The 46,610-nt window shown below is 66.5% G+C and carries 43 protein-coding genes (1 of these 43 running past the window's edge); 16 read left to right on the top strand and 27 right to left on the bottom strand.

Going from position 1 to position 46,610, the window contains the following annotated elements; genetic code table 11:
- The first annotated feature begins 347 nt into the window (after positions 1-347).
- From GT590_RS12755 to GT590_RS12725, 7 genes are all read left to right on the top strand, one after another.
- Complete coding sequence (locus tag GT590_RS12755) at positions 348-1,427, top strand: DMT family transporter (protein ID WP_015760425.1); 1,080 nt, start codon at positions 348-350, stop codon at positions 1,425-1,427.
- 33 nt (positions 1,428-1,460) lie between these two features.
- Entirely contained in the window at positions 1,461-2,021 is a 561-nt protein-coding gene (locus GT590_RS12750) for a hypothetical protein (protein ID WP_161171144.1), read from the top strand.
- A 69-nt stretch (positions 2,022-2,090) separates the two neighbouring features.
- Positions 2,091-2,921 (top strand): creatininase, encoded by an 831-nt coding sequence (locus GT590_RS12745; protein WP_009304706.1) that lies wholly within the window; start codon positions 2,091-2,093, stop codon positions 2,919-2,921.
- The gene (locus GT590_RS12740; RefSeq protein WP_009608245.1) at positions 2,911-4,719 is read left to right on the top strand and encodes a BCCT family transporter; all 1,809 of its coding nucleotides are present in this window, start codon (positions 2,911-2,913) and stop codon (positions 4,717-4,719) included. Before GT590_RS12745 ends, GT590_RS12740 begins: the two co-directional genes overlap by 11 nt.
- Complete coding sequence (locus tag GT590_RS12735) at positions 4,716-6,026, top strand: MFS transporter (RefSeq protein WP_009304708.1); 1,311 nt, start codon at positions 4,716-4,718, stop codon at positions 6,024-6,026. The genes GT590_RS12740 and GT590_RS12735 overlap by 4 nt, the downstream gene beginning before the upstream one ends.
- Before the next feature lie 169 nt (positions 6,027-6,195).
- On the top strand, positions 6,196-6,462 hold the full coding sequence (locus tag GT590_RS12730) for a hypothetical protein (protein WP_015760423.1): 267 nt from the start codon (positions 6,196-6,198) through the stop codon (positions 6,460-6,462).
- A gap of 75 nt (positions 6,463-6,537) precedes the next feature.
- Positions 6,538-7,749: a putative ABC transporter permease gene (locus GT590_RS12725; RefSeq protein WP_086414702.1), complete on the top strand. Its 1,212-nt coding sequence runs from the start codon at positions 6,538-6,540 to the stop codon at positions 7,747-7,749.
- Positions 7,750-7,818: 69 nt separating this feature from the next.
- On the opposite strand, the gene crcB is transcribed toward GT590_RS12725, so the two are convergent.
- Positions 7,819-8,214 (bottom strand): fluoride efflux transporter CrcB, encoded by a 396-nt coding sequence (gene crcB / locus GT590_RS12720; RefSeq protein ID WP_015760421.1) that lies wholly within the window; start codon positions 8,212-8,214, stop codon positions 7,819-7,821.
- A gap of 350 nt (positions 8,215-8,564) precedes the next feature.
- Between crcB and GT590_RS12715 the strand changes: the two genes are divergently transcribed.
- Together GT590_RS12715 and GT590_RS12710 are read left to right on the top strand one after the other, a co-directional pair.
- On the top strand, positions 8,565-10,073 hold the full coding sequence (locus GT590_RS12715) for a putative DNA modification/repair radical SAM protein (protein WP_015760420.1): 1,509 nt from the start codon (positions 8,565-8,567) through the stop codon (positions 10,071-10,073).
- Positions 10,070-10,978 (top strand): TIGR03915 family putative DNA repair protein, encoded by a 909-nt coding sequence (locus tag GT590_RS12710; RefSeq protein ID WP_015760419.1) that lies wholly within the window; start codon positions 10,070-10,072, stop codon positions 10,976-10,978. Before GT590_RS12715 ends, GT590_RS12710 begins: the two co-directional genes overlap by 4 nt.
- Positions 10,979-11,652: 674 nt before the next feature.
- Here the strand turns inward: GT590_RS12710 and GT590_RS12705 are convergent.
- The 15 genes from GT590_RS12705 to GT590_RS14835 all read right to left on the bottom strand — a co-directional run bounded on the left by GT590_RS12705 (position 11,653) and on the right by GT590_RS14835 (position 28,828).
- A complete protein-coding gene (locus GT590_RS12705; RefSeq protein WP_114552388.1) occupies positions 11,653-12,618 on the bottom strand; it encodes a radical SAM protein in 966 nt (321 codons plus the stop codon).
- Between the two features lie 198 nt (positions 12,619-12,816).
- Positions 12,817-13,788 (bottom strand): NAD(P)-binding domain-containing protein, encoded by a 972-nt coding sequence (locus tag GT590_RS12700; RefSeq protein WP_114552389.1) that lies wholly within the window; start codon positions 13,786-13,788, stop codon positions 12,817-12,819.
- A 58-nt stretch (positions 13,789-13,846) separates the two neighbouring features.
- Positions 13,847-14,776, bottom strand: coding sequence for a DegV family protein (locus tag GT590_RS12695; RefSeq protein WP_009304716.1), 930 nt, complete (start codon positions 14,774-14,776; stop codon positions 13,847-13,849).
- A gap of 55 nt (positions 14,777-14,831) precedes the next feature.
- Positions 14,832-15,734: a DegV family protein gene (locus GT590_RS12690; RefSeq protein ID WP_021409597.1), complete on the bottom strand. Its 903-nt coding sequence runs from the start codon at positions 15,732-15,734 to the stop codon at positions 14,832-14,834.
- A gap of 61 nt (positions 15,735-15,795) precedes the next feature.
- Positions 15,796-17,256 (bottom strand): nicotinate phosphoribosyltransferase, encoded by a 1,461-nt coding sequence (locus GT590_RS12685; RefSeq protein WP_114518287.1) that lies wholly within the window; start codon positions 17,254-17,256, stop codon positions 15,796-15,798.
- 27 nt (positions 17,257-17,283) lie between these two features.
- The gene (locus tag GT590_RS12680; protein WP_114552390.1) at positions 17,284-18,864 is read right to left on the bottom strand and encodes a stage 0 sporulation family protein; all 1,581 of its coding nucleotides are present in this window, start codon (positions 18,862-18,864) and stop codon (positions 17,284-17,286) included.
- On the bottom strand, positions 18,842-19,993 hold the full coding sequence (holB, locus tag GT590_RS12675; protein WP_114552391.1) for a DNA polymerase III subunit delta': 1,152 nt from the start codon (positions 19,991-19,993) through the stop codon (positions 18,842-18,844). Before holB ends, GT590_RS12680 begins: the two co-directional genes overlap by 23 nt.
- Before the next feature lie 4 nt (positions 19,994-19,997).
- The gene (gene tmk, locus GT590_RS12670) at positions 19,998-20,732 is read right to left on the bottom strand and encodes a dTMP kinase (RefSeq protein ID WP_114552392.1); all 735 of its coding nucleotides are present in this window, start codon (positions 20,730-20,732) and stop codon (positions 19,998-20,000) included.
- 40 nt (positions 20,733-20,772) lie between these two features.
- A complete protein-coding gene (locus GT590_RS12665; protein WP_009304722.1) occupies positions 20,773-21,318 on the bottom strand; it encodes a fumarate hydratase C-terminal domain-containing protein in 546 nt (181 codons plus the stop codon).
- The gene (locus GT590_RS12660) at positions 21,311-22,375 is read right to left on the bottom strand and encodes a fumarate hydratase (RefSeq protein ID WP_114550390.1); all 1,065 of its coding nucleotides are present in this window, start codon (positions 22,373-22,375) and stop codon (positions 21,311-21,313) included. The genes GT590_RS12665 and GT590_RS12660 overlap by 8 nt, the downstream gene beginning before the upstream one ends.
- Positions 22,376-22,705: 330 nt before the next feature.
- On the bottom strand, positions 22,706-23,884 hold the full coding sequence (locus GT590_RS12655; protein ID WP_015760417.1) for a winged helix DNA-binding domain-containing protein: 1,179 nt from the start codon (positions 23,882-23,884) through the stop codon (positions 22,706-22,708).
- Between the two features lie 3 nt (positions 23,885-23,887).
- Entirely contained in the window at positions 23,888-24,679 is a 792-nt protein-coding gene (locus tag GT590_RS12650; protein ID WP_086414710.1) for a nitroreductase family protein, read from the bottom strand.
- A gap of 200 nt (positions 24,680-24,879) precedes the next feature.
- On the bottom strand, positions 24,880-25,803 hold the full coding sequence (gene mdh / locus GT590_RS12645) for a malate dehydrogenase (RefSeq protein WP_021410374.1): 924 nt from the start codon (positions 25,801-25,803) through the stop codon (positions 24,880-24,882).
- Positions 25,804-25,918: 115 nt separating this feature from the next.
- Entirely contained in the window at positions 25,919-28,468 is a 2,550-nt protein-coding gene (locus tag GT590_RS12640) for a DNA topoisomerase I (protein WP_161171143.1), read from the bottom strand.
- A gap of 201 nt (positions 28,469-28,669) precedes the next feature.
- Positions 28,670-28,828: a helix-turn-helix domain-containing protein gene (locus tag GT590_RS14835; protein WP_021410371.1), complete on the bottom strand. Its 159-nt coding sequence runs from the start codon at positions 28,826-28,828 to the stop codon at positions 28,670-28,672.
- A 259-nt stretch (positions 28,829-29,087) separates the two neighbouring features.
- On the opposite strand from GT590_RS14835, the gene GT590_RS12630 reads away from it, so the two are divergent.
- Entirely contained in the window at positions 29,088-29,555 is a 468-nt protein-coding gene (locus GT590_RS12630) for a hypothetical protein (RefSeq protein ID WP_086414712.1), read from the top strand.
- A 368-nt stretch (positions 29,556-29,923) separates the two neighbouring features.
- Here GT590_RS12630 and GT590_RS12625 read toward each other — a convergent pair whose 3' ends face one another.
- From GT590_RS12625 to thyX, 9 genes are all read right to left on the bottom strand, one after another.
- The gene (locus tag GT590_RS12625) at positions 29,924-30,586 is read right to left on the bottom strand and encodes an amino acid ABC transporter permease (protein ID WP_009304731.1); all 663 of its coding nucleotides are present in this window, start codon (positions 30,584-30,586) and stop codon (positions 29,924-29,926) included.
- Positions 30,586-32,280: an amino acid ABC transporter permease gene (locus GT590_RS12620; protein ID WP_021410315.1), complete on the bottom strand. Its 1,695-nt coding sequence runs from the start codon at positions 32,278-32,280 to the stop codon at positions 30,586-30,588. Before GT590_RS12620 ends, GT590_RS12625 begins: the two co-directional genes overlap by 1 nt.
- The gene (locus GT590_RS12615; protein WP_021410318.1) at positions 32,273-33,097 is read right to left on the bottom strand and encodes a transporter substrate-binding domain-containing protein; all 825 of its coding nucleotides are present in this window, start codon (positions 33,095-33,097) and stop codon (positions 32,273-32,275) included. Before GT590_RS12615 ends, GT590_RS12620 begins: the two co-directional genes overlap by 8 nt.
- Before the next feature lie 8 nt (positions 33,098-33,105).
- Positions 33,106-33,837 (bottom strand): amino acid ABC transporter ATP-binding protein, encoded by a 732-nt coding sequence (locus GT590_RS12610; RefSeq protein ID WP_161171142.1) that lies wholly within the window; start codon positions 33,835-33,837, stop codon positions 33,106-33,108.
- A 181-nt stretch (positions 33,838-34,018) separates the two neighbouring features.
- The gene (locus tag GT590_RS12605; protein WP_161171141.1) at positions 34,019-34,993 is read right to left on the bottom strand and encodes a CPBP family intramembrane glutamic endopeptidase; all 975 of its coding nucleotides are present in this window, start codon (positions 34,991-34,993) and stop codon (positions 34,019-34,021) included.
- A 41-nt stretch (positions 34,994-35,034) separates the two neighbouring features.
- Entirely contained in the window at positions 35,035-36,207 is a 1,173-nt protein-coding gene (locus GT590_RS12600; protein ID WP_161171140.1) for an ABC transporter permease, read from the bottom strand.
- The gene (locus tag GT590_RS12595; RefSeq protein WP_161171139.1) at positions 36,204-36,980 is read right to left on the bottom strand and encodes an ABC transporter ATP-binding protein; all 777 of its coding nucleotides are present in this window, start codon (positions 36,978-36,980) and stop codon (positions 36,204-36,206) included. The genes GT590_RS12600 and GT590_RS12595 overlap by 4 nt, the downstream gene beginning before the upstream one ends.
- Positions 36,981-37,080: 100 nt before the next feature.
- The gene (locus GT590_RS12590; RefSeq protein WP_114516420.1) at positions 37,081-38,487 is read right to left on the bottom strand and encodes a DUF1385 domain-containing protein; all 1,407 of its coding nucleotides are present in this window, start codon (positions 38,485-38,487) and stop codon (positions 37,081-37,083) included.
- Position 38,488: 1 nt separating this feature from the next.
- Positions 38,489-39,169: an FAD-dependent thymidylate synthase gene (thyX, locus tag GT590_RS12585; protein WP_114516421.1), complete on the bottom strand. Its 681-nt coding sequence runs from the start codon at positions 39,167-39,169 to the stop codon at positions 38,489-38,491.
- A gap of 113 nt (positions 39,170-39,282) precedes the next feature.
- Between thyX and GT590_RS12580 the strand changes: the two genes are divergently transcribed.
- Positions 39,283-40,191, top strand: coding sequence for a class I SAM-dependent methyltransferase (locus GT590_RS12580; RefSeq protein ID WP_114516422.1), 909 nt, complete (start codon positions 39,283-39,285; stop codon positions 40,189-40,191).
- A gap of 108 nt (positions 40,192-40,299) precedes the next feature.
- Here GT590_RS12580 and GT590_RS12575 read toward each other — a convergent pair whose 3' ends face one another.
- Together GT590_RS12575 and GT590_RS12570 are read right to left on the bottom strand one after the other, a co-directional pair.
- Positions 40,300-40,992, bottom strand: a complete 693-nt coding sequence (locus GT590_RS12575) for a flavin reductase (protein WP_086414713.1) — start codon at positions 40,990-40,992, stop codon at positions 40,300-40,302.
- Between the two features lie 202 nt (positions 40,993-41,194).
- Positions 41,195-42,067, bottom strand: a complete 873-nt coding sequence (locus GT590_RS12570) for a hypothetical protein (protein ID WP_114558122.1) — start codon at positions 42,065-42,067, stop codon at positions 41,195-41,197.
- 112 nt (positions 42,068-42,179) lie between these two features.
- Here GT590_RS12570 and GT590_RS12565 point away from each other — a divergent pair, with 112 nt between their 5' ends.
- The 5 genes from GT590_RS12565 to GT590_RS12545 form a co-directional block, all read left to right on the top strand.
- Positions 42,180-43,013 (top strand): DUF364 domain-containing protein, encoded by an 834-nt coding sequence (locus GT590_RS12565; RefSeq protein ID WP_114558121.1) that lies wholly within the window; start codon positions 42,180-42,182, stop codon positions 43,011-43,013.
- A gap of 378 nt (positions 43,014-43,391) precedes the next feature.
- A complete protein-coding gene (locus GT590_RS12560) occupies positions 43,392-44,477 on the top strand; it encodes an iron ABC transporter permease (RefSeq protein ID WP_227791330.1) in 1,086 nt (361 codons plus the stop codon).
- Positions 44,474-45,256: an ABC transporter ATP-binding protein gene (locus GT590_RS12555; RefSeq protein WP_009608858.1), complete on the top strand. Its 783-nt coding sequence runs from the start codon at positions 44,474-44,476 to the stop codon at positions 45,254-45,256. The genes GT590_RS12560 and GT590_RS12555 overlap by 4 nt, the downstream gene beginning before the upstream one ends.
- A 35-nt stretch (positions 45,257-45,291) precedes the next feature.
- Positions 45,292-46,440: an ABC transporter substrate-binding protein gene (locus GT590_RS12550; RefSeq protein WP_161171138.1), complete on the top strand. Its 1,149-nt coding sequence runs from the start codon at positions 45,292-45,294 to the stop codon at positions 46,438-46,440.
- A 90-nt stretch (positions 46,441-46,530) separates the two neighbouring features.
- Positions 46,531-46,610, top strand: the beginning of a protein-coding gene (locus GT590_RS12545) for a molybdopterin molybdotransferase MoeA (RefSeq protein WP_021410513.1). 1,135 nt of this gene lie beyond the right edge of the window; the window shows 80 of its 1,215 coding nt (coding positions 1-80); its start codon is at positions 46,531-46,533; its stop codon lies off the right edge, out of view.

Raw genomic sequence — 46,610 nt, 5'->3', positions numbered from 1 at the left:
GCCTCGACTACTTCCCGAACCGCGTCGCCGACCCGACCCTGGTTCGCCCGGAGATGTGGAACGACTAGTCGCGTAGCCCATACCGGGGCTCGCTTCCCTTGCAGCGAGCCCCGGTTCATCCCGAAGTTCCGGCCTCCGAGGATCCCGTCTCGTGCAATGCGACGGCGTTCCTTGCACGAAGCGTCTCCCAGAGGCCGGCCGATTTGCTCCCGTATCATCACATTCATGTCGAAAGCGGCGCCGCAGCGTCCGCGTGCCTCGTCGTACCCCTACCCTTTCGCCCGCAAACGGGCAAGGCGTCCCCGTCAAGGACCCGGTCGACACGACTCCGCTCCAAGGAGGGATACATGAACCAACAAGCAAAGTACAAGCTTATCGGCTTCATCATGATGTTCGCATCATCGTCGCTGATGGGCGGTATCGGAGCCTTCACCCGCTTCATCGACGCACCCGGCGACTTCGTGTCGTTCTGGCGCAACTTCGCAGGCTTGATCGCCCTCTCCCTCATCTTCTGCTTCGTCGGCGGAAGCTGGAAGAAGATCAAGGAAACCCGTTTCTCCGGCATGATGCTGCTCTCCGGCGTGTTCTTGGGCCTGCTCTCTGGCCTGTACTGCCTGTCTACGCAGTACACCACGCTGGCGAACGCATCGTTCCTCATCTACACCGGCCCCATCTACTCAACCATCCTGGCAGCGATCTTCCTGAAGGAAAAGCTCAACATCAAGGGCGTCCTGTGCATCGCCGCCGTGGTCGTCGGCATGCTGTTCATCGTCGGCATCGTCACGCCCGAGGGTCTGACCCTCGACCTCGATCCGAAGTACACCTTCGGCAACGCCATCGCCTTCGCTTCCGGCGTGGCCTACGGCCTGTACCTGTTCTTCTCGCGCTACCGCGAGGACTGCGACTCCAACGTCCGCTCCTGGTGGAACTTCCTGTTCGGCTCGCTGTCCATCGTCGTGCTGCTCGTCTGGCACCACTTCTTCCTGCAGCCGCTGTCCTACACCGAGAAGGTCAACGGCGTGACGCAGTTCGACGCCTCGGGCCAGATCATCACCCACGCGTGGAACATGTTCACGATGCCCGGCTCGTCCTGGGTCGTGCTCATCGCCGCAGCGCTCATCACCGGCTTCGGCGCGTTCTACCTGCTCACCCATGCCACGAAACGCCTTAAGGCCGGCGAGCTGGCCGCCATCTCCTACCAGGAGACCATCATGGCGTCGCTTCTGGGCCTGTTCATGTTCGGCGAGACCATGACCACCTTCCAGATCATCGGCGGCGCGCTCATCGTCTGCGGTGGCGTCGCCCAGATCTTCTTCTCCACTGCAGCTGCAAGCAAGCAGGGCGAGAAGATCGAGAAGGAAGAGGAGATCCGCGAGAACCTTGAAGCGCGGCTCGACCAAGAGCAAGAGCGGGAAGCTCTCAGCTAGCCGAGCCGACCGCTAGGAAAGGAACGTGCACCTATGAAGATCACGAGCAACATGACCCACATCGCCACCGAGGTCGAGTTCGAGGCTCCGCTGAACGAAGACCAGCTGAGCGAGGTGTTCCAGAAGAGCGGCGTGCAGGGTTTCGCCGCCGAGCTCGACATCGCCGAGCGCACGGAGGACCACGTCCAGATGATGTCGCTTGACGGCCTGCTGGGCTTCGCCAAGGCGTCCGGGCTGTCCGCGGTGACCTACGACGTGACGTACTTCCCGCACGCCGACGACGCGGAGGTGGCCTACCAGCTCAGGCAGCTGGCGCGCGACCTCGAGATCAGCGCCGAGGTCATCCGCGACGTGTGCGCGGCCGAGATCCAGGAGTACCTGGCCCTCGACGCCAAGCGCGACGCGAGCCTGCCGGTCCACAGCATCGTGGAGGCCTACACGGGCGGCACCGCGTTCGCCTGGTACGGCATGAGCGACTACCCGCGCCTCAAGCGCTTCATCCTGCGCAAGCTGGCGCAGGGCGGTGCCCAAGCCAAGCGCAACTTCATCTTGCGCGCCAGCAAGGCCCAAGTCGACCTGCTGGAAGACTACTGATCCAAGCGCTGACGACATCGGAGCCCGCCGCGCATGGCGGGCTCCTTCCGATTCGAGGAGGGACAAGCTATGAAACCCACTGTGTACATGGAGGAAATGGACGCGTTCACCTACCGCGAGAAGCTGGCGAAGGATGCCGTGGTGTTCATCCCCGTCGGCGCGCTGGAGCAGCACGGCTCCCACATGGCCATGTGCGTGGACGCCGCGCTGACCAAGGCGATGGCCGGCGCCACCGCCGAGGCGCTCGTCGCCGACACGGACGGCGCAATGGAAGCCGTCGTGGCCGCGCCCATCAACTACGGCTACCGTTCCCAGCAGCGCTCGGGCGGCGGCTTCCACCTCTCGGGCACCACGTCGCTGTCGGGAACGACGCTCATCGCGCTGGCGAAGGACGTGGTGTTCGGCCTCATCCTACATGGTGCGCGCAAGATCGTGCTGATGAACGGTCATTACGAGAACTACCAGTTCATCTTCGAAGGCGCCGAGCTGGCGCTGGAGAAAGCGCGCGAGAACGGCATCCGCGACGTGAAGATCCAACTCTTGTCGTACTGGGACTTCGTCGACGACGAGACCATCGAGGCCCTGTATCCCGACGGCTTCACCGGCTGGGATCTGGAGCACGCCGGCGTCATGGAGACGTCGCTCATGCTGCTGTTCCACCCCGACCTCGTCGACCTGGGCAAGACCGACGACCCGCTGTACGAGGGGCTGCCGGCCGAGCTGCCGAACTACGACGTGCTGCCCATCGTACCCGGCTACACGCCGCCGTCGGGCTGCCTGTCCTCGCCCGTGGAATCCTCGCGCGAGAAGGGGGCGATCCTGCGCAACGTCGCCGTGAAGCACATGGTGGAAGCCGTGAAACACGAGTTCTCGGGCGAGGGTGACTACCATGAGGTCTAAGAGCTCGGACGACGACGCGCGCAAGCACGTCCACCCCATGGAGGTGGAGAACGAGTCGGGCGAAGTGGATCCGGAGCCGAAGGAAGCCCAGGCCGCACGGCTCGGACGCACGGTCAGGCACGACCATGTCATCCGAGCCGCGTCGGTGGCCATCGTCGCCGTCGTGCTAGGCATCGCGCTGGTCAGCGCCGACACGTTCATCAACGCGGTTGGCGTGCTGCGCACGTTCGTCACCCAGTACTGCAGCTGGTGGATCGTGCTGTGCGCGTTTTTGTGCTTCGCCGTATGCATATTCGTAGCGGTGACGAAGCTCGGTTCGATCCGCCTGGGCGGCAAGGACGCCAAGCCCGCGTTCTCGTACTTCTCCTGGTTCGCGATGCTGTTCGCCACCGGGCAGGGCGTGGGCCTGGTGTTCTGGGCGGTGGCCGAGCCTATCATGATGTACGGGGGCACCCCGTTCAACGCCCCCGACCCCCTGTTCGCCGGAGACACGGCGCTTGCATGGACGTACTTCCACTGGGCCATCCCGGCGTGGGCCATCTACGCCATCGTCTCGCTTTTCATGGCTTACGCCCGCTACAACATGCACAAGGACACCACGTTCCGCGGCACGGTGGAGGATCTGTTCCCCGCCCGCGCGAAGCGGCCCGTCGGCATCGTGGTGGAGATCCTCGTGGTCATCGCCACCATCTTTGGGCTGACCACGTCGCTCGGACTTGCATCGTACCAGTTCAACAGCGGTATTCAACAGATCTTCAACATCCAGACGGGGCAAGCCCTGCAGGTGGCGTTCGTCATCCTGTTCGGCTCCATCGCAACGATGTCGGTGTGGTTCGGCGTGGTGAGGGGCATCAAGAAGATCTCGAACGCGAACGCCGTCATGTCCATCGTGTTCGTCGCTGCCGTGTTCATTTTCGGCCCCACGCTGTACATCCTGGGCGTGCTGCCCGAGTCGCTCAGCGTGTTCATCGACCAGTTCATGCTGATGAGCGGGTTCACCGAAGCCGTGAACCTGGGCGCGGGCATCGCCTCGTACGGTGATTCCTGGCAGGCGTTCTGGTCGTTCTTCATCTTCTGCTGGTGCTTCGCGTTCGCCACGTTCACGGCGGGCTTCGTGTCCACCATCTCCCGCGGGCGCACGCTGCGCGAGTTCGTAGGCGGCGTGGTGTTCGTGCCCGCGGCCGTATGCATCGTATGGACGTGCGTGGTGGGCGGCACCGGCGTGTGGGCCGCCATGTCCGACCCCGGCATCGTGGCACAGACCAACGCCGACTCCTCGATGGGGCTGTTCCTCACCATCGACAGCGTACCTCTGATCGGCGGCGTGCTGACCGTGCTGGCAACCATCCTCATCGGCGGCTATATCGTGACCTCGGTGGACTCCGGCGTCATGGCGCTGTCGAACTTCGTGTCTCCCGCCGCGCGCCAGAGCCGCGGCTTCAAGGCGCTGCTGGCGCTGTGCATCACGGCGCTCGCCGTGCTGTTCATGGTGACGGCCGGACAGGACTTCCTCAGCACCATCCAATTCGCCACCATCGCCGGCGGCATCCCGTTCAGCGTCATCGTGATCCTCATGGGGGTCCAGTTCTTCAAATGGGTCAAGCACGACGAGCAGCTGGTGGAACGCGGCCTGGCCGAGCCGTTTCCCGAAGACTCGCTTGCGGCCCGGCAGCTGCGTCAGTGGCACGAGGAGAGGGAGGCGCGCGAAGCCGAGAAGGCATGGCTCACGAGGCATGAGGAGGTCGACGTCCCCGACGGAGCCGGCCTCGACGAATCGATGAAGGAGGTGTCGCGATGAGCGCGGCAGCAGTAACGGAGGCACAACCGAAAGTGCCGTTCAAGGTGGCGATCTCTTCGTTTTTGGGCAACTTCATCGAATGGTTCGACTACGCCACCTACACGTATTTCGCCATCACCATCGGCATCGTGTTCTTCCCCGAGTCGGCGGTGAACTCCACGCTGCTCGCGTTCGCGGTGTTCGCGTTGTCGTTCGTGTTCCGGCCGTTAGGGGCGGCGTTCTGGGGCAGCATGGGCGACAAGAAGGGGCGCAAATGGTCGTTGTCGCTGTCCATCTTCATGATGACGGGCGCGGCGTTCCTCATCGGCTGCCTGCCGTCGTACGAGACGATCGGCCTGCTGTCCCCCATCCTGCTGCTGTGCCTGCGCAGCGTGCAGGGATTCTCGGCTGCAGGCGAGTACTCGGGAGCAGCGGTGTTCCTGGCCGAGTACGCGCCGGCGAACCATCGCGGGAAGTACTGCTCGCTCGTGCCGGCATCCACCGCGGCGGGTCTGTTGGCGGGCTCCACCGCAGCGCTCATCATCAAGGCGCTGCTGCCCGAAGCCGACGTGATCTCATGGGGATGGCGCATTCCGTTCTTGCTGGCCGGACCCCTGGGGCTCGTGGCGCACTACATCCGCACGAAGCTCGAGGATTCCCCCACCTACCAGCAGATGACCTCGACGGCCGATCCGGCCAAAGAGGCCCCGCGGCCTACCCGCCTCGTGTTCAAGAAGTACAAGAAGCGCCTTGCGACCAGCATCGCGGCGACCATGGTGAACTCGGTCGGCTTCTACCTCGTGCTCACCTACCTGCCCACGTATCTGACCAGCTACACGGCGATGGAAGCCTCGGCGGCCCAGCTTGCCACCGACATCGCGCTGGTCACGTACATCTTCATCATCTTCGGCGCCGGAAAGATATCCGACATCGTAGGACGTAAGAAAATGCTGCTGGGCTCGTGCGTGGCGTTCATCCTGCTCAGCATCCCCGCCTTCATGATGCTGGAGACGGCTCAGCTGCCCATCGTCATCGCAGCGGAGCTCATCATGTGCGTGACGCTCTCGTTCAACGACGCGAACATCGCCTGCTACCAGGCGGAGATGTTCCCCACGGAAGTGCGTTACACCGGCGCCGCGCTGGGGTCGAACATCGCCTACGTGGTGTTCGGCGGCACGGCCTCGATGGTGGCCACCGCGCTCATCGACGCCACGGGCAACGGCCTCATGCCCGCGTACTATATGATGGGCATCTGCCTTGTGGCGGGCATCATCCTGCTGTTCACGGCGCACGAGTACGCCGGCAAGGAATTGAACGACATCGAGTAGAGGATCGAACGCATCGAAAAAGAAGAGGGAGCGGGAAGGGGCGCGTCGAGCGCCCCTTCCCGCTCCTGCGGCGCGTTGGCGCCCTCGCTCGCTTACGCGTCGCCATCCCTTGCGCTACAGCTCGGAGCGGCCCCTGGCGCGCCGCGCTTCGGCGTGGTTTCCTGCGGTCATGGCTTTTCGGAAAACATATGTGGAGGTGACGGCGCGCATCGACGTAGACGGACGGCTCACGCCGCTCGAGATCGTCTGGCGCGACGGCCGCATCTTCGCCATCGACCGCGTGCACGAGGCCATTCGACGCGCTTCTCAGCGCGTGGGCGGCACGGGCATCCGCTACCTCGTGTCCGTGAACGGCCGCGAGAAGTACCTGTTCTACGAGGGCCCGCGTTGGTTCGTAGAGGAGGTCGCCCCCGACGAGCCGCGCCCCTCGTCGTAGTCGCCGCGCGAGGCGCCCGCTCTTCGGCTATACTTTGACGCGACAGATAGAAACGCATTCGAGGAGAACATCGCCATGGGTAAGCACGACCGCGTCGAGAACGGACTCGACCTCGACGAAGGCGCGCCTGCGTCCAATAGCAAGATCCCCCTTCCGCTCAAGGTGTTCGGCATCCTGTGCATAGTCAGCGGCGCAGCGCTCGTGCCGGTGCTCGCGCTGCTCATCGTCGGCATGGTGATGGCCCTGCAGCAGGGCGCCATCGTCGAGGAGCTGTCCGCCGCCGCCCTCGTCATCTTCGTCTCCGACGCGGTGCTCATGACGGTTTTGTCCGCCATGTTCGTCATCCTGGGCATCCGACTGCTGCGAGACAAACGACGCCGCACGGCCCAGATCGCCGAGGTCATGATCGTCATCCTCATCCTCGTGATCCTCTGCGACATGATGCTGAGCGGCCTCACGCCCGATCTCATCCCCTACGGCGTGGTGCTGGTCGTGCTCGTCGCGCTGTCGAGCTACGTGGACCCGTCGCTAGCCGAAGAGCGCGAGCTGCGCCGCAAACTGCGCGATATGGAAACGCGCGAGGCGGCCGAGGAGGGCACGCTCGGCCGCGACGAGACCGGCAAGGGCTTCATCGCGCTCAACTTCTTCAACCTGTTCTGGATCTTCGTCGTGTGCTGCGTGCTGGGACTCATGATCGAGACGGCATACCACTTCCTCGTCGTGAATCCAGGGCACTACCAGGATCGCGCGGGTTTGCTGTTCGGCCCGTTCTCGCCCATCTACGGTTTCGGCGCGGTGCTGATGACGGTTGCCCTGAACCGATTCCACGACAAGAACGTCGTGCTCATCTTCCTGGTGAGCGCCGTCATCGGCGGGGCGTTCGAGTATCTGACCAGCTGGTTCATGCAGTTCGCCTTCGGCATCGTGGCGTGGGACTACTCCGGCACGTTCCTGTCCATCGACGGGCGCACGAACGGCATGTTCATGGCCATGTGGGGCGTCTTGGGCGTGGTGTGGATCAAGCTGCTTCTTCCCTGGATGTTGAAGCTGGTGAACCTTATCCCGTGGAACTGGCGCTACGCGGTCACCACGGTGTGCGCCGCGCTCATGATCGTCGACGGAGCCATGACGCTGCTGTCCCTCGACTGCTGGTACCAGCGCGAGGCTGGAAAACCTCCCGAGACAGCCGTGGCGCACTTCTTCGCCGAGCACTTCGACAACCAGTACATGGAGAACCGCTTCCAGAGCATGTCCATCGATCCGGGCAACGCGACCCGCGCGAAATAGCGCGACCCGCTCGGCGAGCGCGAAATCGAAGGACGTAGGGGTGCGCGCCGTGCGCGGCGCCCGCCCCCCCTACGCCGCGGCCGAGCCGGTCAGGGCGGCGCGCACGCCGCGCACGGCCAGCCGCCCTATCACGACGCCGGCAAGGCAAGCGAGCACGCTTCCGCATGCGTACAGCGCGCCCGTCGCGTACTTGCCGCGTTCGAGCAAGGCGAGGGTCTCCAGCGAGAACGCGGAAAACGTGGTGAAGCCGCCGCACACGCCGGTTTTGAGGAACAACACGGCGTTGTCAGGCAAGCCGGAGCCCTCCGTGGCGGCCTCGAACACCGCCCCGATGAGCACGGCGCCCGCAAAGTTGACGGCGAACGTCATGAGCGGGAAGTCGCCCTCGACCGGCACGAGACCCAGCAGATAGCGCCCTACCGATCCGATGAAGCCGCCCAAACCCACGCACAGCACCGCCACCATCGCCCGCTCCTTCGCACTCGTTTCTATATCATGCAAGCATCAGTATACCCTTGCTCGTCGCGAAGCGAATCCTCCGAGCCGTCGAGAGACAGGGGAAAACGCGAGAATGCACGGCGTGCAGGTTCGTCGGAAAGCATGAAGCGCCCTCGGACAACTAAAACCGATCCGCACGCTCCATGCGAGATGCCGCTCCAGCAGCTCCGAAAACCAGCACAGCCGCCGCATGCCGCAAGGAGCGGAAGAATCCGGGTTCGACTCCTCTTCCCTACCCTTGACTTCGAACACTCGTATGCGTACCATATACGAACAAACATTCCCGCGAACATTTGATCTGACGAACGGATGGACGAATGGATCTGGTTGCCAAGCTCGAGATTCTCGCCGACGCTGCTAAGTACGACGTTGCCTGCACGTCTTCGGGCATCGACCGCGACGCCCAGAAGGGCAAGCTCGGCAACACGCTGGCCGCCGGCTGCTGCCACAGCTTCGCGGCCGACGGGCGCTGCATCACGCTGCTCAAGGTGCTCATGACCAACGTCTGCGTGTACGATTGCGCCTACTGCGTGAACCGCGCGTCGAACGAGGTGCCGCGCGCCGCGTTCAAGCCGCGCGAGCTGGCCGACCTCACCATCGCGTTCTACCGCCGCAACTACATCGAGGGCCTGTTCCTCAGCTCAGGCGTCATCCGCAACCCCGACTACACCACCGAGCTCATGATACAGACGCTGTCCATCCTGCGCGAGGAGCACGGCTTCCGCGGCTACATCCACGCGAAAGCGGTGCCCGGCACCTCGCCCGAGCTCGTGCAGCAGCTGGGGCACTTGGCCGACCGCATGAGCGTGAACATGGAGCTGCCCTCCCAGAAGAGCCTGCAGCTGCTCGCGCCCCAGAAGGACAAACAGCGCATCATCGCGCCCATGCGCCAGATCCGCGACAACATCGCCGTGGACAAGGACACGCGCGCGCTCGTGCGCAAGCAGACCACCTACATGAGGCAGATCCGCCCCAAGAAGAAGGAGCGCGCCTTCGTGCCGGCCGGGCAGTCCACGCAGATGATCGTAGGAGCCTCGCCCGAAAGCGACTTCCAGATCCTCAACCTGTCGGCCGCGCTCTACCGCACGCTGTCGCTCAAGCGCGTGTTCTTCAGCGCCTACACGCCGGTGAACGACGACAAGCGCCTGCCCGGCACCGACGCCGTCCAGCTCAACCGCGAGCATCGGCTGTACCAGGCCGACTGGCTGCTGCGCTTCTACCGCTTCGACGTCACCGAGATCATCGACGAGGACAACCCCTTCCTCGATCCCGACCTCGACCCGAAGGCGAACTGGGCCATCAACCACCTGGACTTCTTCCCCGTGGAGGTGAACACCGCTCCGCTCGAGGCGCTGCTGCGCGTGCCCGGCATCGGCGTGCGCGGAGCGAACCTCATCGTGCGCGCGCGGCGCACCACCTGCCTGCGCGAGCCCGAGCTGCGCAAGCTGGGCATCGCGTACAAGCGCGCCCGCTTCTTCATCACGTGCAGCGGCAGCTACTCGGGGCGCGGCGTCGACTTCTCGCGCGAAGGGCTGCGCGCGCAGCTTGCCGCGCCCATCAAGGGCGGCAACCACGGGCGGCGCGCCGACAAGACCACACCGGGTCAGATGAGCCTGTTCGAGAGCGTCGAGACGCCCGAGAAGGCCCGCATCGCGGGCGGGTCGGGCGCACGCGCGCTGGAAAGCGGCGATGCGACCGCAGCGGCGTCTTGCAGCGATGCGGAGCGCTCCTCGAACGCGGCGTCGTCGTCCGGCCGCGCCGCGAGCGCCGACGGGACGTACGGTTGGCAGCGAGCCCTCGAAACGCCGGAAGCCGTGTGCGCATGAGCCGAAAGCCCGCCGAGAACCAGCCCCTCTTCCCCGAAGAACCCCTGGCCGAGGTCGCCTACTGCCACGACGGCTCGCTCGAGGGCCTGCTGTCCGCCGTGTTCGAGGCGTACGCGCGCCGCGAGGACCCGCAGGACATCGCCCGCGCCGACGTCCTGCAGCCGCGGCTCGGCCAAACCGTGCGCGTCATCGAGACGAACGAGGAGCATGCCGTGCGCGTTCGGCGCGGCATCAGGAGGGCGTGCGGAGACGCCGCCTACGATGCCGTCAAGCACGCCTCGCTCAGCGACCACCCGGACGCCGGCACCATCGTGTACCGCTTCATCCGCTACGCCATGGCGCAGAACAGGCCGCACGATTGCTCCGGCTGCAAGCGCCGCGGATCATGCGGCGGCGCGTGCGGGAAGTTCGCCTGCACGGGCAAGGCCCGCCGCAGCGTGCTGGGCGACCTCGCCCACCCTGCCGTCGAGCCGCTCCACCGCCTCGCCCGCTCCGTCATGAACGAGCGGCATCGTATGCTGCAGTTCCTCCGCTTCGAGCATCTGGAGAACGGCGTGTGGTTCGCGCGCTGCAACCCCGCAGCCTCGGTCATCCCGCTGCTCATGGACTGGTTCAGCGGGCGCTTCAACACGCAGCCCTTCATCATCTTCGACGAGGCGCACAACATTGCCGGCGTCTACGAAGGGCGCGACTGGTACCTCGTCCAGACGGAGAACGTCGACCTACCCGACCGCGCGTCCGAGGAACGCCTCATGCAGCAGGCCTGGAAGCGCTTCTACGACACCGTGGCCGTCGAGGCCCGCTACAACCCCGAGCTGCGCCGCCAGTTCATGCCCAAGCGCTTCTGGAAGAACATCACCGAGATGCAGGAAGACCTCCCCGGAAAGGAAATCTCCCCGCGCTAGCGTCCGCGCGTCCCTGCGAAGCGGCCGCCCTCCACGTCACCGCGCGATTCGATGCGGATCCGAAGCCCTTCGGGATGGGGACTTCGGAAGCGCGCCGGCGAAGCGGCCGCCCCCCTCTTTCCGCCAACGGCAAACCGCAGGCAGGCCGTCCTCGCGCGCGAACCCCGAATTCGCGTCGACGGTCAAGATGCCAACGCGGCGCCGACCCGTTTCCCCGTCGGGACAACCGCGATGAATCCATCAACCGCTCCCGCATACCCGAAGGCGGGTCTTTCGAAATGCCGTTTCCAGCCGCAGGTCTTCACCAGATTGTTTCACGTGAAACATTTGTTCCAACCATCGCTCTGCTGCGCAAAGCAGACAAGCCCAGGCAAGATACGGCAGGGGCGGCGTCCCGGCAACGTCAGCCCATGCATCCCCCCGCGCTCCGAATGGCGAAAAAGCATCGAATTCGGAAGGACGAGGCTCATCGAACCCGCCCGGTGCGCCTCGTTGGAATCCAGCCGCTTCCACGACCTGCGGCGATGCCAAAGCAAGCTCGCCTCCGCACGCGCAGCCCTCTTCGATACTTCCGAATTCAACCTCTTTTCGCCATTCGGAGCGGAGGAATGCGCCCAAGGACGGCCGAGGGAGGGAGGGAGGGAGGGAGGGAGGGAGGGAGGGTAGAGCCCGCCTTACGCGCGATCGGGCTCCCACACGCCGGACAGGTCGAACGCGGGGATGAAGCTGTCCTCGGCGGCTCCGCCCTGCTGCCAGAAGTAGTCCTCGACGCCCAGCTCGTCGGCGTAGTCGAGCAGAAGCTCGTACTCGTCGTCGGAGACGCGCTCGGCAAGCTCGGGGCAGCGGTCGAGCGTCGCCGCGGCTCGCGCGTCGCCCGCCTTCGCGGCGTCCGCCAGCACGGGCGTGTACTGGTTCATCAGCGACAGCAGCACCGCGTCGCCGAAGCGCTGGCGCACAAGGCGCACGACCCGCTTCGAGTCCTCGAGCGCGCCCGGCAGCATGAGGTGGCGCACCACGACGCCGCCGGTCAAGCGCAGCTCGCCGTCCACCTCGTCGAACTTCGGCTCGCCCGCCTCCTCCACCATGGCCTCGAGCGCCGCCAGGGCGACCTCGGGGTAATCGGGCGCATGCGAGTAGCGCCGCGCCAGCTCGACGTCGGCGTATTTGAAATCCGTGAGGTACGCGTCGACCGTGCCCGCGTTCGCCCGCACGGCGGCGACCGTCTCGTACCCGGACGTGTTCCATACGACGGGAAGCGCCAGCCCTCGCTCGCGCGCCCAGGCGACGGCCGCGCGCGCCTCGGGAGCGTAATGCGTCGGCGTGACGAAGTTGACGTTGAGCGCGCCCTGCTCCTGCAGCTCCAGGCACATCTCGCCCAGGCGCTCGACGCTCACCTCCGCGCCCGCCTCGCCCGCGGCGATCACCGCGTTCTGGCAGTAGACACAGCGCAGCGGGCAGTGCGCGAAGAACACCGTGCCGCTGCCGCGCGACCCGCTGATGGGAGGCTCCTCCCAGAAATGCAGCGCCGCACGCGCCACCACGAGGCGCCCGTCGGCCCCGCAAGCCCCGCGCTCCCCCGCCGCCCGATCGACCCTGCACGAGCGGGGGCAGAGATCGCATGTTGATAATGCCAGATTCATAGACTCACCGGTCCAATAATGTCAGCGAGGGCGGCTGTGGTATCCGAGATCGTGGGGAAGGCGAGGGCGAAGCGCGTCCTGCAAGAAAGTCCCCTCAGGGGATACTTCGGTACGCGAGTCCTCGGCTTCGCCGCGAGATCGGGTGCCACAGCCGCCCGCAGCGTCGGCAAGGTCCGTCGGCCGTAGGCCGACGGAACCCTAATTGGCCGAGTACGCGCCGTAGCCGGGATAATCGCCGAAGGAACCGTGATCGTGCCCATGGTCGTGGCCGTCGTCGTCCAGGTCGTCGAAGCCCTCGGCGACGTCGCCGTAGGCCTGCTCAGCGCGCGTCCAGTCGAGGCCCTGCTCGGCGCACGTCTTCTCCTCGCCGTACACCAGCGCCAGCGCTGCAGGCGCCTTGTCGGAGCCGCCGATGACAGCGAGCAGCTCCAGCAGGTGCAGGCACGCCTCGGCCTGCGGTAGGATGAGGTCCACGTCGTCGGCCGCCGTCAGCGCGGCGGACAGCTCGGCCATGAACATCTCAACCGTGTACGTGCCGTCGAAACGCCCCGTGTTCACCGCAGCCAGCACCTGCTCGGCCACGGGCGTCGCCGCACCCACGCGCTCCGTCGCCTGGTCGAGCGAGGCCGACGAGCGACGCACGGCGCGATACAGCGCGTCGGCCTCCACGGCCGAGATCACCTGCGCCGTCGTCTGCAGCGTGTACGCGGCGCGCGCGAGCTGCGCAGAGCCCGCCCCGCCCGTTTCCTGCACCGTGCCGGCGATCGCTTCCAGCACGGGACGCGCCTCCGCCACGGCCTCCTCGTCGCCCCCGACGAAGCACACCAGGTTGTCGCGGTCGCCGAACGCGTCGGCGCGGGCCACGTCCACCACCACGAGCGGCGCCTCCACCGACATGAGGTCGCTCACCACGGCCACGGCGTTCAGCTCGCGCGCGAAGCTGTGAGTCGACGCCGACAGGTCGATGAGCAGCGCGCCCTTCCCCGCCGCCTGCACGAGCCCCTGCTCGTCGAAGTACGCGTCTTCCAGCGCCGTCTGCGACGTGCAGTACGTGATGATGGCTTCGGCATGCGCGACGTCGTCGGTGCGCGTGCAGCCGGCCGCCTCCAGGCGGGACACCACCATAGCGCCCACCGTCTCGTTGCCGGAGTATACGAACGAAAGTTCCATCTAAGCACCTTTCCCGATGCGTTCGAATTCCATGTGTCGCGAGCCGCTCGCGCGCGGGCTACTCGCCGCCCTTGACCTTCTTCGCGATGCGGTCGGCCACCGACAGCTCCTCGCGCTTGTCGTTGCCCCAGAACACCACCGCGATCATGTCCGGCCCCACGTGACTGCCGATGACCGGCCCGATGCTGCTCTCCAGAAACAGGATGCTGTCGTCGCCCTTGCCCAGCGCCTCCTGCAGGCGGGCGGCATCCTTCGGGCAGTCGGCGTTGCCGATGACCACGCAGCGACCCGGCCGCGAGTCGGCCTTGCGCTTGTTGTAGTACTCGGCCAGCTGCTTGATGCCCTTCTTGCGCCCGCGCGCCACGCCCGCCAGCGACAGCTTGCCGTCGACGGTGATGGTGAGCAGCGGCTTCACGTCCAGCTTCGAGCCCGCGTACGCCACCGAGCTGGGGATGCGGCCGCCGCGGCGCAGGGCCTCCAGGTCGTCCACCATGAACTCGGCGTCCACGAAGTAGCGCGCCTCCTCGGCCCAGCGCGCAAGCTCCTGCGCCGTCATGCCGTTGTCGCGCTGACGCAGCGCCTCGTACACCAGCAGCGCCTCGGCCACCGAGGCCAAGCACGTGTCCACGATGTACAGCTCGGCGTCCGGATGCTCGGCCATCAGCTGGTCGTGCACGAGCGCCGCTGCATCGAAGCTGCCGGACAGCCCGCTGGAGAAGCTCAAGTACACGGTGGGCACCCCGCTTGCGATGGCTCGCTCGAACGCGTCGCGGAACACGGGCACGGGCACCTGCGCGGTGGTAGGCTCCTCGCCGTTGCGCATCGCCTGGTAGAAATCGTGCGCCGACGAGGTCTGGTACAGATCGTCGGCATGCTCGCCGTCGCTCATGATGTAGGGGAACCTGATAAGCTCGACGCCTTCCCGGTCGACGACCTCGAACGGCAGGTCGCAGCACGAATCGATGATGAGGTTGCACTTATGCTGCATGAGCGTTTCTCGCTTTCTGAGCGGTTTGCATACGGTATCGGACGATCGCGCGACTCTACGAAGCGCAGGCGCGCGCCTGCACCGGGCCGCTGATCTTGCCGGCCAGTGCGCTTGCGCACTCGTAGGCAAGCCCCACGGCCGGCCCCACGTGCAGGCCGATGACGGGGCTCACCGGCAGCACGCTCACCGTGCGCCCGATGAGCGGCTCGACGACCTCGCGCGCCCATGCGACGGCCGGCGCCTTGTCACCGATGTAGTGCACCACGACGTGCTTCAGGCCGTGCTGCTCGACATCCTTCTTGAACTCGGTCACGATCCGGTCGAGCGCCTTTTTGCGCGTGCGCACCTTCGCGAACGTGTCGGCCTTGCCGTCGCTCACTGTGAGCACGGGCGAAAGCTGGATGAGGTTGCCCAGCAGCGCCGCCGCGTTGCCGATGCGCCCGCCCCGTTGCAGGAACGTGAGCGTTTCGGGCGTGAACAGGAAGCGGGTGGACTCGATGCCGCGCAGCGCCGCCGCTGCGCATCCTGCCAGGTCCTCGCCCGCGTCGCGCGCGGCCACCGCGTCGAACACCGGCCACGCTTCGTCGTAGCCGCACGACGTGGAATCCACGATGACGTAGGTGAAGTCGATGTTGCGCGCCTTCACGGCTCGGGCGGCGCGCACGGCGCCCTCGTAGGTCCCCGACAGCTCCGACGAGATGAAGATGCCCAGCACCTCGTCGCCCGCGCGCGCCGCCTCCTCGAACACGGTTTCCAGCGTGTGCTGGGACGGCTGGCTGGACGTGGGGATGTTGTCCACCATGTCGTAGATGTCGGCGTAGAACGCGTCCAAATCCATCTCAGAGTCCGCGTATTCGCATCCCTCGCGGTTCACGAACAGGGTGACCACGTCGATGCCGGCTTCGCGCGCCACGTCGGCGGGAATGGAGGCGACCGAATCGGTGAGTATCTTGATCATGACATCCTTCCTTGACATGGGGCGCAGGCGCCCGAACCAGTCGATGACGTACCCTCGTACACTACGCGATGCCCCGCAGCTTCACAACCAGATCGCGACGGCGCTCAAAAAGACCATATTCGAGGCCTACCGGATAGGTGTGGGCGTTCAGCATGCGCTTCTGGCTCTCGTCGAGCGTGGCGAGGCCCGCCTGGGCACGCTCGCGAGCCGCCCATGCGTCGCGTTCGGACGCGTCGAGCACCGTGCGGCCGTCGCGCGCGAGCGGCTTGAGCAGCGTCTCGGAGCACAGCCCCGAGAGGTTCTTCTGCCGCAGGTCGTCGGACGGGTCGACGATAACCTCGCGCAGCTTGTCGCCGGGCGCGTTCACGTCGAACACCATATCGCCGGCCAAGCGCCCGCTGCCGCAGTAGAAGTAGCGGCGCACGTCCAGCACGCCGGGCGTGGTCAGCTTGGCGGCCGACTCGGAGATCTTCAGGCGGTCGGTCCACTCGCTCTCCCCCGGGGCGCGCGTGGCCGACAGCTTGTACACGCCTCCCAGCGTGGGCTGATCGTATGCGCAGGCAAGCTTCGTGCCCACGCCCCACGAGGTCACCTGGGCCCCCTCGTCGCGGATGGACTGGATGGTGAACTCGTCCAGGTCGTTCGACAGCACGATGCCGCAGTCGGTCAGGCCCGCCTCGTCCAGCATGGCGCGCGCCATGCGCGCGAGCCACGACAGGTCGCCCGAGTCGATGCGGATGCCGCTCAGGCGCTCGCCGCGCTCGCGCATCTCCAGGCCCACCGTGATGGCGTTCTTGATGCCCTGCTCCACGTCGTAGGTGTCCACGAGCAGCACGCAGTTCTTCGGGAACGCCTCGGCGTACGCGCGGAACGCCGTGAGCTCGTCGGGAAACGACATGACCCACGAGTGCGCGTGCGTGCCCGACACGGGGATGTCGAACAGCTTGCCCGCCAGCACGTTCGACGTGGAAGCGCACCCGCCCACGACGGCCGCACGGCTGGCCCACAAACCGCCGCCCGCGCCCTGCGCGCGCCGCAGGCCGAACTCCGCCACGGGAGCCTGCGCCGCCAGGCACACGCGCGCAGCCTTCGTGGCGATCAGCGTCTCGAAGTTCACGCAGTTCAGAAGCGCCGTCTCGATGAGCTGGCAATCCATGATGGGGCCGGTCACGCGCACCAGCGGCTCGTGCGGGAACACGACGGTGCCCTCGAGCACCGCGTCGATGTCCACACGCAGCTCGAAGGTACGCAGGTAGTCGAGGAACTCCGGCTTGAACAGCTTGCCGCCGCCGGGCGCGTCGAGCGAGCCCAGGTAGGCCACGTCCTCGTCCGAGAACGAGAACTCGTCCACGAGGTCGGCCAGCTGCGCCATGCCGCACGCGATGGCGTAGCCGCCCTTGAACGGGTAGTCGCGAAAGTACATGTGGAAGCAGGCCTGCGTGTCGCCCTGGCCGGTCTCCCAATAGCCCTGCGCCATGGTGAGCTGGTACAGGTCAGTCAACAGCGCGTAGTCGATCTTCATTCCCGATGAGCCTCCTCCGTACGTCCGCTATTCGCCGCTCGGCGCCGCGCCGCCCGCTCCGGGCGCGCCCGCGCCGTCCAAGCCGCCCGCCTTGTGGCTGCGGCGACGGGCGCGGCGATGCCCGCCGTCTCCCGTCGGGCGGCCGCCCTCGCCGCTCGGAGCCCCCGAGCGCTCGGGGCGGGGCGCCTTGTCCTGGCGCGGCTGCTGCGGCTTCTGGCCCTGGCGCAGGCCCGAGGACTTCTGGCCGGGACGCGGCTTCGAGGGCTGCATGCCCTTCGGCCCCTGCTTCTTAGCGCCCTCGCCTCCCTGGCGCTGGCCCTGCTGCTTCTTGCCTCCGCCGTTGCCGCCCTGACCGCCCTGGCCTGACCGGCGCTTCTGCTGCTGGCCGCTCTGCCCGCCCTTCGGCGAGCCGCCGCCCTGCTGCTTTTGCTTGCGCTTCTGAGCCTCGGCCGCCTCGGGGGCGGCAGCGCCCTCGCCGCCGACCTTCGTCGAGCGCCTCCTGCGCGGCTTGCGCGCGCTCTGCGCCTGCGCGTCGGCCTGCTTGCCGCCCTTCTGGCCGCCGTTGCCGCCGCCCTTCTGACCGCCGCCCGCGCGGCCGCCGTTCGAGCCGCCGCCCTTCGACGGCTTCTGACCGCCGCGGCCCGTGCGGCGCACGGAACCCGGATCGGCCAGCTTGTCCTGCCCGGTCAGCTGCGTCGTGGTGCCGAACAGCGCTGACTCGCCCGCAAATCCGATGGGGTCGGCCGTCGTCGCGTCCTGCCACGCCTCCTCGCCTACGCGGTTCGGGCGGTTCGAGCCTTCCTCGGGCGGGTCGAAGTCGGCCAGCGGCACCTTCACGGGCTTCTCGCCCATGATCTTCAGCGACACGATCTCGCGCGGCACGTCGAGATCCACCACCTTCGCCGGCCCGTCGGGCGTCTCCACCGTGGCGTTCTGCTTGGGAGCCCGGCTCTTGAAGTCCTTGTACGCGTCGAACTCGTAGCGCAGACAGCACATGAGCCGTCCGCACACGCCCGATATCTTCTGCGGGTTCAGCGAGAGGTCCTGCTCCTTCGCCATGCGGATGGACACGGGGCAGAACTCGCCGCCCAGGCGCTTGCAGCACAGCTCCTGGCCGCAATGCCCCAGGCCGCCCACCATGCGGGCCTCATCGCGCACGCCGATCTGTCGCATGTCGATGCGCACGCGGAAGTGCGCGGCCAGCTTGCGCACGAGCTCGCGGAAGTCCACGCGCTCCTCCGCCTCGAAGTAGAAGATGGCCTTGTCGCCCTCGAACAGGTACTCCACCGACACGGGGTGCATGTCGCCGTTGCCCTCGGCAGCCATCTCCTTGAATACGGGCAGCGCCTCGCGGCTCTTCGCCTCCAGCTCGGCCGCGCGCGCCTCGTCCTCGTCCGTCGCGATGCGTTTGACGGGCTTGAGCGGGCTTTTCAGCTTCTTGATCTGCGTCTCGTCGGCCTCGAACACGTCGTGGGCCGCACGGCCGAACTCGGTGCCGCGAGCGGTGGACACGATCACGCCGTCGCCGGCGCGCACGTCCAGGTCCCCGGCGTCGAACCAGAGCGTTTTCGGGTTGTAGTACAGGTTAATCGGCGCTATGCGAACCATAGAGCACCTCTCTTATCTCGAACAGCATCGCGTCGATGCACGTTTCCGGTGATACATTATACGAGATAGCCTCGTCGCAGCGGCGCACGGCCGCAAGCGCGGCGGCGGCGCGCGCCTCGTCGGTGGCCTCCGCCGCCTCCATGATCGAGGCGCGGGCGTCCACGTTGATGACGAGCTCGGGAGTCTCGGCGCACACGGCCAGCACGTCGCGCAGCCACGAGCGCACGATGGCCGTGAGCTGGCGCAGCGATTCGAAGGTCTTGGCCGTCAGCTGGCGCTTGTTGCGCGCCTCGATCTGGCGGATGGCCGACTTCGCCAGGAAGTCCGCGTTCTCGGCAAGCTCCTGTTCCTGCTCGGCGCGCGCCACGTCCAGCGGCGCCTTCACCAGCACCACGAGGTCGCTGGCGAACCCGACGGCGTCCCAGTCGTCGGCCTTGCGCAGACAGCCCAGCACTTCCAGCACGCGGACGCGGAACGCCAGGCGCTCGTTGGACTTCAAGAACTCCACGGCGCGCGTGATGGAGCCGTCGCAGGCCTCGACGGCCATGCGCGCCTGCTCGCGCGACGCGCCCGTGTTCTGCACGATGATGCCGGCCGCCTCGCTTGCCGGAATGGTGCGGAACGGCACCACCTGGCAGCGCGACAGGATGGTGGGCAGCACGCTCTCGCGCGTGCGCGCGAGCAGGATCAGCACCACGTCCGACGGCGGTTCCTCCAGCGTCTTGAGGAACGCGTTGGCGGCCTGCACGCCCAGCAGGTCGACGCGATCGAGGATGTAGACCTTCTTGTGCGCCTGGATGGGCGCCATCGACGTATCGGCCACGATGTCGCGGATCTGCTCGACCAGATAGCCGCCCGCGCCTTCGGGCGCGAAGTAGCGCACGTCGGGATGCTTCTTGCGCATGATGCGCCGGCAGGCGTCGCATGCGCCGCAGTTGCCTCCGCGCGGGCCGGAGGCCCCCTTCGGGCACAGCACGGCCTGCGCGAACGCGTAGGCGGCCATCGTTTTGTTCGACCCGGCCGGGCCCGTGAACAGGTAGGCGTGGCTCACCTTGCCCTGCGCCACCGTGGCGCGCAAGAATTCGCGCACCTGCGGCTGGCCGAGGATGTTCTCGAACGCGTCGGCCACGGCTTTACGCCTCCACTTTCGAACGCTTCACGTCGAGGCGGTCGAAAAAGGCAGGGTCGTCGACGACGACCTGCGCCATCCAGGGGAACAGGTCGGCCAGCTCGGCGAACACCGCAGCAGCCGTCTGCGACTTGTTGCCGTCGGAGACCACCACGCGCACGCGCTCGGGGTCGCGCCGGGCGATTTCCAGAAACGCCTCGTTCACGCGGGCATGGAACTCCTCGCCCGCCTGCTCGAGGCGGTCGGCCGCCCCCCGATGCGTCGCGCGCACGAGGCCCACGTTCGCCTCGCCGCCCGTGGTCATGAGGATGGTGCGGTCGGGATGCACGCCCTGGCAGGCGAACTCGTTCACGCGGTCGACGAACATGCGCGGCAAGCCGCGCCCGTAAGCCTGGTAGGCCACCGTCGAATCGGTGAAGCGGTCGCACAGCACCACGGCCCCTCGCGCCAACGCGGGCGCGATGACCTGCGCCATCAGCTGCGCGCGGGCGGCTTCGTAGATGAGCAGCTCGGCCTCGTCGGACATGCCGCCGTTCGCCGGGTCCAACACCACGGCGCGCAATTGCTCGCCCACCTCGGTGCCGCCGGGCTCGCGCAGGCACAGCACCTCGCGGCCGTGCGCTCGCAGCGTCTCGGACAAAAAGCGGATATGCGTCGTCTTGCCGGCGCCCTCGCCGCCCTCGAACGTGATGAAGATGCCGCGCAGGGCATCGGTTGCTTGTGCGGATTCGTGTATCACGGGTATGGTCGTTCCCTCTCCCTTTGAAAGCATGCCCTGGCTAGACGAGGTCGTACACGTCGCGGCCCCGCACGTCGACGCCGACGAAGACGGGGAAATCGACCACGTCGATGCGGCGCAGGGCCTCGGTTCCCAGATCGTCGTACGCCACCGTCTCCGATGATGCCACGCACTTCGCCAGATAGGCCGCGGCCCCGCCGCATGCCACGAAATAAACGGAACCCGTCGCGCGGCAGGCATCGCGCACCTCGGACGAGCGGCGGCCCTTGCCCACCGTCGCCGCGACGCCTGCGCGGTGCAGCGCGGGGGCGGCGAAATCCATGCGGCTGGCCGTGGTGGGTCCGACCGCGCCGAAGGGGCGCCCGGCCGCTTCGGGCGTGGGACCCGCATAGAAGATGGCCTGGCCGTCCAGACCGTAGGGCAGCGCTCCGCCGGCGGCTTCCAGCTCGGCCAAGAGGCGCACGTGCCCCGCATCGCGCAGCGTGTACAAAGGGCCGGTGAGCAGACAGGAGTCGCCCGCCTCCAACCGGGCCAGCGCGGCGCGGTCGAACGGCAGCGCGAGGCGGATGCGATCAGCGCTAGCCATGGCGCACCTCCTCGCCCGCATCCGCGGCGCTTCGCGCACAGCGCGAACGATCAGACGCAGGTTCAGCGAAGTCAGCGAGGGTTTCCGCAGTGCCTGAGATTCGGGGGATGGCGCAGGCGCCGCGTACTTCGGTACGCAAGTCTGCGGCATCGCGCGAAGATCGGGTACGGCGGGAAGCCGCAGCGTCGAGCCGTTCCGCTGGCTGGCAAGCCAGCGGAACCGTGATCCTGCGCATGGCCGAGCAGCCCATGTTGATGGCCAGGGGCAGCGCCGCGATGTGGCACGGCGCCGTGGCCACGCGCACGGCCAGCGCCGTCGTGCGGCCGCCCAGGCCGCCGGGTCCGATGCCCGTGGCGTTCACGGCCGCGAGCAGCTCCTCTTCGAGCGCGCGCAGGCGGTCGTCGGCCGCGGGCTCGTCCACAGGCCGCATGAGCGCCCGCTTCGCCAAGCCGGCCACCTTGTCGAACGTGGAGCCGATGCCGACGCCCACCACGAGCGGCGGGCAGGCGTTGGCGCCCTTCTCGCGCACGCAGCGTACGAGCTCGTCGACGATGCCCTGCTTGCCGGCACCCGGAACCAGCATGACCACGCGGCTCGCGTTGTCCGAGCCGCCGCCCTTCAGCATAACGTGCAGCCGCGCCGCGCCCGGCTCGTCCACGGGATGGACGTCGCAGAACGCAGGCGTGTTGTCGCCCGTGTTCGCGCGGTCGAGGACGGCATCGCGCACCACCGACTTGCGCAGACGCGCCTCGTCGTAGGCGCGGGCAACGGCGTCGTCCACGTCGGCGAACACGTCGCCGCGTACAGCTACGTCAGGTCCGATCTCGAGGCTGACCCACACGGTGCCGGTGTCCTGGCAGATAGGCACGCGATCCTCGGCGGCGATCGCCGCGTTCTCAATTAGCTGGTCGAGAACCGCGCGCCCGCGCGGATTGTCCTCGAGCTCCCGCGCCACGGCGAGCCCCGCTTCGATATCGGCCGGCAGCACGCAGGCCAGCTTCGGGATGGCCGCGTAGACTGCGTCCGCGACCTGTGATTTCGTGATGATGGTTTCCATAAGGAGAGATTATACCGCAAGCACGTTACTCCTTCCCCGCCCCCGTCGATCGCTTCGGCAAATCTTCCCATGAACGCATACGCTCGCCCGCATCCGGCGTCCCGCCGCACCTTTCCTTAAGGCGATGTGCGGCAAAATCGTCGTTTTGGCAGTCTCGACGGGCTTCGACGCCTTTTTCTGGGAATCGGCCAGGCGAAACCCCAGCTCGCGTTCCGACGGTGTTCCGGAACACGGCTTCCGAACGAGCTCGACGTGCCAAAACGACGATTTTGCCGCACATGGAGTCCGGAAACCGTGCATTCGCGATGTTTCTCGGGACGAGCCGAGATGCTACTCGAAGCTCACGCCCAACAGCTTCAAACCCCGAAAGGCGGCGTAGGCCTCGGCGAGGTCGCGCAGCTTCTGTTCGGAGCAGGCAACCCACGTAGCCAGCGAGACGGACAGGCCCGCACCCTTCTTCTTGGCCGTCCACGTGCCCACGGCCTCCCCGTTGCGCACGACGACGCCGGGGTTCGCAACGGTCTTCCAGATACGCCGCTGCAACGAAACGTCGACCTGCAAGGTGGCGCGGTCGCGTTGATCGAGATAGGGGTCGTGGCCGGCAAGCAGCAGCACCTCGCGCTCCGGCGGCTCCGCCGATGCGAGCGCATCGAGGTCGGCCGCCAGCGCCCATGCCTTCTTGCCGCCGAACTCCACCGGCTCCAGCTCGTCCGCAATGCCCTTCCACATGCGGCGCGCCTGCGCGCCCGAGCACCCCGTCCAGGCCGCGAGCGCATCGGGCCTCGTCGGCCCGTAGCAATGGACGAACTTCCGCACCAGGCGCGCGGCGGCGTCAGCGTCCGGCTGCAGCGCGCCGCCCGTCCACCTTCGGTACGAGGTGAACGTGGGCGTTGCGCCGGCGCGCTCGCCGAACACGACGAGGCCCATGAACGAGCACGGGCGCAGCAAGAACGACACCGCGGCTCCTCCCACCGTCTGCTTGTCGGGGCTGCCGTACATCGACGGCTGTCGCCACGCCGCGCGCTTGTTCGCAGGAAGCAGCGGCTCGACCCAATCCGCCAACGTTTGATCGAGCGCCACCTTGCTCGCGATCGCCTCGTCGTCGAGGCGCGGCATCGCCCGCACGAGCAGTTCGAGCAGCCGGTCGAACTCCATGCCCAGCGCATCGAGCGCAAGGCCGATGCCCTTCGTGTACGCCCACGGCTCGCCCTTCGCCGGAACGAGCGCCGACAGGAACGCCGCGCTTTCGGCCGCGGGGAACACCACGGGCGCGCCGCGCAGGCTCCACGCCTGCACGAGCGTCTTCTCCCCGTACAGCAGGCGCTCGGCATCTTCTCTGCGACAAGCCGGCGCGCGGTTGAACAAGGCCGTCTCCCATGCGCCCGGCGGCGTGTTCTGCATTCCGCACGCGCCCGCAAGCTCCGCCGCGTCTTCGATGCCGTATGCGCGATCGAGATGATGCGCGCGCAAACGATGCCGTCGCGCCTGCTCGACGCTTACAACCTTCATGCGCTACTTCATCACGAAGTCGCCGGCGCGGCGCGGCGCGGTTCGCCGGTAGGAGACGGCGGGATGGCCCAGCAGCATGCATATCTGCAGCGGCTTGTTTTCCGCTTCGAGGAACGCCTTCACGGCGGGAAGCTCCTCGGCCGCGCGGCACAGGTAGCCGTTGAACAGGGCGCCCAAGCCGAGCGATGCTGCCACGAGCTCCATGTTCTGCGCGGCCAGCCCCGCGTCGTCGGCGCGCTCGGCCGCCACGAACGCGACGGCGGGCGCATTGCGGAACAGGAAGTCCTGCAGCCCCGCCTGCGCGTCGACCAGGAAGGGCTTGTAGAGTTTGACCCAGCGCGGCTTGTCGGCGGCAGGGAGCGCCAGCATGCCCTCGATGCCGTCCCACACGAGGCGCTTGAGCTCGTCGAGCTCGTCCTGCACCACGATGAAGCGGCAGCCTTGGGCGTTCTTCGCCGTGGCGGTGTAGCGTCCCGCCTCTAGCACGAGGCGCAGCGTGTCCTGCTCGATCGTATTCGGGAGGTAGTCGCGTACGCTGCGACGTGACTTGACGACCCGAAGCATGGTGCGAGGATCGACAGCCGCGCCGGCGGGCACGCATGTCTCCACATCAGCCATATCGTAGCTTGGAATGGACACCGCCCCGGTGGGGCACACGGCCACGCAGTGCCCGCACAGGATGCAGAGCCCTTTCACGCGCGCCGTGACGCCCTCCACCTCAAGATTCGCGCCCACGCAATCGTCCACGCAGCGCCCGCACCCGATGCAGTACCTCTCGTCGATCTCGACCAGCATGCTGAGCCCTTCCTTCCCAGGGGGAGCGCGACCCCTCCCTTAACGACGGGGAGCGCCGCCCAAGCGACGCTCCCCCGATCCGCACTATCGCAATCTACGCCGACCCTCTCAACCGGCAGGGACAGGAGGAGTCCGTACGGCAGCAATCGCTGCGCGTGCGGGAAGTTCTGCGCGGCTCCCTCCCCCGTCTCGCAGATCGGCTACTCCGGCAGGTTCGCCAATCCCGCGCGCACGCTGTCGGCGCTGGCGCGCAGCGCGGCCAGCTCGTCGTCGTTCAGGTCGAACTCCACGACCTCTTCGACGCCGTTCTTGCCGAGGCGCACCGGAACGTTCATGTAGAGATCCTCGATGCCGTACTGCCCGTCGATGTGCGCGCACACGCTCATCACCTCGTGCGAATCCGTGAGGATGGCCTCCACCATCTTCGCGATGGACGCGCCGGGCGCGTAGTAGGCGCTGCCGGTCTTGAGGAAGGCCACCACTTCGGCGCCGCCCTTCACGCAGCGCTGCACCACGCTGGCCACGGCCGCCTCGTCCATGAGCTCGGTGATGGGGGTGCCGTCCACCGTGGTGAAGCGCGGCCAGCACACCATGCCCTCGCCGTGCGCGCCCACGGCCCAGGCGGTCACGTCGGCCGGCGCGCAGCCCAGCTGCTCGCACACCGCGAACGCGAGGCGCGAGGAGTCCAGCACGCCGCCCATGCCCATGAGACGGTTCGCGGGCAGGCCGGACTCCCGGAACGCCAGCGTCGTCATCACGTCGAGCGGGTTCGTCACGCAGATGAACACGGCGTTCGGGGACGCCTCCATGGCCTGGCCGATCACCGACTTCATGATGCCGGCGTTCACGCCGAGCAGGTCCTCGCGCGTCATGCCGGGCTTGCGGGCGATGCCGGCGGTGATGACCACCACGTCGGAATCGCGCGTGTCGGCGTAGTCGTTCGTGCCGGTCACCTTGACCGTGAACTGCTCGACGCTGCGCATGTGCATCATGTCGAGCGCCTTGCCCTGCGGCAGGCCCTCGGCCACGTCGATGAGCACGACGTCGGCCAGGTTCTTGGACGCGATGATGTGGGCTGCGGTGGCACCGACGTTGCCGGCGCCGACGATGGTTACCTTGGGCATGTGATAGCTCTCCTCGCTCGTTGATCGTACTTCGCATGATTGTACCGCTTGGCCCGCCGCTGTGTTTTCTCGGCGGGCCAAGCGGACGGTTTCTTCACGCCTTCCGTGCTTTCGCCTAGTCCTTCTTCGCGGCGGGCGCGCGCTTGGCCGGGGCTTTCTTCGCCGCGGGCTTCTTCGCGGGAGCCTTCGCCGCCGGCTTCTTGGCCGCCGTCCCCTTGGCGCCCTTGGCACCCTTCTCGTCTTCCTTCTGCTCCTTGCCGGGGCAGTCGAAGTTGGGGCACAGCTTCCACGGGCCGCGCGCGGTGGTGACGATCACCATCGGGGCGCCGCAGTGCTCGCACACCTCCTCGGTAGCCGTGAGCGCGCCGTACTGGGGCAGCGGATAGCCCGTGCCGCAGTCATCGTAGTTCTCGCAGCGGATGAATCGCTTCAGGGTGCGCGGGTTCTTCTGCGCGATCAGCTTCGCCTGGATGCCCTTCTCCTTGCAGGCCGGGCACTCGCCCACCACCACGTCGGGCTCCTGGTTCGTGGAGCAATGCGGGTCGATGCAGATAGTGCGCGGCTTGGAACGGAAGGCGGTCACCTTCACCTGGGGCATGCCGCACGTGGGGCACGGCTCGGGGACGGCCTCCACCTTGCCCTTGGGCAGCGGGTAGGTCACGTCGCAGTCGGGCCAGCCCGAGCAGCCGATGAACATGCTGCGGGTTTTCTGGCTGGCGCGCAGCTGCAGGTCCTTGCCGCATTTCGGGCACGGGCCCACGTAGGCGTCGGCGGCCACGGCGTCGGCCAGGGCCTCCTTCACCTCCTCGGAGTGCGGCAGCAGGCTGGCCAGCTGCTCGGACAGGAGGTTGCGGCTGGTGTCCACCACCTGGGTCTTCGTCGTGCGGCCCTCGGCGATGTTGTCCATCTCCTCTTCCAGCTCGGCCGTCATCTCGGGGTGCGTGATGTGCGGCGCGAACTTGTCCAGCGCGTCGCCCACGGCCATGCCCAGCTGGCTGGGCTCGATGGGGTCGTTCACGCAGTACTTCACCGCGTAGAGGCGCTCGATGATGGCATGGCGCGTGGACTTCGTGCCCAGGCCCAGCTTCTCCATCTCCTGGATCAGCTTGCCCTGGCTGTAGCGCGCGGGCGGCTCGGTCTGCTTCTTCGTGCAGGTGGCGCCGTTGAACGCGATGGTCTCGCCCTCGGAAAGCGCGGGCAACTGCTCGTCTTTCTTGAGGCCGTAGGGGTAGATGGCGCGGTAGCCCGGCTTCACCAGAACGTCGCCCTTCGCCACGAACGGCTCGGCGTTCACGTCGAGGGTGACCTTCGTGCCCTCGATGACGGCCGCCTCGGACAGCGTCGCCAGGAAGCGGCGCGCGATGAGGTTGTACAACTTGTAGTCGGCGGGAGCCAGATCGTCGGGCGTGGCCTTGGCGGTCGGGTAGATGGGCGGGTGGTCCGTCGTCTCCTTTTTACCGCGCGTGGCCGTGAGCTTGCCCTTCGCCAGCAGCTCCTTGCAGTACGGCGCGTAGGCCGGGTTGCCGGAGATGGCCTTCACCGTGTCGGCGAGGTCGAGCGAGGTCGGATACACCGTGTTGTCCACGCGGGGGTACGAGATGTAGCCGTCCATGTACAGGCTCTCGGCTATGCGCATGGTGCGCGCGGGGCTCAGGCCCTCGGCCGACGCCGCCGCCATGAGCGAGGTGGTGTTGAACGGCGCGGGCGGCTGCACGGTGCGCTTCTTCTTCTCGACGGACGCCACCGTGGCGCGCGTGGCGCCCTCCACATGGGCCATGACGGCCTGCGCCTCGGCCTCCGCCTTGAAGCGCGCGGTGGCATGCGGGGCCTCGAACGAGTCGGGATCGGCACCGAACGCGCCGCGAATCACCCAGTAGTCCTCGGGGACGAACGCGAGGCGCTCGCGCTCGCGCGCCACGACGAGGGCGAGCGTGGGCGTTTGCACGCGACCCGACGAGCGCACGTTGCCGTAGCCGGCGAACTTCACGAGCGTCAGGTAGCGCGTGAGCACCGCGCCCCAGATGAGGTCGATGTCCTGGCGCGAGGCGCCGGCGGAGGCGAGGTTCACGTCGAGCTCGACGAGGTTGTCGAAGGCGTGCGTGATCTCCTCTTTCGTGAACGCCGAGTAGCGGGCGCGCGACACGGGCGCCGTGGGGTTCACTTCCTGGATGCAGCTGAGCGCGTCGCTTCCGATGAGCTCGCCCTCGCGGTCGAAGTCGGTGGCGATGATGACCGAGTCGGCCTTCTTCGCGAGGTTCTTCAGGGAGCGGATGATCTCCTTCTCCTTGGGCAGCTTGTTGATGGGCGCGTACACGAGGTACGGCAGCGCGTCCATCTTCCAGGATTTCAGCTCCACGCCGTCCTCGGTGAAGGGCTTCTTCTTTTTGAACGGGGGCTTCGGCAGCGACGCGGGCAGCTCCGCCGGAAGCGTTTCGCCCTCCTCGGTGACGCCCTGCCATCCCCCGCGCTTCTTGTACACCATCGTCGGCGCGAAGTCGGGCTCCAGGATGTGGCCGCGCAGGCCGATGGTCACCCATTCCTCGCCGTCCACGTCGAAGCGGTACACCGGCGTCGAGTACACCTTGTCCGCCTTGGGTTTCTTCACGCCAAGCAAATCGGCGATCTTCTGAGCCGCGTCATTCTTCTCGGTTACCACCAGCTTCACGCGGTTCCCTCCTGTTCTTTCCGGCCGCCTCCCGCAGCCTTGCTTCGTTCACACGGTTGCCCCACCTATTTATTAACGTGTGCGGGGATGGGCGCGCCGTCAAGCGCGCATGCGCCGCGCCGTTCGGGCGCAGCAGGTGTTAGCATACACGATTTTCCGCGCCGCGCGAGAGAAATTGCCAAGCTGGCGAAAACGGACGCGCTAGACGAAACTGATGCGCAGCTGCTTGCCGAGACCCTCGGCCACGCGCTTGAGCGTTTCGAGCGTGGGGTTGGCGTTGCCGGACTCCAGCCGGGCGAACGCGCTCTGCTTCATGCCGCACCGCTGCGCGAGCTCGTGCGCATTGCCTGCAAAACGCACGCGATTCCCTCCCTGAGCCCCACGCGATGCGGCCCGAGAGGCGCACCTCGATTTCCGGAAATCGGATGGGGATTTCGTTACCGCGGGTTGAAGATGCTGGGGGCGTTTTGTGAAGCGTCCCGTTCTCGGGTACCCTTGATCGCAAGGGATGAGCCGCCGAAACGACCCACCGCCCCGCTCCGCACGCACCACGAACGCAGCAGCGGCGGCGTCCCGCCGAACGCAACGGCCCTCTGGGTCGAGATACGGGAGGTTACGCATGAAACGAGTCCTGGGCGTGTTCCTCGGGCTGATCGCCCTCATCATCGTAGGCATCGTGGGCGTGTTCGCCTTCTCGGGCACCGGATCGGGCCCCGCCAGCGACCTGGCGAACGACGCGAAGGCAGCCGCCGCGAACGCGGCCATCGACGCGACCGGCCTCAAGGACAAGGCCAGGAGCGCCCTCGAGGGCAGCAAAGCGAGCATCGCCGCGGCGACCGGCCTCAGCGAAAGCCAGGTCGATCAAGCCATCGAGCAGCTCGACATCGACGGATGGCAAGCCGCCTCGCTGCCCTCCACCGCCACGGCCACCGGCACCATCGACGGTAACGCCCTCGGCATCAACGGCACCGTCACCACCTACGACGATCCCGGCTACGTCTCCGTCGAGGTCTACGGCCAGACGGTCACGCTCGCCGTCCCCGAAAGCGCGCAGGCCTACCTCCCCTACCTCGCCTACGTGCAGTAGCGTCGGCAGCCAAGGCAAGCGGCGCGGGGGTAGAACGGCTCGCTGCGCGGCGCAAATTCCGTCTCGCGCACGTTTCCAGGGATCGATCTGCAGCAAAATCGAACTTTTGGCAGCGTTTGCACGTTTCGAACGCCGCGAGAAGACGCCCGATCGCCAAGCTGTCGGGAAAACGCCTGATCGCCCGACCGCCTCCGTGAGAAGCTCGTTTCCGTGCTGCCAAAAGCCCGATTTTGCCGCACATAGGGCCGCCGCTGTTGTCGCATGCGGCGGCCCCGGTCGGCGGAACGCCGTTCGGATGACGCGCAGGGGGATCCTTCGACTTCGCGCTGCGCTCGGGATGGCTGGGAAACGCGCTCGTGCAACCCTCCCTACGCGGCGCGGGCTTCCTTCAGCCTGCGCTGGTAGGCGCGGACGATCTGCGACAGCGTGAAGCACACGATGAAGTAGATGAGCGCCATGATGCCGAAGATGGCGAAGATCTGCGCGGTGGAGTTGTAGCTGTTCATGAGGATCATGCCGCGGCCCATGAGCTCCTGCAACGCCATGGCGCCCCACAGGTAGCTCGTGTCCTTGATGGTGGTCACGAACTGCGACAGCAGCGCGGGCACCATGTTGCGCAGCGCTTGCGGCAGGATGATCAGCACGTACGTCTGCACGGTGGAGAAGCCCTGCGAGCGCGCCGCCTCGTACTGGCCGTGCGGCACGCTGGCCAGGCCGCCGCGCACGATCTCCGCCACGCTCGCGCTCGTGAACAGGGTGAACGCCAGCACGGCCGCGCCGATAGGCGGCAGCTGCGCCACGAAGAACGTGAACATGATCCACAGCAACAGCGGCGTGTTCTTGAATATCTCGATGTACACGGTGGCTATGCCCCGCAGCACGCGGGCGTTCGACGTGCGCATGACCGAGATGACCGTGCCCAGCACCACCGAGCAGAGGATGGCCAAAGCGGATATGAGCAGCGTCATGCCGAGCCCCTGCAACAGGAAGCGCATGTTGACCCAGGTGAACAGCGCGGCGATATCGCTCATCAGCGATCCTTCCGCCCGTCGTCGGTCGTGGCCGCCTCTTCGCCCTCGGCCAGCTCGGCGCGCTCGACGTCCATGGAACGCTCGTCGGTCTCGGCGGCCTCCTCGGCGTCCTCGAGCGCCCGGTCCGCCTCCTCGTCGAGGCGCACGTCGTCGGGCTGCACGGTCTGGGGACCACCAGTCCGGTCGGCCCGCTCGCGCGCCTCGCGGCGTTCTTCGCGGCGCTCCTCGCGAAGCTCGCGACGGTCTTCCCGCGCCGTAGCGCTCTCGGCCTCGGCATCGAGATCGGCTTCGTCGCGAGGGCTGCGCACCTGCGCGATGCGCTCATCGGGCTGCTCCAGCTCGCCCGGCAGGTAGTCGTTATCCAAGAAAGCCTCCTCTCCCAGCTCCGCCTCATCGCGGACCTGGTCGCGCGCGGATCGCGCCCGCGCGCTTTCGTCGACGCGACGCTTCACGTCGCGCGTGATACGGTCGCTCGTCACGGTCTCGGCGCGGGAAGCCAGCGCCTCGTCGGCCTCGGGGCTGCGACGACTCGCCCGCTCGTCCCGCTCGCCTTCGGCGGCGGCGCTCGGCGCAACGGGCACCGCCGCGCCGGTTTCGCGCGCGCCTTCCACGCCGCGCCGCGCGGCCACGCGGCGCTCGAGGCGCCGATGCGCCTTCAAACGCCCGGACTTCGTGCGCATGGCGCGCGCCGCCCGCTCGTCGTCGCCGTACTCGTCGGCGATCTCCTGGGCGATCTCGCGCCCGATCTCGTCGGCGATCTCGGCCGCCTGGTTGCCGGTGAACGTCTGATCGTACGGGTCCTCCGGCGCCACGCCCGGCTCCAGCGCGTCCTCGGCAAGCGCGTGCAGCGGATGGCGCGGCGAGGGCGCCACGCGCGCCGGGGCGATGTCCACGGTGCCGTACATGGTCTGCACGCCGCCCGCCATCGTGTCGGCCGCCGCGCGCCCGGTGATGTCGTGCGTGCCCGGCGTGACTTCCATCGTATCCTCGGCCAACGCCTCGGTGGCGTCGCCGGTGGCCAGATGCCTATGCGAGCGCGTGCGATGCTCCAGGTACAGAGCCAGACGCGACAGCGGGAAGCAGATGGCGAAGTACAGCAGCGCCGCCACCACGTACACCGGCCCGTAGTAGCTCGTCGCGCCCGCGAACGAGTTCGAGAAGTACATGAGCTCGCCGCCCGCGATGAGCGCGAGCACCGACGTGTTCTTCACCAGATTGGCCGCCTGCACGGCAAGCGGCGGCATGATGATGCGGATGGCCTGGGGCAGGATGATCACGAACATCGACTGCCAGTACGAGAAGCCCTGGCTCTTCGCCGCCTCGAACTGCCCGCGGTGGATGGAACCGATACCGCTGCGCACCACCTCGGAGATGTAGCCGCCGTGGTAGATGCCGATGGCCAGGACCCCGATCCAGAACGCGGCCAGCGACAGGCCCAGCAGCGGGAAGATGGCGTAGAACACGAACACCTGCAGAAGCAGCGGCACGTTCTGCACCACTTCCACGTATACGCGGGTGATGCCGCGCAGCACGGGGATGCGCGACACCGACAGCACGCCGAACACGATGCCCAGCGCCAGCGCGATGACCAGCGCGAGCACCGAGATGCCGACGGTGGTGCCGAACGCCATGAGGATGTCGGGCCAGCGCTCGAACAGCGCCTCCCATTTGTAGGGGGCGAAGATGTCAAGCATGCGCCCCGCCTCCCTCTTCCTCGCCGGCGGGCGTCTCGGTCGAGAGCCCCCACCGCTCTTGCAGCGCCGTCAGCGTGCCGTCGTCGGCCATAGCGCCGATGGCGGCGTCAACCTGGTCGGCCAGCTCGGTGTTCGATTTCTTCGTGGCCACGCCGTACTCCTGGGGCGCGAACTGCGCGTCCAGCAGCATGGTGGAGTCGTCCACGTAGCCGTTCAGGATGGAGCGGTCCACCGAGAACGCGTCCACGCGGCCGGTGACCAGCGCGATCTTGATCTCGGGATACGTCGAGTACTCGGCGAAGTTCATGTGGATGCCGATCTCGTCGCCGGCGGCGGTCAGCTTGTCGCGCGTCGTGGCCGACAGCGCCACGCCCACGGTCTTTCCGTCGAGATCCGCCAGATCGGTTATGCCCGACGACTTCTTCACCAGCACGCCGATGTGATCGGTGTAGTACGGGCGCGAGAAGTTGTAGCTCTTCTTGCGCGCCTCGGTGATGGTGAACGTGGCCAGCGTGGCATCGAGCGTGCCGTTGTCCAGCATCGCGCCGCGCGTGGTGACGTTCACGCCGGTCACCTTGAGCGCGTCGGGGCTGCCCTTGATGCGCTTCGCCAGCTCGCGCGCGATGTCCACTTCCATACCCTCGATGTTGCCCGTCTCGGGATTCTGGAAGCCGAAGCCGGGCACGTCGATCTTCGTGCCCACGCGCAGCACGTCTGCGCCGCCGGCGCAACCGGCGAGGCCGCCCGTCGCCCCGCCCAGCACGAGCGTCGCCGCAACCAGCGCCGAGGAGCGTATGAACGTTCTTCTCGTGATCATGGCCGAGCCTACAGGATCTTCGACAGGAAGCTCTTGACGCGAGCGTTGTCAGTCTCATCGAACAGGTAATGGGGCGTGCCCTGGTCTACCACCAGGCCGTTCTCCATGAATACGACCTTGTCGGCCGCCTCGCGCGCCAGACCCATCTCGTGAGTGACCATGACGATGGTCATGTTCGTCTCGGCCAGCGACTTGATGACGTCGAGCACCTCCTGCACCATCTCGGGATCGAGCGCGCTCGTGGGCTCGTCCAGCAGCATGATCTTGGGGTGCATGTTGAGGGCGCGGGCGATGGCCACGCGCTGCTGCTGCCCGCCGGAGAGCTGGTCGGGGTACTTGTCCACCTTGTCGGAAAGCCCCACGCGCTCCAGATAGGCGTGCCCGTCGCGCTCGGCCTGCTCGCGCGGCACCTTCAGCACCTTGATGGGTGCCAGCGTCACGTTCTCGAGCACGGTCTTGTGCGGGTAGAGGTTGTAGCTTTGGAACACCATGGCCACGTCGCGAGCCAGCGCACGGGCGTTCACCTTGCGGCCCGACAGGTTCATGCCTTCGACCACCACCGTGCCCGAATCGGGCACCTCAAGACCGTTGATGCAACGGATGAGCACGCTTTTGCCCGAGCCGGACGGCCCGATGACGACGACTTTCTCTCCCTCGGCCACATCGAGCGAAACGCCTTTAAGCGCCTCGACCGCGCCGAAGTTCTTGCGAATGTCCGTAACCGTGATCGCTTGAGCCACGCTTGACGCCTCCCGTAAAGGTTCCAGGCCGCGATCTTCGAGGGGCGCCGCGGTCGACTGACAGTGACAACATGCATCGTTCAGTCTAGCATGCGCCCCATCATCCCAGATGGCAGGAAGGTTACGGGAGCTTGACGATAGCGGAATCGGTCGCGTTCCATACGAAACCGGTCCGCGCCTCCTATCGAATCGCGGGAGCCTCCTCGTCCTGCCCGACCGCCGCCGGGCTCTGCGGCGCATTCGCGTGGTCGCCGAAGAAACGATACTCGGACGTGCGGTAATAGAAAAGGGTGAACGCCATGACGGACACGGCGGCAACAGTGGTGAGCACGCCGCCCTCGATGCCGAAACCGCCCCCGTTGAGCAGGTTTCCAACCGGGTAGGCGCTCACCAGGAACGCGGGAACATCCAAGCCGCTCACCGGCATGCCGTACACGACCGACTGGAACAGGTTCCAAGCGATATGGAACCCTATGCACATCCATACATTGCCCGACTTGTAGTACATGAGGGAAAGGGCGATCCCAAGCAATACGATGTTGACGACCGAGAGCAAGGTGACGTTCGGATTGGTGAGATGGATCAACCCGAAGATCAGCGACGGCACGACGATCACCAGGAACCTGCTGTTCGTCCTCCGCAAAACCGACATGATGAACCCGCGATTCATGACCTCTTCGGCGATGCCCACCGCAACGAACACGAGCGCCCAGGCGAAAAGCGAGAGAGAAAACGGCGAATTGACCCCCTCGACTACCACGTTGCCGGTGGCGAGCAGCAGCAGGAAGATGGCGCTGCACGCCGCGAAACCCAGCGCCATCCCGACAACGCCGTCTTTCTTGAACCGGGCGCGAAAATCACGGAGGCCGAGGTCTTCCCAGCGATACCTCATGATCCTCCACGCAGCCAAGGGGACGGCCAGCATGATGCCCTCCGTCAAGAACTGCAGGGCAACGGGCAACACCGATGCGCTCATCCAATCGACGAGCGCATCGTATGACGCAACATCGAGGCTGGCGGCATCAAGAATCATGCGCAAAGCATCGATGAGCAGGGCGGAGAACGCATAGCCGAGAGCGTAGAACGCGGCCATGCACAGCGCGATGATCCATCCGGATCGCACCATGCCATGCTTGTTCTTGAAAATCATCTTCATGACCAACCTTCTTTCTTCGATAGCGCGCGAGCGACGCCGGCCTAGCGCGCGAACATGAGGCGCTCGCTGTCGAACATGCGCTGCAGCGCAAGCACGCCGACGCCGGCGTACGCGAGGTTGGCGATCACGCAGACTGCCACGTTGAGGGGCTGGAAATCGAACGAGAAGATGCCGATCATGCACTGCACCGAGTTGTACAGCGGAACGAGGTAGTACGCAACCTCGGCCTTCGCGTCGCCGAACATGCCGAGGACGCCCACGAGCATCACCACGATCATGAGCGGCGTCAGGAACATGGTGGCCTCCTTGACCGATTTCGCCAGCGTGGACACCACGGTGATCAGCGCGACGATGACGAGCGTCGTCGACAGGATGACCAGCGCCAGCAACACGTATTCGACCGAGCCGTACACGTTGATGTCGACCGAGCCCTGCATGATGCCGGGCAGCCCCGCGAAGATGCCGATGGCGCTGGACGCCGCGATGAGCAGGCCGATGACGGTGATGGCCAGCACCTTGCCCAGCGCGATATCGCGCCTCTTGATGGGCGTGGCCAGGAGCGTGGCCATGGTGCCGCGCTCCTTCTCGCCCGCCACCGACTCGGCCGCGATGGACATGACGCTGCTGAACACGAGGATGAGCAGCAGAAGCGGCACGATGGACACCACGAGCATGCCCGCGACGTCGCGCTCCTCGGCCACGTCGTAGCCGGCTCCACCCGCGTTGACGTCGAAGCGGTTCGACAGCGACGACTCGTAGGAGTCCAGCATCGCGGCGAAGGTCGAGCGTGCTTGGCTGGAATCGGGGTCGGTGGAGTTGAAGTAGATCTCCACCTGCGGCGCCGGCACGCCCGATGAGGGGTCGTACGCCGCCACGGCTTCGTCGAAGCCCTCCGGAAACACCGCGAACGCCTTGACGTCGCCTTGCTCGATGCGTTCGCGCATCTCATCGGCGCCGGGCAGCGAAGGCTCGTCCCGCATGTCGACGATCGAATCCGCCGCAAGCGCTTTCACGCTTTCGGGCGCGTTCACCACAGCCACCGCCGGAGGCTTGCTCATATCGGGCTTGAACATACCGCCCATCGCATCGCCCATGAACGTCCACATGAGGAAGATGAGCAGGCCCGGCAGCACGATGGACACGAGCGCCGAGGCCTTGTTGCTGAAGAAGCGCGCCAGTTCCTTGCGGGCGATGGTCCACGCGTTGCCTTTCACGATGCCTCCTTCGCGCTCGCCGCGTACAGGTCGAAGAACGCGTCTTCCAACGAGCGCTCCCCCGCCACCTCCGACAGCGTTCCCGAGGCCGCCATGCGCCCGTCGATGACAACGCCCACGCGGTCGCACACCTTCTCCACCAGGCTGAAGATGTGGGTGGACAAGAGCACCGTCCTACCGTCGGCCGCCAGTTCCAGCAAGAAGTCGGTCACCGTCTTGGCCGTGAGCACGTCCAGGCCGTTCGTCGGCTCGTCGAAGATGATGACGCGCGGATCGTGCACGAGCGAGATGGCCAGCGACGCCTTCTGCTTCATGCCGGTGGACAGGTCGGCCACCTTCGTCTGCGCGAAGCGGTCGATGCCGAAGCGCGCGAACAGCTGGCGCTTGCGCTCGTCGCGCACGGGCGCGTCGACATGGCGCAGCTCGGAGAAGAAGTCGAACAGGTAGTCGGGCGAGAAGACGTCTTCCAGCTTGAGCTCGCTCGTGAGGAAGCCGATGAGGCTGCGGACGCTCGCGGGATCGTCCACGACGGACACGCCCTCGATCAGCGCGTCGCCCTCGTCAGGCTTCACGAGCGCGGCCAACATGCGCAGCGTCGTGGTCTTGCCGGCGCCGTTCGGGCCGAGCAGCCCGTATATCTCGCCCGGCGCCACGTCGAACGACAAGCCGTCCACCGCGGTCTTTACGCGCGCGTCGGTGCGTTCGAGCTTACGTTGCTTGGCCGAGAGCTTGAAAGACTTCCGCAGGCCTCGTACGGATATGGCATATTCCATCGGCTCACCTCTTTGAGTCGGATAGGGAACGGTTCCGCATGAGTATAACAGCGAGGGGGGGGGGCAAGCGTTTTTCCGCCCGCACCCCCGATCGAGCGCTCTACGCGGTCGCCGTCGCCGGCTCGTCGGCGTTATCGGGCGCGCCGGCTGCCGCCTTCTCGCCAGCCTCTTCGGCCTCCTCGCGCTCGAGCACCTTCTGCATGGCGGCGATGGCACACTCGATCTGGCCGTCGTCGGGCTCGTTCGTGGTGAGGTACTGCATCTGCATGCCGGGCCATAACACCACCTTCACCAGCGGGTTGTCGGGGTTGCTGCCCGCCCACTTCACCGTGATCTCGTAGGAGATGCCGGCGATGACGGGCATCAGCAGGATGCGCACGAGGATGACCAGCGCCAGCTTCGGCGCGCCGTCCGGCACGCCCCACAGCTCGATGAGCCCGTTGATGGGCGTCACCGTGTACACGAAGATGGCGATGACCATGACCATGATGAGGAACGCCGTGCCGCAGCGCACGTGCAGGCGCGGGAAGCTGCGCGCGTTCTCGGGCGTGAGCGGCAGGCCGTGCTCGTAGCAGTGGATGGTCTTGTGCTCCGCGCCGTGATAGCCGAACATGCGCTTGATCTCCTGCATGCGCCCGATCAGCCACAGATAGAACACGAACACGCCCACGCGAAGCAAGCCGTCCACGATGTTCCACAGCACGGTGTTCTGGTCGTACTCGCCCACGATGAGGTTCGTGATGAACGCCGGCGCCACGATAAACAGTACCACGCCCAGCACGAGGCCCAGCACCATCGACACGGCCATCTCTTTCTTGCCGAACTCCACCTCCTCGTCCATGAAGGACTTCTTGGCGGGTTCGGGCTGAGACTGGGACTCGGGAGAGGATTCCGGCTCGGAAACCACCTCGAGGGAACGCTGCGCCCCCAACGCATCGATCATCGTATCCGGCCGCCCGAAATCCTCCTTCCAGGAGAAAGCCCTCTCCTCCTCGGCTTCTGCAGCGAGAACGGGTTCGAGGCGCGCATCGTCGCCGCCGTCAGCGTCGGCGTCGGCAGAAGATTCGATGCCATCGCCGAGGGGGCGGGAGGGGTCTGAGGCGAGTTCCGCATGAGCCGAACAGTCCAGCGGACTGTTCGTGCGAGCAGGACTGTCCGAGCTGCAGACCCCTCCCGCCTCCTCGGCCGCCGCAGGTTCGTCTTCCCCCTCTTCCGCGAACGCATGCAGCGCCGCGATCTCGAGCGCCTTGTAGCCCAGCACGAGCGACTCCAGCATGGCCCGGCATCCGCGCACGAGCGGCCAGTACATCCAACCGTTCTTCTTGCGCCCCGAGGCCAGGTCATGCTCTTCCACGTAGATGCCGCCGTCGGGCTCCCGCACGGCCACCGACCAGTTGTACTTGCCGCGCATCATGATGCCCTCGATGAGCGCCTGGCCGCCTACGTGCGTCTTCAGCGCACCGTCCTCGGAGAACGCCCGCGACAGGTCGCTCTTCTGCTCGGCCATGCTAGGCCCTTTTCACGCGCGGGTACGGGTTCCCGCAGGTCATCTTGCCTTCGGGACAGTTGCCGCGGATGCAGGGCGCGCCCGCGTCCATGAAGACAAACGGCGCCGTGGGCTTCACCAGCTCCAGCATGCGGTGCGCCATCTCGCGGATCTCCCACTGCGCGCGGTTGCAGCAGCGCAAGCTGAAGAAATGCAGCAGCTCGCGCACGTTCATCGTGATGACGATCTTCGTCTCAGCCGCGTTCGGCAGCAGGTAGCGCGCGTCCTCGGCGGGAACGCCCGCGGCCAGCAGCTTCTCGTACGCCTCGATGGCGGCCGCGATAGCCTCGTCGAACACCGCGTTCGTCTCCTCGTTCGCGGCAACGCTTTCAGGCTTCACCGTGGCCAGGCCGTCGGTGAACTTCACGTAGCGCTGGCTCTGCTGGTTGAAGCTGGCGATGCGGTGGCGCACCAGCTGGTGCGTAAGGGCACGCGAGACGCCGTCCACCGCGAACGTGTAGCTGGCGTGCTCGAGCGTGGACGTATGGCCCGCGCTCATGATGGTGGACAGCACGCTTTTCACGCGCTCCTCCGGCATGGTCTCCATCAGCTCGGCCGCGCCGACGGGCGCGTAGCACAGGCGCGCCGCCGTGGCGATCGCGCGCTCGGGGTCGGGCGTGTGGTACAGCAGTTCGACTTGCATAAGATGAATGCTCCTCGTTTCGGGATAAATTCGGCGGATCGCGCGCACAGAGGCGTTTCATTTCGCTAGTATAGTACCTAAAAGCCCGCAACCATCAAAGCGAGAGGCGCGCCATGCCCGAAAACAACACGTCCGAGTCCTCTGTCAACCCGCTGACCGCCCGCGATTGGAACGAGGAGTGGAAGCGGCTCCAGCAGGCACGACGCCGCTTCGACGACGCGAGCTACTGGGACAAGCGGTCGGCCACGTTCACCTCGAAGGACGCGCCGAACCCTTACGTCGAGCGGTTCCTCGAGCTGGCCGGCATCCGCGAGGGCGAGACGGTGTTCGACATGGGCTGCGGCACAGGCGCGCTGTCGGTGCCGCTGGGCAAACGGGGCCACAAGGTGGTGGCCGCCGATTTCTCGCAGGGCATGCTCGGCCAACTGCGGGAAGCGCTCGACCGCGAGGGCGTGCGCACGGTGTTCCCCAAGCAGATGAGCTGGGCCGACGATTGGCCCAGCCTCGGCGTGCGCCCGGGCATGGTAGATGTGGCGCTCGCCTCGCGCTCCGTCGCGACCGCCGATCTGCGCGATTCGCTGCTGCGCCTCACCGACGTGGCGCGCCGCCGCGTATGCGTCACGCTGGCCACCGGCTCGTCGCCGCGCACCGACGAGCGCATCCTCAACGCCATGGGCCTTTCCAGCGTGCTCGGCCGCGACTACCTCTATGCGTTCAACATCCTGGCGAACGAGGGACTGCGCCCCGAGGTTTCCTACATCGACAGCGAGCGCACCGACACGTTCGACTCGCTCGACGATGCCTACGACGTGTTCGCCCGCATGGCGGACGACGCCGTGGGCGAAACCGTCGGAGCCGAAGAGCGCGCCGAGGCGCTCGGTCGCCTGCGCAGCTGGCTGGAAGAGAACCTCGTGCCGAACGAGCGCGCCGGGCAGCCCGACAAGAAGGGGCTTCCGGAGAAGTCCCTGCGCCTACGCGAGCCCCGAACGGTCACCTGGGCGTTCATCGCTTGGAACAAGTAGAGCGCGTCCCGAACGGCCGATCGCCGTTCGGGACGCGCTCCGACACAGAAAGGTGGCATAGAAAGAGGCGGTCCCCTTTATACCGCCCTTTTATGCTGTTCGCGCGCCTTACAGCTCGATGCGCTCGAACATGTCGGGACCCACGCTGCACACGGGGCAGGTGAAGTCATCGGGCAGCTCGTCGCCGTATTCGATGTGGCCGCACACCTTGCAGCGCCAGGCGTACTTGGGCTTCGGAGCCTCCGCATCGCCCTCGCCGGCCGCTGCCGCGGCTGCCGGCGCCGCATCGGGCGCGTCGGGCAGGTAGCTCGATGCCTTCGGCGGCGTCTTGCCGCCCTTGACCAGGTGGTAGTAGGCGTACGTCATCGGATCGCCCGCACACAGCTTCTCGGCTTCCTCCACCTCGCCGATGTAGAGGATGTGCGTGCCCAGGTTCACCGCCTGCACAACGCGCACCGAGAAGCGCGCCACGCACTGCTCGGCCACGAACGGCACGCCCGCCGCGTCGACGCCCGTCTCGCAAGAGGCGAACTTGTCCAGGTCGGTGCTGCAATGGAAGCCGAACGTGCCGATGAGCTCCATCGTGGCGTCCTGCGCCAGGCACGAAACGGTGAAGCGGCCGGAGTCGAGAATGACGTCCGTGGTGGCGTTCTCCTTGTTCAGCGCCACGCTTACTTGCAACGGCGACGACGTGACCTGCTGGAACGTGTTAGCGACGCAGGCGGCGCGACGTTCGCCGTCCGTCGCGCCGACGATGTAGAGCCCGTAGCTCAAGCTGAAGAACGCGGTCTGATCGATCATGCGGACACCTTTCCCTCTTCTCGTTTTCTTCCATTTTAATGATAATCATTCTCATTAAGGAAAGCAAGGGTCGAATTGGCCGCATGGTCGAACGCACCGGACGCACAGTAGCCGAACGCCAACAAGCGAGCGGCGCATTGTCGCCCGAAAACACGGAATCGCAGGACGAAGCGTGTTTTTCGGACGACAACGAGCACGGATCTCAGCCGGAAAGGCCGAACGAAGCCCGCACGAGACCGCGCGCGTCGTCGCCCGGCGAAAGCATGAGCGACCCATCCCAGACGCCGGCGAAGCGCTCCTCCGCCCTCGAGCACAGCCAATCACGCACCACAACGAGCGCATGGGGGAACCGCGCCGAGGGCCCGCGCTCCAGAAGCGCCACCGCAGAAACGAGCCCGCCGTCGCGCATGAGTTCGAGCCGCCCCAGCTCGTCGACCACGAGCAAACCGCCCTCCGCACCGACGGTAACGGAGCCCTCAGCGTCGAGTTCGTCCGCCGGAACGACGATGCGCGAACCTCCCGTACTTGGATCGGCCGGGGTCTCGCCCGCCTCCGCTCCAGATGTTTCACGTGAAACATATGTTTGCGCGAACGAATGTTTCACGTGAAACATTCCCGCCGCCGGATCGACGGGGAGGGGCGCGTAGCCCCCGGAGCCCGCTTCTCCCGGCAAAGCCGGCGCTCCCGCGGGAACCGCAGCCAGCTCGGCCGCGATGCGATCGAAGTGCGCGTTCACCCGCGCGATAGCCTCGTCCGCGATCTCCCAGGCCAGCTGGGCGGAGGCGCTCTGGCTTGTCGGATCGAACGATCCCTCGGCCAGCGCCAGGTCTCGCCGCCGCGCGAACGGCACGCGCTCGCCGCCGGGCAGCAGCACGTTGTCGATGCCGAGCTTCTCGAAGCGACCCTCGCCAGCCAGCCCCCGTTCGCCCGGAACCTCGTGCGGCTCCCGCACGCGCCACACGCCAGGTGCCAGCACGCCCGCAACCTGCACGCCGTCACCCGACAGCTCGGCGGCAAGGCGCTCAAGCCAGCGCGTCTTGCCGATCTGCACGTCGCCCGTCAACAAGAACAGCATCGCAGCGCCAGCCCCTTCCCGGTTGTTTATTCTTGAACGTATATTATACTCTACCGCATATTGAAGAATGGCGGCGCGACGGAACACGCCGCCTCGAGGAGAGAAGGCTGCCATGAAACGCTCCGAGAACGAAGCCGTCCGCCGCCCCGACACGCGCGACGACGCAACGCCGTGGAAGCTCTACAACCGCCTGATCGAGGGCATTCCGGAAGATATCGCCGTACGCGATTATTGTCTGGGAATGCACTGGTCCTACGTCGAGGCCGATTGCGGCATGGGCGTGAGCTTCACCTGCAAAGGCGGAGCCCGGCGCGCGTGCAAGCAGGATCTGCGCGGCACGGGGCTGCGCGAGATGGCGGAGCTGGCGAAGTCGTGGTGCTTCGAGGAAGCCACGCTGGGAGTGGCGGCGCTCAACGCCTACTACGCGCGCAAGGAGCTGCTCGACCCGTTGGGAGCAACCTACGACGAACCCATCGAACTGCCCGACGGCACCGTCCGCAAGATGGACGCTTTCGAGCTGTACCGCCCGCGTATCGAAGCGTCCGAGCGCAAGAACGTCACGGTGGTCGGGCACTTCCCGCACGTCGACCGCATCGCCGAGTACGCGAACCTCACCGTGCTCGAACGCAACTGCTCGCAGGAACTCGACACGCCCGACCCCGCGTGCGAGTACGTGCTGCCCGATACCGACTTCGCTTTCATAACCGGCGTCACCATCATCAACAAGACCGCGCCGCGCCTGCTCGAGCTCGCGCGCAATGCGACCACCGTGCTTGTAGGCCCGAGCGTGGTCATGTCGTCGGTCCTGTTCGAGCAGGGAGCCGACGCGCTCGCCGGCAGCGTGGTGGCCGATCCGGAGAAGACCCGTTTCGCAATCAAGAACGGTGCCGGCCAGTTCTTCGGCGAGGCTTTGCAGATGACCATGATCGAACGCGACCGAGCCTAGCCCCTCCTACCCCCGCTCGCAAACCGTACAGATGTTTCACGTGAAACATCTGTACGAGAGCGTTACCGCCCGCGTCGACGCGCGCCCGCATTCTCCGGTCGACCCGCCGTGCGACCCACCGGAACCGGCATGCGCCCCGCCCGCGCGCCAGGCTATCGCCCGCCCCTCGCAAGCTTCAAGCGCCCTTCCCGCCTCGCGCCGCGACTCGCCAAGCGCCCCTTCCCTCCTCATACCGTCTTTATATTATGCTCAATTGATAATAATTGCGTTTTAGTATATATTGATTTAAATATTATTCTCATTTACGAATGTTAAAGGACGAGGGCAATAGAAGCTGTTGAAGACATGCTGGAGGATGGGGAAGGTGCTTCCGGCGCTATGAGCGCCGGAAGCACCGAGGGGCCGGCCCCTCGGCCGCGCGACGATAAGGCGGCGGCTCAATGCGCTTCCCGCCGAAGCGCGCGGCATGGCACGCTCATCCTAGTCGCGCTCGGCGCGCTCGTCCTGGCGAGCACGCTGGCCTCGCTCATGCTGGGCCGCTACCCCATCACCCCGATCGAGGCTGTCGGCATGCTGGCCAACCTGGCGCTCCCCATCGACCCGTTCTGGACCTCCCAGCAAGAGACGCTGTTCTTCCAGGTGCGTCTGCCGCGCATCGCGCTCGCGCTCATGGTGGGCTGCAGCCTGGCTACTGCCGGCGCCGCCTACCAGGGCACGTTCCAGAACCCGCTCGTCTCCCCCGATATCCTCGGAGCTTCGCAGGGCGCGGCGTTCGGCGCCGCAGTGGCCATCCTGCTGGGACTCGGCTCGCTCGGCATCTCGCTGTTCGCGTTCGCCTGCTCCATCGCCGCCGTGCTGCTGGTGCTGGCCGTCGGCACGCGCGCCAAGGGCAACCATCTGCTCATCGTGGTGCTGGCCGGCGTCATGGTCAGCTCGCTGTTCCAGGCGGGCGTGTCGTTCACCAAGCTCATCGCCGACCCTACCGACCAGCTGGCCGCCATCACCTACTGGCTCATGGGCAGTCTGACCGGCGCCAAATGGAGCGACATGGCTTTCGCGCTGCCTCCCATCGCAATCGGTCTCGCGGCGCTGTTCGCCTTGCGCTGGCGCATCAACGTGCTCACCATGGGCGACGACGAAGCCTCCACCATGGGCGTGAACGCCCGTCGCGTGCGGCTCATCGTCATCTTGGCCGCCACCCTCGTCACCGCCGCCAGCGTGTCAATCTCGGGCATGATCGGCTGGGTAGGCCTCGTCATCCCCCACTTCGCGCGCATGATCGTCGGCTGCGACTACCGCAAGCTGCTGCCCGCCAGCATGCTCATGGGCGCCAGCTTCCTGCTCATCGTCGACGACGTGGCGCGCCTCGTGGCCAGCTCCGAGATACCCATCGGCATCCTGACCGCGTTCGTGGGAGCGCCGTTCTTCCTGTACCTCATCACGAGGAGGAAGCAGGGGCTATGAGCATCGATGTCGAACACCTCAGCTTCTCGTACGGCAGCCACCATGTGCTGCGCGACCTGAGCTTCCGCATCCCCGACAACACGCTGGTGAACGTGCTGGGGCCCAACGGCGTAGGCAAATCGACCCTGTTCCGATGCATCCTGTGCCTCAACAACGGCTGGACGGGCAGCATCCGCGTGAACGGGAAGGACCTGCGCTCGATCTCCATCCGCGAGCGCGCGAGCGAGGTCGCCTACATCCCTCAATCGCATTCGTCCACTTACGCCTACGACGTGCTCGACGTGGTGCTGATGAGCGCGGGCGGCGGGATAGGTTTGTTCTCCACGCCGAAGCGCATGCACGTCGACCGGGCGTGGGATGCGCTCGAGCGCGTGGGCATCGCCCATCTGGGTCATCGCTCCTACACGCAGATATCGGGCGGAGAGCGCCAGCTGGTCCTCATCGCGCGCGCCATCGCGCAGAACGCCCGCACCATCATCATGGACGAGCCTACGAGCGCGCTCGATTACGGCAACACCGTGCGCGTACTGTCCACCGTGCGCCAGCTCGCGCGCGAAGGCATGAGCATAGTCCAATCGACGCACCAGCCCGATCAGGCGTTTCTTTACGCCGACCAAACGCTCGTCATCAACGACGGACGCGTGCACGCCTTCGGAAGCCCCAAAGACGTCATTACCAAAGAGCTGGTCAGCACCATCTACGACGTGGACGTGGAGGTCAATTCCCTATACGGCGACAAGGTGCGCGTGTGCGTGCCCGTACGCGAGATAGAGCGATAAACGCAAGGCAACGAAGTCGAAGAAAGGAAGATTCTATGGGAGGGATTACCGCAAGGAGCATGCCCTGGGCGAAACGTCTGCTGGTCGTAGGCGCGCTATGTCTGGGACTGGCGTTCGCGCTGAACGGATGCTCGCAGGCTCCGTCGCAGAACGCACCCGAGAGCGCCGACGGCGCCGCGCAAACCGATCAGGCGACGCAGAACGAGACGCGCACGTTCACCGACTCGGCCGGACGCACGGTGGAAGTGCCCGCGAAGATCGACCGCATCGCGCCGGCGGGCCACACCGCCACGCAGGTCCTGCTTACGATGGCACCGGACAAGCTGGTGACGATCTCGACGGAGCTCACGGCCGACCAGGCGAAGTACCTGGGAGGCGACTACGCCAACCTGCCCGTGACAGGAGCCGCGTTCGGAGCGAAAGGCGACCTCAACAAGGAGGCCGTCGCCGCATCCGGTGCGCAGATCCTCATCGACACCGGCGAGATCAAAGACGGCATGAAAGAGGACCTCGACACGATGCAGCAGCAGCTGGGCATCCCCGTGGTGGTCATCGAGACGAAGATGGAGGACTACGGCGCAGCCTACGAGAAGCTCGGCGAGCTGTTGGGCATGGAGGATCGCGGCAAGGAGCTGTCCGACTACTGCAAGGCCGCCTACGACGAGACCGTATCCGTCATGAGCAAGATTCCCGAGGGCGACCGCGCGAAGGTGGCGTACCTGCTCGGCGACAAGGGGACGAACACCATCGCGAAGAACTCCTACCAGGGCCAGGTGATCGACCTCGTGGCCGACAACGTCGCTGACCTGGGCAAGGTGTCCGGCAGCAGCGCCGGCGTCGAGATCGGCATGGAACAGCTGGCTATCTGGGATCCTGCGGTCATCCTGTTCGGCCCGGACAGCATCTACGACACGGTGGGCTCCGATGCGGCCTTCGCCGACCTGTCCGCCGTCAAGAACGGCTCCTATTACAAGGTGCCCGGCACGCCGTGGAACTGGCTGAACAGCCCGCCGACGGTGAACCAGGTGCTGGGCATGCAGTGGCTGCCGCGCCTGCTGTACCCCGAGCAGTACGACAACGACCTGTACAAGACGGTCGCAGGCTACTTCAAGACGTTCTACGGCTACGACCTGAGCGAGTCCGAGTTCAACGAGATCGCCGCGAACGCGCAGCCCAAGGCATAGGGCACCGCATCGATCGCACGTCCACGGAAAGCCCGGCGCGCGCCGGGCTTTCCTGCTATGATCAACGAAAAACGGTACGAGGAGATGCATATGGGAGAGAAGATCATGGACGGTTTCCCGTCGCGCGAAGAGGCGCTGGCCGACTTCTTCGCAGCATGGGAGCCGGCGAG

This window comes from Eggerthella sp. BIOML-A1 (assembly GCF_009875595.1).
Classification (GTDB): domain Bacteria; phylum Actinomycetota; class Coriobacteriia; order Coriobacteriales; family Eggerthellaceae; genus Eggerthella; species Eggerthella lenta.
This window is presented reverse-complemented; position numbering and strand designations above follow the sequence as displayed.

Bases quoted from the DNA above. Each gene is read 5' to 3' on its own strand.
- GT590_RS12755 (WP_015760425.1), top strand. From the start codon at position 348: ATGAACCAACAAGCAAAGTACAAGCTTATCGGCTTCATCATGATGTTC.
- GT590_RS12750 (WP_161171144.1), top strand. From the start codon at position 1,461: ATGAAGATCACGAGCAACATGACCCACATCGCCACCGAGGTCGAGTTC.
- GT590_RS12745 (WP_009304706.1), top strand. From the start codon at position 2,091: ATGAAACCCACTGTGTACATGGAGGAAATGGACGCGTTCACCTACCGC.
- GT590_RS12740 (WP_009608245.1), top strand. From the start codon at position 2,911: ATGAGGTCTAAGAGCTCGGACGACGACGCGCGCAAGCACGTCCACCCC.
- GT590_RS12735 (WP_009304708.1), top strand. From the start codon at position 4,716: ATGAGCGCGGCAGCAGTAACGGAGGCACAACCGAAAGTGCCGTTCAAG.
- GT590_RS12730 (WP_015760423.1), top strand. From the start codon at position 6,196: ATGGCTTTTCGGAAAACATATGTGGAGGTGACGGCGCGCATCGACGTA.
- GT590_RS12725 (WP_086414702.1), top strand. From the start codon at position 6,538: ATGGGTAAGCACGACCGCGTCGAGAACGGACTCGACCTCGACGAAGGC.
- crcB (WP_015760421.1), bottom strand. From the start codon at position 8,214: ATGGTGGCGGTGCTGTGCGTGGGTTTGGGCGGCTTCATCGGATCGGTA.
- GT590_RS12715 (WP_015760420.1), top strand. From the start codon at position 8,565: ATGGATCTGGTTGCCAAGCTCGAGATTCTCGCCGACGCTGCTAAGTAC.
- GT590_RS12710 (WP_015760419.1), top strand. From the start codon at position 10,070: ATGAGCCGAAAGCCCGCCGAGAACCAGCCCCTCTTCCCCGAAGAACCC.
- GT590_RS12705 (WP_114552388.1), bottom strand. From the start codon at position 12,618: ATGAATCTGGCATTATCAACATGCGATCTCTGCCCCCGCTCGTGCAGG.
- GT590_RS12700 (WP_114552389.1), bottom strand. From the start codon at position 13,788: ATGGAACTTTCGTTCGTATACTCCGGCAACGAGACGGTGGGCGCTATG.
- GT590_RS12695 (WP_009304716.1), bottom strand. From the start codon at position 14,776: ATGCAGCATAAGTGCAACCTCATCATCGATTCGTGCTGCGACCTGCCG.
- GT590_RS12690 (WP_021409597.1), bottom strand. From the start codon at position 15,734: ATGATCAAGATACTCACCGATTCGGTCGCCTCCATTCCCGCCGACGTG.
- GT590_RS12685 (WP_114518287.1), bottom strand. From the start codon at position 17,256: ATGAAGATCGACTACGCGCTGTTGACTGACCTGTACCAGCTCACCATG.
- GT590_RS12680 (WP_114552390.1), bottom strand. From the start codon at position 18,864: ATGGTTCGCATAGCGCCGATTAACCTGTACTACAACCCGAAAACGCTC.
- GT590_RS12665 (WP_009304722.1), bottom strand. From the start codon at position 21,318: ATGGCTAGCGCTGATCGCATCCGCCTCGCGCTGCCGTTCGACCGCGCC.
- GT590_RS12660 (WP_114550390.1), bottom strand. From the start codon at position 22,375: ATGGAAACCATCATCACGAAATCACAGGTCGCGGACGCAGTCTACGCG.
- GT590_RS12655 (WP_015760417.1), bottom strand. From the start codon at position 23,884: ATGAAGGTTGTAAGCGTCGAGCAGGCGCGACGGCATCGTTTGCGCGCG.
- GT590_RS12650 (WP_086414710.1), bottom strand. From the start codon at position 24,679: ATGCTGGTCGAGATCGACGAGAGGTACTGCATCGGGTGCGGGCGCTGC.
- mdh (WP_021410374.1), bottom strand. From the start codon at position 25,803: ATGCCCAAGGTAACCATCGTCGGCGCCGGCAACGTCGGTGCCACCGCA.
- GT590_RS12630 (WP_086414712.1), top strand. From the start codon at position 29,088: ATGAAACGAGTCCTGGGCGTGTTCCTCGGGCTGATCGCCCTCATCATC.
- GT590_RS12625 (WP_009304731.1), bottom strand. From the start codon at position 30,586: ATGAGCGATATCGCCGCGCTGTTCACCTGGGTCAACATGCGCTTCCTG.
- GT590_RS12620 (WP_021410315.1), bottom strand. From the start codon at position 32,280: ATGCTTGACATCTTCGCCCCCTACAAATGGGAGGCGCTGTTCGAGCGC.
- GT590_RS12615 (WP_021410318.1), bottom strand. From the start codon at position 33,097: ATGATCACGAGAAGAACGTTCATACGCTCCTCGGCGCTGGTTGCGGCG.
- GT590_RS12605 (WP_161171141.1), bottom strand. From the start codon at position 34,993: ATGAAGATGATTTTCAAGAACAAGCATGGCATGGTGCGATCCGGATGG.
- GT590_RS12595 (WP_161171139.1), bottom strand. From the start codon at position 36,980: ATGGAATATGCCATATCCGTACGAGGCCTGCGGAAGTCTTTCAAGCTC.
- GT590_RS12590 (WP_114516420.1), bottom strand. From the start codon at position 38,487: ATGGCCGAGCAGAAGAGCGACCTGTCGCGGGCGTTCTCCGAGGACGGT.
- thyX (WP_114516421.1), bottom strand. From the start codon at position 39,169: ATGCAAGTCGAACTGCTGTACCACACGCCCGACCCCGAGCGCGCGATC.
- GT590_RS12580 (WP_114516422.1), top strand. From the start codon at position 39,283: ATGCCCGAAAACAACACGTCCGAGTCCTCTGTCAACCCGCTGACCGCC.
- GT590_RS12575 (WP_086414713.1), bottom strand. From the start codon at position 40,992: ATGATCGATCAGACCGCGTTCTTCAGCTTGAGCTACGGGCTCTACATC.
- GT590_RS12570 (WP_114558122.1), bottom strand. From the start codon at position 42,067: ATGCTGTTCTTGTTGACGGGCGACGTGCAGATCGGCAAGACGCGCTGG.
- GT590_RS12565 (WP_114558121.1), top strand. From the start codon at position 42,180: ATGAAACGCTCCGAGAACGAAGCCGTCCGCCGCCCCGACACGCGCGAC.
- GT590_RS12560 (WP_227791330.1), top strand. From the start codon at position 43,392: ATGAGCGCCGGAAGCACCGAGGGGCCGGCCCCTCGGCCGCGCGACGAT.
- GT590_RS12555 (WP_009608858.1), top strand. From the start codon at position 44,474: ATGAGCATCGATGTCGAACACCTCAGCTTCTCGTACGGCAGCCACCAT.
- GT590_RS12550 (WP_161171138.1), top strand. From the start codon at position 45,292: ATGGGAGGGATTACCGCAAGGAGCATGCCCTGGGCGAAACGTCTGCTG.